Origin of the sequence: Paenibacillus medicaginis (genome assembly GCF_042138635.1) — a bacterium.
GTDB classification, from domain to species: Bacteria; Bacillota; Bacilli; order Paenibacillales; family Paenibacillaceae; genus Paenibacillus; species Paenibacillus medicaginis.
Genome location: NZ_JBHIRY010000015.1, coordinates 57672 through 114360, shown reverse-complemented (window position 1 = coordinate 114360; position 56689 = coordinate 57672). Strand labels below are relative to the sequence as shown.

The following is a 56689-nucleotide window of genomic DNA, read 5'->3' as shown; positions in this document are numbered from 1 at the left end:
ACAGACAATCATCTGATTGGATATGGCTGCGCCACTTTCCAGCAACGCCCGAAGGCTGTGCAACTCGTCGTTGAAGAGTATCTTAAACCTATATTGATTGGCAGAGACGCGAACAACATCGAGGACTTATGGCATCTGATGATGGTCAACTCTTATTGGCGTAATGGTCCCATCCTGAATAATGCGGTTTCCGGGGTAGACATGGCTCTGTGGGATATCAAGGGGAAAATCGCCGGCATGCCTTTGTACCAGCTGTTTGGCGGTAAAGCGAGGGATGCCATACCCGCATATACGCATGCTGTTGCGGACAATATCGAAGATTTGTACCGGGAGATTGATGCCATTCTCGAACAGGGGTATAAGCATATCCGCTGCCAGCTTGGCTTTTATGGGGGGAATCCTTCAAGTCTGCACACCCCGGATAACAGCACCAAGGGGTCTTATTATGACCAGGATGAATATATGCAGACAACCATTGAGATGTTTGCCCAGCTAAGGTCTAAGTACCAGAACCGGTTTCATATTTTGCATGATGTGCATGAGCGGCTTTTCCCGAATCAGGCTGTACAGTTTGCCAAAGACCTGGAACGTTATAAGCCTTACTTTGTCGAGGACATTTTACCGCCGGATCAGAACGAGTGGTTAAGCCAGATTCGCTCCCAAACCTCAACGGCCATAGCCACCGGGGAGCTGTTCAACAATCCGCTGGAATGGAGAAGTCTGATTGCGCACAGGCAGATCGATTTTATCCGCTGCCATGTATCGCAAATCGGGGGGATTACGCCCGCACTTAAGCTGGGAGCTTTGTGCGAAGCATTTGGCGTCAGAATCGCCTGGCATACGCCGTCGGATATCACTCCAATTGGCATCGCTGTGAACACACATCTGAATATTCATTTGCACAGTGCCGCCATCCAGGAAAATATTCCGATCAAGGAGAATACGCGCAGTGTCTTCTCGCCGATCATCGATGCCAGAAACGGCTACATCTACCCGCTGGAAACACCGGGAATGGGGGTGGAGTTCAATGAGGAGCAGGCGAAGAAGTATCCGGTGGAATACAGGCCGCATGAATGGACACAGGCAAGGCTGCCGGACGGAACACTGATGACTCCTTAAACTATGAGTTTCTTCTTTTATGATGCTCGTTATTAAATGCGGTCAAATACGTGCATCTATAGTCAATGGCTACGATCTCACTGATCTCGAAGATCCTTCCATTGCTGAGCAGGCCGCGGCTTGCTATTTTCATGGCCGGGCTCTTTCGCTTTTGCTGCAGGAGCATGGCTTGCTCTTTGTTAAGCGCGATCGCCTCATAGGTATTGAGGTAATGAGAGATTGTATACTTATGCTTCTGCACATAGGATTGAATGGAGTTTTCGGCATCCTTGGGAGTGAAAATGGGAAACAAAGCAACAGGCAGCCGGGACAGCTCGATTTGCACCGTTTGATAGTTCACAATTCTTACACGCTGAAGCACCCACACCTCGTCGCTGCTTGTGATTCCGAAAATCTGCTGGTCTGCGGACGTGGCAGGCTGCTTTTGCAGCTCGATCACTTTGGATTGGATGTTGGAGTATGGATTTTCCGTCAAAGAGTTATAGATCAGCGGGCTCGTCTGGATGTTCTTGCCGATGAAAATGCCTGATCCCTGCACGACTTTAACGAGGCCCATGTATTTCAATTTTTTGATGGATTCCTGAATCGTGTATCTTGAAACATGATACAGCTCCGCAAGCTCTCGTTCCGTCGGCAGCTTCGAGTCGGGGTAGTGGTTTTGATAGATTTTGCTTAACAAGTCGTGGATGATAAATTCTGTTTTGTTCACATGCTTATCCCCCTGGTCGTTGGTTCATGATACTTATATTACTGTTATACAATCTATTTTCAAGTCATCGTAATCGTTATAGAAGTGGGAGGTTTCAATATGTTTGGGTTTGGACGTAAGAAAAAAAGTGAAGAAGTGCAGATTCTGGAAGTATCATCGCCAGTATCCGGCCAGTTTGTGCCGCTTGCGGAAGTGGAGGATGAGGCGTTTTCCTCCAAGGCCATGGGAGAAGGATTTGCCATCCTTCCTGACACAGGCCGGGTTGTCGCTCCGTTTGACGGCACGATCGCCCATATTATGGAGAAAAGCAAGCACGCCATTATCATTCAACATAAAACAACCGACACGCAATTATTGATCCATGTCGGCATGAATACAGTTTCTCTTAAAGGCGATGGCTTTCAGGCACATGTGGGAACCGGAGACAAGGTCAAAAAAGGACAGCTGCTCCTGGAATTCGATATGGACAAAATTCGTCAGGCTGGATTCTCTGTCGTGACACCTGTCATTGTTCCGGATGGCCAGGATCAAATAAGACTTGTTGAAGTGGATAGCTCCGTCCGGAAGCCTTCAGAGGATATGGTGCTGCGGGTTTATTTCTGAATATTTTATATCAAGATTGAGGTGGCCCTGCGCGATGCCTTGCACGATGATCCCTTTTGATCAGGGGGGAGCGGCGGGTCGCCAGGGTTACGTGTCTTGCTGTCCTTACGCAATGCCTTGTACGATTATCCCTTTCGTTCAGGGATGGTGGCTAAGGTCAGGGAATAGGATAAAGAATCCGAAATATGTTTTTTATCCTGGGTAATACCCCAGCTTCCAAGCAGCTTAATTGGATGAGCTGGTATACCAAGTCATTTGCAGCTCTTGAGCTTTTTGCGGATCGTCTATGAGTAGAGTCTTGTACTCAAGCATCTTGTTAAGGGTGTCCAGCATTTGGTCGTATTCTTCCTTCTTGCTTTCGATCTCCTTTTTCTTGCTGCGAATCCAATCTATAATCTGCAGAGTGGTGCTCATATTGGTGTCGCAATCCTGCAAAGCTACCTTCAGCTCGGCCAGCGAACAGCCGATGGACTGGAAATTCTTGATGAGCCTCAACCGCTCGACAGCCTCTTCCGAATAGTTGCGGTAGTCTAATTCTCTAAGTCGGCGTATTAGGAGACCTTTTCTTGGATTATTATCGTTCCATGATTTACAAACTATCCTCGAATCCCCCAGCGTAAGAAGTTTTCCGCACCGCTTTGATATCTTGCAGAGGAGGCAGACCAAAAAACCTCCGGTACTCCCGATTGAATTGCGACGGACTTTCATAGCCTACTTTCAAAGCCGCCGTCGTTGCCCCCACGGGACCGCTCAACATGAGGCGCCTTGCTTCAAGAAGGCGGAGCTGCTTCTGGTACTGCAAGGGCCCCATTGTCGTTACCGCTTTGAATTTATGATGCAGTCCGGAGGTACTCATGTTGCAGGATTTTGCGAGTTCCTGGGCGGTAAAAGAGCTTGCGTAATTTTCTTTGATCCAATGGATCGCCTTTCCGATTCCGTCTGTTATTTGATCATAGAACACCTTTTGGAAAAATAAGTGCCCATAATCTCCTGACAGTAAGTTGAAAATCATTTCCCGTTTGATCAGCTCGGACAGAAATCGAACTTCTTTAGGCTTATCGATTAACTTCAGTAACCGCAAAAATATGTCCAGCAGCTCGGCATCCGATTTTCCGATGAAGGCTCCGGCACGCAGATCTTTCCCTTTTGGTTCCGTGACGATTTCCGCCTCCATGACCACAGAAGCGATTTCTTGTGTCGTAAAATCGATACGCAAACTGATATAAGGCGATTGTTCCGTAGCGCCGATGACTTGGGAGGAAGCCGGCATATCGATCAGCGACGCCAAATAATCACCCGCTGAGTAATGCAAAATATCTTGACCAAGGTAGATCTTCTTAGTCCCTTGAAGGATCAGACAAAAAGAAGGCGTCAAAACACCTGGACTCCGCAGCGTCTCGCGACTGCTTCTAACAATGGAAAGAAACGGAACGATGGTTGGCGTCCGTCCATCCGCAAGGGTAATCCGATCCGTCATGGCAATGAGCTGATCCAACGCTTTCTTATGAATAGAAATGCTCTGTCCATGGATAGTTCGGCTATCCAGACCTTGTTCCCACATGTATTCCATCCCCCCATCCTTATCTAAAAAATTATACCGCCACTAAAAAAGATTGCAATGCAATTGAACTATGTAAAAAAAGAAACTTGCAGCTTTAGGCAATTTTTAAGCAGAAACGGTCTACCTCCTTCCGCTCATTCCATCCATACTATTCATCAGAACAGTATCTTCGTAAAAGGAAAGGAACATGTTTATGCAACAGTCAAAATGGATTATTTTAATAATTATCATCGCATGTCAACTTATCGTTGTGCTTGACTCCTCCATTATGGTAACGGCATTACCTCAAATCGGTCGGTCGCTGCATATGACGGCAACCAGCTTGACTTGGGTCCAAAATGCCTACATTTTGCCGTTCGGCGGTTTCTTGTTGCTCGGTGCCCGGGCAGGGGATCTTATGGGGCGCAGAAGAATGCTTAGTGTAGGCATTGGATTATTTTCGCTTGCTTCTATGCTGGCTGGATTGGCGCCGACAGCTGAATTTTTGCTTGTCTCCCGTGCATTCCAAGGCTTTGCGGCGGCTTTGGCAACACCTGCTGCACTAGCATTGCTGTCAGCGAGCTTTGTAGAGGCGAAGGAACGTGCTAAGGCGATTGCGATGTACAGCGCGGTTGCGGGCGGAGGTGGCAGTGTCGGTCTCCTTCTTGGCGGATTTTTCACTGATTTTATTTCCTGGCGTGTCGGGATGTTTATCAATGTACCCATTGGAATTGCATTGCTGTATTTGGTACAGAGGTTTATTCAGCAAACAGGTACGAGGACCGGACGTTTTGATCTTTGGGGTGCAATTGTTTCCGTAATCGGCATGACTGCGTTGGTATACGGTTTTGTTCAAGCTGCCGATCGCGGTTGGGGGGAACCCGAAACATGGATTTCACTTGCAGCGGGGATTGTTTTGTTAGTTGCGTTCGTTTTTATTGAATCTCGAGCGGCTGAGCCAATCGTCCCTCTCCGATTGTTTGCGAACCGCCAGCGGTCCGGGGCTTATCTTGGAAGGTTCCTATTAGTATGCGGGACTTTTTCACTCTTTTTCTTTATCCCTCAATATTTGCAAAACGTCCTCGCTTTCAGCTCGCTTGAAGCGGGTTTAGCCTTCCTGCCGTTTACAGTAGCCCAATTCGGGATGATGTATCTAATACCTGGGTTGGTGCAACGTTATGGAAATAGGAAAGTCCTGATAGCCGGTTTGCTGCTCTGCATCATGGGTACACTCTGGCTGAGCCGAATCGTCTCCGTGCAAGCTCAATTCTTTCCGCAAATGTTCATCCTCTTGGCCATCATCGGCATTGGCGCCGGAATGGCCATCCAACCGCTTACCGTTCTGGGTCTCTCAGATGTGGATCCTCAAGATAACGGTGCAGCTTCGGGTCTGATTAATGTCGCGCATCACAGCGGTTCCTCGTTAGGTTTGGCTGTACTCATAACCGTATTTGAAGCAGCTATCGGTTCGGATCAATCTTCAAAGATGCAATTCGCACATGCTGTATCGGACTCCGTATTGGGATCTGTCGTATTTGCTACATTAGCTCTTGTTGCGGCGTGGTTCTGCTTTGTTCCATCGCGCCAACCTGCTCGAAAACAAACATTAACAGATTCTTGATAAAGGGTCGTTGTAACACCCACACCCCAAAAACGTTATTCTTTTCTGGAACATAGGAAAGAATAGCGTTTTTCTTTTGTTAGATGGCAATTTCCAATATTTTTTTAAGTGTGAATTCGAAAAATAGTGGAACAATTTCACCGTTTTGCTCGTCTATTTTTTAAGTCACCGTTTTTAGTCTGTTTGTTTACCTGATGCCAAGAGAAAGGAATTTATCAACGTGTCGGTTCAGAAGAAGGAAATTGGCCAACTGGATATGGAATTTCACCAGCAGCTTTTAGAGGAGCATTTTCGGCTGGCCGAAGGAAGCGGCAGTGAGATGGACGAGAACCTGAAAGCCATCCTGTCTGATCGATACGGGGCGCTTAAGTCTCAGGTTCTGAATCGGAATAATCTGAATTTGCTGATCCGGTGCCAGGTCAACCGGAATAATCCCATATTGAAGGCTGAGCTGGTGGATGAGATCCTGTGGAGAATCCTGCAAAAGGTTAGCGGAACCTGGAGCTATACCGTCAGGCAAACGGCTCACAGCGTCCATTGCTATAGGCTGATTCTGGAGCAGAATGGTATTTTTATCGTAAAAAACGACGAGCACGTAGTGGAATTCAAACCACCGGCTTTCCTGTAATACAATTACATACTTTTTTTTGAAAAAGTGCATGATGCAAAAAAAAGCTTCATGCACTTTTGTACTTGTATTCCGTAATAAAACAGTCTTAAAATTATTCTAAAAATTATGGATACAGCTATTACATTAACAAATCTTGGGTTGTACAATGTTATTGAATCGTTTTTTTTGAAAGCGCTATCGGAGTGTGGGGCGAAGGAGAATGCTCCCGATTCTTCAGCGGCAATGCTTAGTCGTTTTACGAGTATGGAAAAGAGGCTTTAACCGGAAAGGAGAGACTTGATGGAGATGGAACAGATGCACCGATTGTGGTACGACCGGCCTGCGGCGGAATGGAACGAGACGCTGCCGGTGGGAAACGGGCGGCTGGGGGCGATGATTTTCGGCGGCACGGAGGCGGAAAAGCTCCAATTGAACGAAGATACCGTATGGTACGGAGGGCCGCGCGACCGCAACAACCGTGATGCGCTTCCCCATTTGCCGCAGCTGCGTGAGATGATCATGCAAGGACGGCTGCGGGAGGCGGAGGAGCTGGCTTCCCTGGCGCTCCCAGGGTTGCCGGAATGCCAGCGGCATTATTTGCCTTTGGGCGATCTGCTGCTGACCTTCAGGGAGCATGACCAGCCCTGCACCGGATACGTCCGTGAGCTTGATTTGCAGCAGGGACTGTGCCGAATCCATTATCGAATAGGTGAAATAACATACACGAGGGAGATTTTTGCGAGTTATCCTGATCAGGCCATCGTCATTCGTCTCACGGCGGACAAGAAGCGGGCAGTCTCATTGAAAGCCCGGTTTGATCGTGAGCAGTGGAGATACCTGGAGAAGACGGAGAAATGGGAACAGAGCGGCCTCGTGATGAAAGGAGAGGGCGGCGGACAGGGCGGGAGCGTATTTTGCGCTGTGCTGAAGGCGGTCTGCGAAGGTGGAAGCTCCCGGACCATCGGTGAGCATTTGCTGGTGGAAGGAGCCGATTCGGTCACCCTGCTGCTTGCTGCAGGAACCACGTTCCGTTATGAGGATCCGGAGCAGCACTGCAAGCAACAGTTGAGCGGATTAACCGGTCTGCCTTATCCCGAGCTGCTGGAGCGGCATGTCTCCGATTACCGCAGCCTGTACGGACGGGTCAATCTGACGCTGCCGGCGAACCCGGATAAGAGCCACCTTCCTACAGACGCACGGCTGGAGCTTGTCCGCCAGGGGGATGAGGATCACGGGCTGGTGGCTCTCTATTTCCATTACGGCAGATATCTGCTGCTTTCGTGCAGCCGTCCGGGATCACTGCCAGCCAATCTGCAGGGAATATGGAATGACAGCTTCCTTCCTCCGTGGGACAGCAAATTCACAATCAATATTAACACCCAGATGAACTACTGGCCTGCCGAGCTCTGCAATCTGGCCGAATGCCATGAGCCTTTGTTTGAGTTGATCGAACGGATGAGAGAGCCGGGAAGGATTACGGCCAGGGTTATGTACGACTGCCGAGGGTTTACTGCCCACCATAACACGGATATATGGGCAGATACGGCGCCCCAGGACACCTATCTGCCAGCATCCTTCTGGCCCATGGGAGCGGCCTGGCTGTGCCTGCATCTGTGGGAGCATTACCGCTTCGGTCAGGACAAGCGTTTCCTGGAGCAGGCTTACGATACGATAAAGGAGGCTGCGGTGTTCCTGCTGGATTACCTGATTGCGGATCAGGAAGGCCGGCTGATCACCTGTCCGTCCGTCTCACCCGAGAACCGCTATATTCTGCCTGGTGGGGAGACGGGGGTTCTCTGTGCCGGGGCCTCCATGGATTTTCAGATTATTGATGCCTTGTTCACGGCCTGTATCCAAAGTGCGGAAATTTTGGGGAGAGATCAGGAATTCAGTGCAGAGCTGTCCGCAGCTCTGGAGCGTCTGCCCAAGCCGCAAATCGGCAAGCACGGCCAAATCCAGGAGTGGATGGAGGATTATGAGGAGGCTGAGCCAGGACATCGCCATATCTCGCATTTATTTGCCCTGTATCCCGGCGATGCTTTCACAACCAGGCCTTCCCCGGAGCTGACAGCCGCCGCCCGTGTGACGCTGGAACGGAGATTGGCCAGTGGCGGCGGGCATACCGGCTGGAGCCGGGCCTGGATTATTAATTTCTGGGCACGGCTGCAGGATGGGGAGAAGGCGTATGAAAATGTAATGGCTCTGCTCGATCATTCCACTCTGCCCAACCTGTTCGATAACCATCCGCCGTTCCAGATTGACGGCAATTTCGGAGGTGCTGCGGGCATTGCCGAGATGTTGCTGCAAAGCCACACCGGCGTGATCCGGCTGCTTCCCGCCCTGCCCCGGAAGTGGAGCGAAGGAGAAGTCAGAGGGCTTCGCGCCCGGGGAGGGTTCACAATCAGCTTCAAATGGTCGGGGGCTCTCGTTACGGAGATGGTCATTGAATGTGCGGCGGACGGACCCTGCTGCCGGATAGAGGCTCCGGGACTTGCTCCCATTGATATTATGGCGGAAGAGGGGAAAAGCTATTTCTTTTAAAATAAGGAGCCGGATCCATGAATCTCACATTTCGTATCTTTAATAAGAGCGTGTAGAAGATATTTTCGATCAAAAAAGAAATGGCGGGGGTGTGTCGAATCTCTCTACAAAGAATTAACGTACGGAGGTCTTCCACGCAATCACCTATATGGATCGAAGCTGTCCACCCGTAGGGATACTTGAATCTGATCAACCTAATGATGAAGGACATACGGATTCCCTAGACGATGGATGCGAAAGTCCTTACGATACCCAATGCAAGGTGAGTTCAGGTGAAGTTGTCCAAATGATCGTGACGGACATGCTGACCGGACACTCGTGCAAATGGTGGATTGGGCGGAACAATAGGATATGGATTTGCTCTGTTCTAGCGTGTGCGCTTCGTTGCTTGCTCAATCCGCCTGCAAAAATCGAAAGGGAAAAAAATTAAAGTTCACCTCAGCAGGGGGCGAAATGTAACGTCAGGATGGAGCGCCATATGATTCGAAACCGAGGGTGGTTGTCATGGATTTGGCACAGGCATATCACACCTGGATTAGCGAATGTTTTCCAGAGGCGATCCGTATTGCTGACCGGTCTCACGTTCACGGCTACGTCATTGAAAGTGTTCAGGCGGTTCGAAAGTCCGTGCAGTCTACGCTTGCATCGCAGGCTAAGGCGCTTTTAAAAATCTATCATCGACTATTGAACCCGCCCATCGATACTCTGACGGAAAAGAGCAAAGTCCAGTTAAACCAACTCCTTGAATTCTCGCCATTGCTACGCAAGGCCTGGGAATAGAAAGAAGCCTTCTCCCACTGATATGACCATTCGCCAGATGTACATGTGGCCTGTCTTGGTTTTGCCCGTTGGTGTCGGCAGGGAGAAGACATCGATCATGAAGTGGTTCGAAGCGCCTTGAGAACCATGAAGAATTGGGAAACAGAGATCGTAACTACCACCGCTGCAGCTGGACCAATGCCACCGTAGAAGGACGGCATAATCGAATCAAAGCGTACCAGCGTCGACACTATTTCACACGTAATCGTAAGTGTTACAAAGCGGGTATTTTAATCGAATGTAATCGGCATCGTTTGTTGGGTTAAAAAATCAACCGCTAATTTCTAAATTGAGCCGTTAAAAGAAGATGTAAATTCGTCGCACCCAATTTTGTATATTTATATATATTTCCACAATCTAATTACTAACCCATATGAAAAAATGAGCATGAGTACACAAGCAGACATTAAAAACATGTAGTTTGCTCCGATCCAACTTCCCAAAATCCCTGATACAAGATAAGCTACAGGAAGCGCCAATTTCGTAACCATTGAAGAGGCCCCTGCAACTCTACCAAGAAGGTGATTTGGAGTAAGCTCCTGTCGTAAAGTGAAATAGTGAATGTTGGTGAATCCCGCCGAAAAGCCCATAAAGAACATACCCCAAGCTAGCATCACCCATGTTGTGGATAAGAACATGGTTATCTGACCAACGACGGCGATAAGAACTGAAAAGAGCATCAATGTTCCCCTGCCAGATAAACGTCGGCTAGGTTTCGCAATAAGACCGGACAACATCGTGCCAAACGCTATGGAAGCATAAATTACTCCAACGCCTAACGCAGAGGCGTGTAAATCGTTGCGTGCATAGAAGAGCATGATTCCACCGGCAATGGCTGAACCAATGTTTACAAATAGAATCATTGTAGTCATGATTCGAAGAGATGGTGTTGAGATTAGTTGAGCCCATCCTTCAACAAACTCAGCCAGAAACCCAGTCTTTTGAGTTTTTGGTGCACTGGTCTGCGGAATATCCGTGAAACTGACCATAATATAAAGCAGAGTCAGACCACATATGCTACCAATAATTCCTGTTGAATAACTAACCAGTGAAAGAATGAAACCCGCAATGGCTGGACCAGCAACATTGATAGTCGATTCAATAGATATTAACGAGGCGTTAGCAGAGGTTAATTGTTCTCTTGAGACGACGAGTGGCAGTGTGCTATGGTATGCATTCCAAAACGCATATTCGGCGGCACCTACTAGAAATGCGACCACGTAGACCACCCAAAGTTGGTCTATATGTAATAAAATTATACATAAGAGGACCAGTAGTGCGGAAATTTGAACGCCTATGGACCATCGCATGATATGTTTTCTATAATACCGGTCAACTAGAACTCCAATTGCAGCCGCAAGTAGTACGTTTGGTATAACCTCAACCGAACGCATGATGCTCATTGCAAGTGCTGATTTAGTATGGTCAAAAATAATTAGCGGCAGTGCAATTAGATAAAATTGAAATGTCAATCCAGATATAGAAGTTCCCATCCAAATGAGTACAAAATCTCGATTTTTCCAAAGTGGTTTCATTGTTTTAGACATTAATTCAGTATTACGAAGTAAAGGTGCTCGCAACTTCTTCCCCCCTAGCTTAAGGTGATTTTTTCCTAGCTGGTGAAATTGTAAATGTCATTAAACCTAGATTGCTAAGTTAATTTTATTTAGAATATAATGTTTTTTTGAGATTTAAAGAAGAATAGCGACTTTTATTTAGGGAATTTATCTAAAATACTTTGTGCAACCGTATGCAGATCATCAAGATCTTCTTCGTAAAAAAACATAGTACGTGTCGTAGTATAGAAACCCGAAGGTGTACAAATTAGCTCGGTAGTGTCCCCAACCGGGATTACATAGGTATTTGTATCAGCTAATTTTATCTCTTTGAATTCGTTTATCCACCATTTTTTACTAGGGAAATATCCGGTGTCACTAGACAATCTTCTAAGCGGGAAAAGTAGCACTTGAATGCCCAATTCTAATCCCTCCAATATATGTCTACGTTCAAGTCTTTCTTGCAACCGTTCTTTGTCAGCATCCGCATTCTCACAGGTGATGATGTGCACGATGTCTAGCCATTGTTTTTTCTTATTAATCATGTCTATTGCGTAATTTATGTCGTTATTTGTGCGGGCGAAATCAAACTCCATTTCATATTGGACAAATATATCCTCATCATCAAATGGAATAATTGGGAAATTTTCTTCGCAAATAACCATTTCACAAGGTATTTGAAGATCACTGTAGCTTTTTAACAAAGAAAGAATTCTTATGATTCCTCGGTGTAATGAATTTTTATCGGCTTGGCTGGCTATATAATCCCAGTCAAATTCATCATTATGTACTAGCAGAAGATTGTAGACATCAGAAGCATCCTTGACTGTGAAATGCCCCTCTTGATATCCATGTGCTACCAAGAAGAGAAAAGCATCCTCAGGTGTCGGATAAAAAAGCAAATGCCCATCTAAATCCGTACTCATCTTCCGTTGCCACAACTGAGTTGTCAACATTTGTCCCTGACCAAACGTCATTGAATGAGTATGAATATCAATTTCGATTTCGCCTTTGACAGTAAAATGAGCTCCCCAATATGGCTGAGGACCTTTGAACAGCTTAATCCACGCGTTTTCCTCAAGTGATTCAACATAACCCTTGCCAAATAATTCTCTAAGTAATAACCATAGTGAGTTTAAGTCCTGTACAACAATATCAATATCAGCTTGATCTCGTACCTTATAGTTAGGTAACAAAAAAGGAATGCTGCTTCCTTTTACGACAAGAGCTGCTACAGCTGCTTGCTCGGTAGCCTCCAGTACCTCAATTAGTGCACGTTCTAAAGTTTGATTTTTTTTCTTTCTTTCGATTCTCCCAAAACCGAGGGAGGTCAGTTTATTAAGACATTGATCTATTTTTGATGATTTTTGATAACTGTCATTATACACACGAATATGAGATAAAAACTCATAGAACTGAGAGCAAATCTTTGATTTTTGGACGGCATGAATGAGATCGTCTATATCGATTTGTTCAATAAGCCCAATTAAATTGTGATAATCCAGATTACTTGTCTGATATGTTATGGCAGACATAAAGATTTTTTCTAAATTATTCATATGCCACCTCGTAGTCTAAGAGTTTAGTATATCTAACTTCGCAGAGCAATTTCTCGAACGATATCTATGTATCTCTATGATAAAAGTACTCTTGTAACAGATTCAGCAATTACAAATCAATTTCTTGCTAACTCAATTAAAAGATGTCCCTCAATGCTGAGGGACACCTCACGGAGACTAGTCGATTCATGTTTCAACTGCTTCTGGGTGGTTATTTACCTTTTTTTCTGGTTTTTACTGGAAAAGGCACAGAGGACATGCTTTCCACCTCCTTCCATCTACGCATTCATAATATATACTTAACATAGGACAAGTCAAGAGGAATGTTTCCATAAATGTTTCCAAAACTGCGGGTATAAATTAAGTAATATTCATTTTCACCATACCTCATTTGAGAGAGTATTTTCACGATTTTAAGTTTTTTACAAGATGAGCTCCACCAAACTACTTAAAATTTGCATTCTGTAATCTGGATATGTCACTACAGGAATAAGCAGAAATTTCTAATCTTTGCTTATGGTATCCTAAGGTGCATCTCAAGGAAATGATTGACATAAGTAGATAAGAAGGATAGTATTTGAAGTGGACTTAATTGCATTAACATACATATTAGCTCATATATGCTCGAAAATAAGGTTTGAGTGTTTCTACCCATTACCGTAAATAATGGACTATGAGTGAATCCTAGCGTATTTAAAGAAACTGTCGCACAGTTTCTTTGTCGTATACCAAAGAGGTTTCACTATTGTGAAACCTCTTTGTGTTTATAAATTTCATATAAGGAGAGAACTCTATGTCAGTACTTCCAAGATATGAAAAGCACTTCGAGGAATTGAATCCTATCGATAGGTATAAAGTTTTGCAGGATCCGAACTTGCGTGTTGATCTGGAATCTACTATGGGAGATAGTGGCGAGGTTATTCTGTTGGGGCTTTATGCGATTGATCAGGTGTTGAAAGAAAGGGGCGAATTTACATATCATTTTTACATTATGGATGACGCATCCGTATACTATCTTTTAAAAAAATCGTTAAACTGTACTTTCGAATGTGATCAATTAAGAAGGGCTTTGATTCTTATTGATGAAGCGAAACTGATTTACCGATTTACCGCTGCAAAAAAGTTTAAAATTGAGGACGACAGAATTCAACAGCTTCGTTTAAATAGTTGGGGAAGAGAGTATATTAAAACATTTGATTTGACCAATACCTACAAGAATAGCTACTTGAGCATGTACTCTTACTTTTTGAGTTATTTTGAAGAACATCGGCAAACCTATACGGATTCTATGAAGTGTTTGCTGAGCGAAATAACTGAGCATACCGCTATGCAGATTCAAACGTTAAATCGATTGATCGAAATTAAATTATTATCTTAGGGTGGGACTCATGGATTGGACAAATATTGAAGAACGAATAGTTGAGTTGGACAACATTCAAGACGCTTCACTTCAAGTCTATGGTCGCTACGACTTGGATAAATCGATTATTTGGATGGTGGAGGAGCTTGGAGAAGTGGTTGCTGCAATCCGAAAAGGTAAAACTAAAGAAGAGATTTCAGGAGAACTTGGTGATTTAATGGCGTGGATTTTTTGCTTGGGCAATATAATGAATATTAAAATATCCGATGCTTTACGAGAAACGTTTTTCAAAGAATTTGACCGCCAAATAAAGGTCTATGGAAAGCTGAAATATGCGAGTACGGAGATCTTTGTGCAGACGGAGGAGGAACATGTATAGTAGATTAGTCGAAATGCCATTTGGGAAACTTTGTATTACTTCCACCAGTCCGGATTATCTAGGATCTTCCGTGCTAGGACACGCTTCATACAATCGGAAGTTTTCCGACAGTCTGTTCACATTGAAGATAAATACAGGGGATGGAGATGGGGATGGGGTGGCTTCCTATCGTCAAGAGATGCTCCGGCGCGGTATCTATCTAGGCCATCATCACGGAATGTCGGTTAAGATGAAGTCCGAAAAAGATACGCTTAGCATTTCATTGCATTATGAATCACCGGATGGTTACAACAAAATTATTTGGACATATGCAATGAAGTATGTCTTTACAATAATGGCACTGCGTTATGATGCACTCCATTTAAAAGCTACCACGCTCATTAAAGAGGGTCGTGCCATTTTACTGCTTGGTCGGGGCAAAAGTGGTAAAACAACGTTAGCTTCTTATTTAGCCCAAGTGGGATTTAATCATGTGGGTAACACTCACGCGATGATCAAAGATGAACAGGTATGGGCAATTAACAGTTGGAAAAGGATCAGAAGGTCGGATGGCAATGAAACGTATGAACTGTGCGATAACGTCGGAATTGCAAACGGAAAGCTTGTGAATATCTATGTTGTTGATTTCAACCGCGAAGGAAACTTTCACTGCTCGGAGCTTGATTTTGATATGGCGTTTTCGTTCTTGTTATATTTCGGTGGAGCAACGGGGAATTACGATTTGAAAGAAGATTTGTTCGATTACAATATGACTGAAAGTTTTAGTAAAAGGATGAGTTTTCTAGTAAAAGAAATATCTTTAATCCGACAGTTACTGAGGAATAACAAAATTTATTATTTAAGCGCGGATATTCAAAACCCTGACTGCGCCAATGTTGTAGGTCAATACTTTCAATCGAGGATATATTCATGAGAATTGCCATAATTCCTTCTTCTGATCTTTCCTACAATTCGGGAAGTGTAATATACGCAAAAAACTTGTTCACCTTTTTACATGCTCAAGGTCATAAAGCATATCTTCTCGGTAGCAAAATGCCACTTGATCTGGATTCGGATCTTTTACCGTACGTCAAGATCAACGCCGGCTTACTGGAACATCCCGTAATAGATGACAGAACTGTCAGTTCCGTCGATTACGGAAAATCATTGTCGGGAATCATAAATTATCTATTAGAATTGCATGAAGAAGTAGGCCTGGATATTATCCATGCACATTATGGTTCTTTTAATAGCTTCGGTGCTTACGTAGTTTCTGGGCTAACTAAAATTCCCTATGTTGTATCCAGCTTTGGTAGGGATATTAATTTAGGTTATGAGCATGACCACAGAATTAAATGGCTAATTGATCAAAGTTTTTTGGACGCAAGCCGAATTTTGGTTACCGATCAGCAAATCAAAGCCCGAATCAGTCTTATGTTTCCCAATGCTTCCATTATAGATAAAATTAATGAAATTCCTATGCCTTTGGATAGCCGAATATTCGAGGAGGGAACAGTTGCATTCAAGGAAGATCTGCCTATATTGGCAACAATAAACTCTTGCTTCAGTCCTGAAAAAGGAATTTCGACCATTTTGGATGCCTTTTCTATTCTTATTAAGAAAATTCCTTGTCGACTGCTGATTGCTGGTCAAGATGATCATCCGCAGCAAGTACATAGGCAATCCCTTGAGAATAAAGTGAAGCGATTAGGCATTCAAGATGCGGTAACGTTTCTCGGATATTTAGATCGAAATAATGTGGGTTACTTGTTGAAAAAGTCCACTTTGTTGATAGACGCTAGATTAAAAGGTAATTTTAGTTCAGTTCTTTTGGAAGCAATGTTTATGAACACACCGGTTATTACTACGAGAAATGAGGGTTCCATAAAAATCATTGAACATGGATACAACGGTTTGCTGTTTGAACCCAACGATGCCTCTGAACTTGAGGCTAACTTGATGAAGTGTTTGCAATCTTCTAACACTATCATTGAGTTCAAGAACAATATGAATAGCTGGGTACAACGTAACGGTTCTTTATACAGGGAAGAAAATGGTCTTATGAAGGTATTGGAAGCTTTTCAAGAAGTTCTGCGGGAGGAAATTTAATCTTGATAAAAATTGGTCTTCCTAAGGGTGTCGTTAAGCATAAGTCGATTTCTGTAATTGAAACCTTTTTAAATTATGATATAAACAAGGAAAAATTACACTTTTTCGATAATAGTAGAGTTCATTTTTATTTGCTTAAGCACCGTGATATCCCAAAGTTAATTTCATCTGGAAATTTGGATTTTGGAATTACTTCTACTGAATGGATTTATGAGAGCGACATTGAACTTCATGTTCATAAAGAGTTGGATTGGTGCGATACGCGTATTAGTTTAATAAGCGGGAAGGGCGAGCCGGTACTAGGTCAAAAGCTTCCGATCCGATGTGTAACCGAATTTCCCCGAATTGCAAATGATTTCTTTAAAAAAATCAATCAAACAGATGTGGTTATTGATAGCATATCTGGTTCCAGCGAGGCACTGATACCAAGCTTGTATAATTGCTGCGTGGATTGTGTCGAAACGGGTTATACCCTCGCTTTACACAATTTAGCGGAGGAGAAAGTTATCTATGAATCAAAAGTTGTACTTGTGAGCAAAAATGAAATTAGCGATAAAGTCAAAAAATTAGTAGATGAAGTACTGGAGGTGGAGGCAAGTGACAAAATCTGTTTTACTAACAGGATGTAGCAAGGGAATTGGTCATTCGATTCTGAGGGAATTGTTAGAAGCGAACAACTACAACATTTATGCGATAACTCAGAACGCCAACGATATCTCAGAAGAACAGGCTAAATCCATCTCTTTATACTCTTGTGATTTGACGGATATCTCTCGTGCTGATCAAATAGTCAAGCAGGTGTTGCAAAAGTCGCAGGGTATTGATGTGCTGATTAACAATGCAGGATGTGGAAAATTTGCTTTAGTGGAACAATTAGAGTTGAATGATTGGGACAGGCTTCTTAAATTAAATTTAACGATTCCATTTTTGTTGACAAAGCGTCTGCTTCCAAATATGAAACGGCAAAATTTCGGAAGAATCATCAATATTACTTCCGACGCGGATCATATTGGTTTTGCAGAAGGGAGTCTGTATTGTGCCTCGAAGTTCGGGCTTCGAGGGTTTTCAGATTCTGTGAGACAAGAACTGAGAGGAACAAACATTACGATAACAACCATTGGGCCAGGGCGCGTTGATACTTACTTTAACGATAAAAAACCTGGTGATCGTCCCATTTCGTTAAACCCAGACGACGTAGCAAACCAAGTGATGCATGTGCTGAATCAAAGTGAAAGATGCGAAATTGAACAGATTTATTTAAAATCAACTTTGGAGTAACCAAGGAGGCTGTAACCGTGTCAAATGAACTGTCTTATGAAAAATCTGGCGTTAACATCGATATCGCGGATGCTGCTAAAAAAGAAATGGCTGAGAGCATGATTACATCTGATTCGCGGGTAATAAACCGTCCCGGAGCGTTTGCTTCATTATTTGAAGCTCGATTTGAAGGTGTCGAAAATCCAGTATTAGTTCTCAAAGCAGAAGAGCCGGGATCCAAGCAATTGCTCGCTTTTCAAGAAGACAAGGTTGAAAGTATTTGTTACGATCTGATTAACCATTTGATCAATGACATCATTGTCATGGGAGCTAAACCGGAGGTTGTGCTGGATATTATTTTGTGTGGGAAAATGGAAAAAAATGTTGTTGTTCGTATTGTTCGTGGAATTTCTGATGCTTGTAAGGAACAAGATTGCCTCTTAATAGGCGGAGAGACTTCTGAACAGCCTCGTGTATTACCGGAAGGAGAATACATGCTTAATGCAAGTGTTCTCGGGGTTGTAGACAAGAGTAGAATTATTGATGGTTCACAAATCAAGATAGGGGATGTTGTGCTGGCCTTAGCTTCCAACGGACTTCATACGAACGGTTATTCTTTGGTAAGGAAGCTTTTGGAGACTCGCCCGGAAATTATGGATGAGAAAATCGAAGGAGAGTCCTTTATGGAGACCATTCTTAGACCGCATAAATGTTATTATCAAGAGCTAAAAAACCTTTTCCCTCAGTCTGTTATCAAGGGGATGGCTCATATCACTGGTGGTGGCATCGCAGGAAATCTGAACAGGATATTGCCACCCGGCACCTCTGCACGGATCGAGCTTGACCGGATGGAAATAATGAAAATATTTGAAATAATTAAAAATTATGGTCAAGTAAGCGATCAGGATATGCTAAAGACGTTCAATATGGGGGTCGGAATTACGCTGGTGGCGGATAAAAATGACGTACAAATGATTCGCCAGCATCTTCAAACAAAAGGCTGTGAAAGCTATATTATTGGCGAAATCATTGAAGGAGACCAACAGGTAACCTACACGGGCGAACTTAATTGGCAGTAATGATTTCGAGATGGTATACAGCAATGCTTCGTTCACGGAGCGTCTCACGTTGGCCTAAAGATCAATTGATCTTTAGGCTCCTTTAAAAAAATACTGGACTGATCATTTCGGAAAATGTATACTGTTATTAGCGAAGAGAAGGAAGGGATGATCATGGGACGCACCAAAGAATTTGACTATGAACAGGTGCTGCATAAAGCGATGCTCGTTTTCTGGGAAAAGGGCTATGAAGCAACGAGCATACCCGATTTGGTCAAAGCGATGGGCATCAGCCGATCGAGCATGTATGAAACGTTTGTGGACAAAGAAACGCTGTATGTGCAGGCCTTTAAGCATTATAAGAAGGTTTGGGAGAGGAAGCGGACCCTTCTGCGGCAAGCCACATCTGTAAAAGAGGGAGTCCGCCAGTATTTTGACCTGCATATTGCAGGCGCATATGACGAAGCCTATCCTAAAGGCTGTCTCGTGACAAACACGATCGTCTCGGCCGATTCTCCTCACCAGGAGTTTCACCAATTGACCCGGGAAAGCCTGAATGAGCTTGAGCGGTTATTTTATGAGCTTCTTAAAAAAGGTCAACAGAGCGGAGAAATCAGCCCAGACAAAGACATCAAAGTCCTTACATCCCTATTGCTTCACTTGAACCATGGCATAAACGTTGTGGCCAGATCCACAAGTGACAGGCGAGCGGCTGAAGACATGATAGCTGCGGTCATTGAAATGCTGTAGCTATATTTTTTTTGAATTTTCCGGAACATTCATTCCTGTAAAATGAAATCAAAATGTAAAGGAGCCCTTCTTATGAGTTCAATGGGAAATCAAGCGGTTATAAAATCTGTTCCGACGTGGCTTACGCTTTTTCTGGCCATCTCGTGTGGCATCATTGTGGCTAATTTATATTATGCCCAGCCTTTGGTGGGGGAAATCAGCTCGTCCATCGGGCTATCCTCGGGAGCGGCGGGCCTGATTGTTACTCTGACGCAGATTGGCTACGGCATCGGCCTGCTGTTTGTCGTCCCTTTGGGGGATGTGCTTGAAAATAGGAAGCTGGTGGTAGGGGCACTGTTCCTTACTATACTGTCTTTGCTTACCCTGGCGGCGGCTCCAAGCGCCGCGCTGTTCCTTCTTGCGTCCGCAATGATCGGGATCGGCTCGGTGGCGGCTCAGATTCTGGTGCCGTATGCGGCGCATCTTGCGCCTGACGAATCCCGCGGCAGGGTAGTGGGCAATGTCATGAGCGGTTTGCTGCTGGGCATTATGCTTGCACGCCCGCTGTCCAGCATGGTGGCTGATCTGCTGGGCTGGCGTTCCGTATTCGTTTTATCCTCTGTATTGATTTTTGTCCTGGCTCTCGTTCTGGCCAAGGCGCTTCCTGCCAGAAAGCCGGTGACAAACGAACCTTACTCCAGGCTCATCGGCTCGATGTGGCATCTGCTGAAAACTACGCCAATCCTGCGGCGCCGGGCCATTTATCATGCTGCTGTATTTGGGACCTTCAGCTTGTTCTGGACGACGGTTTCGCTGTTACTGACAGGGCCTGCATTTCATTTTTCACAAATGGAAGTGGCATTGTTTGCCTTAGCGGGAGTATCCGGCGCGATTGCGGCCCCCATCGCAGGCCGTCTGGCAGATCGGGGCTGGATTCGGACGGCGACAGGGCTCGCTTTGGCCGCAGTTATCATTGCACTGGCTCTGCCTTTCATGGTTCATACCCGTTCGGTGTTTACCGTATCCATATTAGTCTTTTCTGCGATTCTTTTGGACATGGGCGTGTCGGCTAATCTGGTTCTCAGCCAGCGTGCGATTTTTGCCCTTGGAGCCGAGGTGCGCAGCCGGTTGAACGGTTTGTTTATGGCTATCTTTTTTGCAGGTGGAGCCCTGGGTTCTGCGGCTGGAGGATGGGCTTATGACCTGGGGGGCTGGAAGGCTGCGTCCGTCATAGGCATTGCACTGCCAGCCATGGCACTGATCTATTATTTTACGGAGAGAAAACAGGTTCAAGAGGCTACAGCATCAAAATAACGTATACCCCCGCCAACACAAGATACAAAATGGAGTAGCGGCGGTCGGTTTTCCAATCCCGGACAGCCATGGCTATAAACAGGACGAACAAGGCATAAGGGGTTATGTTATATTCCACAAAAAATAATGAGCAGATCAGTGCGATCAGTACAGTTCCTACAATTACGTTATACCAAAGAGGATACCTTTTCATTTCACCATCTCCCATTGCTTGTTAAATCTATATTAACATAAGATTAACTCGCCTCCGCAAGAAGTTCCGACTCCGATAATATGGAAGCATCCAACCGGTCAAAGGTACTGCCCCGACCGGTTTTTTTACACGCCATCTTAACCGGGGTTTTCCTCCAATCTGCGTGTAATATGTTTCTCGATACAGCTAACTATGCATTGCGTGTTTACATTTTTGTTTCTTTTATGTTACTTTTATGAACTGCAATTTTTTGTTGGTATATAGCCGCTGCCACCTTCTATCAAAAGGGTTTTTCTTCCATTGACAAAGAGAGGTTGGGTATATTACCCTGATTAAGGTTACAAAATTTTAATATTTGCCGAATTTCATTGTGTTTGAAAACGGGGGAACCATTCCGGGTGAATTATTCTTGTACATAAAAGAGTAAAGGGAACCTTCTACCTAACCCTCAGCTAACTCCGTAGGCGTTGAAGGGAGAACATTTTTTTGAAAAAAGCGATATTGTCGATTTTTGGAGCCGCCGTACTGTTTACATCCGGGGCTGCCACTACACATGCCAGCGAAGCACAAATCAACAGCTATGTTAGTCAGGTTGCAGGTACTCCATACAAATATGGGGGCACCACAACTGCAGGATTCGATTGTTCCGGTTTTATTCTGTACATATTCAACAAGTTTAGTTTGGACTTGCCCCGCACTTCCCAACAGCAGGCTAACGAAGGTGTAGCAGTCGCCAAAGAAGATCTCCGGGCGGGAGACCTGGTGTTTTTTAACACAAGCGGACGCGGCATTTCCCATGCCGGCATCTATGTGGGGAACAATCAGTTTGCCCATTCCTCAAGCAGCCAGGGTGTTACTGTCAGCAGCCTGTCAGAGTCTTATTATCAAAACAGATATGTAACGGCCCGCCGCGTCATCAGCCAGACAAGCTATGCCCAAATGGTGAGCGAAGCGCGTTGAATGGAAAAGGACAAGCCTGAAATTATTTTCAGGCTTGTCCTTTTTTTACTGTCAGGTCATCTGCCTTGCATAGAATGGGAATACTGCATTGACAATCTTCTCCTTCACTACATATAATAAGTTCAAAACACATGAACAATTATTCATATATAGTTATTTGGCTGCCAGGAAGGGGAGAAGCCTAATGGGTACAGCGGTTGAAAAGGTGAAACGGGAGCTTATACTGGAAGGCCTGGACTGTGCGAATTGCGCCATGAAGATTGAGAACGGTGTGAAGAAGCTGGACGGGGTTATGGACTGTTCTGTTAACTTTGTAAGCAAGACACTTACGATGGAAGTGGACAAAACGCATGATCAGGATGTCGTCACAGCAGCCAAGAAAAAAGTGAATCAGTTGGAGCCTCATATTCAGGTCGTGGAGAAGGGGAACGGAGCTGCTGCGAAAGCGGCCATAAGCCATGCGGCTGCACAGCATGGTCATAACCACGATCATGGTCATACTCATGACCACGATCATGCTCACGACCACAGTCACGGGCACAGCCATGATCATGGGGCAGGCAATACGAAACGCATGATCATTCACTTGATTGCAGGTGCCCTTCTAACAGGAGTCGGGCTATTGTCACCTGTTACGGGAGTAGCGGAGTTTGTGCTGTTTACCATCGCTTATCTTATTGTTGGCGGTGACATTGTCCTCAGAGCTGTCAAAAATATCCTCAGAGGCCAGGTGTTTGACGAGCATTTTCTGATGTCTCTCGCCACCATCGGCGCCTTTGCCATTCAGCAGTATCCCGAGGGCGTGGCCGTCATGCTGTTCTATCAGGTAGGTGAGCTGTTCCAGAGCATAGCTGTGAACCGGTCGCGCAAATCCATCAGCAGCCTGATGGATATCCGGCCTGATTATGCCAATCTGCAGATGGGGAATGAGACGAAGCGGGTAGCCCCGGAAGAGGTTCGTGTCGGTGATCTCATCATAGTGAAGCCTGGCGAACGGGTGCCGCTTGACGGCAAAGTGCTGGAGGGCAGAACCGCCATGGACACCTCGGCTTTAACAGGCGAATCCGTGCCGCGCGAGGTCGAGCCCGGGGATGAGGTATTAAGCGGCTTTGTTAACAAAAACGGAGTATTGACCGTTGAGGTTACTAAAAGCTACGGTGAATCCACCGTTTCCAAAATTTTGGAGCTGGTACAAAATGCAAGCAGCAAGAAGGCGCCAACGGAACAGTTTATTACAAAATTCGCACGTTATTATACGCCGGTCGTCGTCATTGTCGCCACCCTGCTGGCTATCGTGCCGCCATTGCTGATCAGTGGTGCCACGTTTTCCGAATGGGTCTACCGTGCTTTGGTATTTCTGGTCATTTCCTGCCCGTGCGCGTTGGTGGTGTCCATTCCGCTCGGATTTTTCGGCGGGATCGGGGCGGCTTCCAGGCAGGGTGTGCTCGTGAAGGGCAGCAACTATCTTGAAGCCCTGAATGATGTAAAATATGTCGTATTCGATAAAACAGGCACCCTTACGAAAGGGGCCTTTACCGTGACCGGGATTTATCCGGCTAACGGGGCAACCCGGGAGGAGCTGCTCCGCAGCGCTGCTTATGCCGAGCTCCATTCCAATCACCCGATTGCCGAATCCATTCGCGCAGCTTATGGGCAAGAGCTGCAGGCGGCGGATGTTCAGGAATATAACGAAATCGCGGGCCACGGCATTCAGGTGCAGTTTGAAGGCAAACAGATTCTGGCCGGCAATGCCAAGCTCATGAACCGGGAGCAGATTCCTTTCAAGACACCTGAAGAACCGGGAACAGTCGTGCACGTAGCTATCGATGGGAGCTATGCGGGGTATATCGTCATTGCGGACGAGATTAAAGAGGATGCGGAACAGACCATCCGCTCCTTGAAAGAGCTGGGCATGAAGAAGACGATCATGCTTACCGGTGATGCGAAAGCTGTTGGTGAGGCCGTAGGCCGGAAGCTTGGTCTGGACGAAGTGCACGCCGAGCTCCTGCCGCAGCATAAGGTAGAGGAGATTGAGAGGCTGGACCGGCAAAAAGCACGCAGGGACAAAATTGCTTTTATCGGTGACGGCATGAATGATACTCCCGTACTGGCGCGGGCCGATGTCGGGATTGCCATGGGCGGATTGGGCTCGGATGCGGCGATTGAGGCTGCGGATATCGTCATTATGACCGACGAGCCTTCCAAGCTGTCATCCGCGATCCATATCGCCAGACGCACACGCCGCATTGTATGGCAGAACATTTTGTTTGCCCTGGGGGTCAAGGCCGTATTTCTCCTGCTGGGAGCCTTCGGCATTGCTTCGATGTGGGAGGCGGTGTTCTCCGATGTCGGGGTTACACTGCTGGCCGTGCTGAATGCCATGAGGGTGCTGCGTACGAAGGAATTAGCGTAAAATTCGCCAGAAAAAACGAAACACAGCATCAATCCGGAGCCAATATGCACCGGTTGATGCTGTGTTTTTTGAAATCGCAAGAAAAACTGCTGCTCAACGCGGTCTGTTTTCTGTGAATGTGCGTCGACATGCGTTTTTCTTACTGGTGGGTAATATGCTGATGGGTTTGCAGGAAAATTTGCTCCACATGAGTATCATCAAGCGAGTAGAATACCGTTTTCCCAACTTTCCGGCGTTTGACGATGCGTAAATTGCGCAAATAGCGAAGCTGGTGCGAGACGGCGGACTGCCCCATATCCAGCAGCACACACAGATCATGCACACACAGCTCCCGCTCAATCAGGGCGTAGATCAGCCTGATCCGGGTCGGATCGCCCAGCGCTTTGAAGATTTCGGCCATTTCAGCAGCCGTTTGTAAATCAACCAGTTTATTTTTTATGCCATCAAGAACTTCCCTGGGTTGATGGCAGTCGTTATTCCAATCTTCCTCGTTTCTCAGTACGGGTTCCACAATCAATCACCTTCCTCAAGTTCAGCCGCTATTATTCATTATACCGAAAAGGCGTAGGATTTACGAATAATTAAGAAACTGAACAGGAAGAAGGCTGGTCGGATTTTTTATGGTTATAGAATTTTAAGATTTCAGCGGAGCTGAACAATTCTATCATCGCAAGAAAAACTATCTCCCAGGTTTTTGTGCGAAAAAACGTACAAACGAGAGTCCGAGCGAGCCCAGTCGCGGGTTTTTGTGCGAAAAAACGTACAAACGAGAGTCCGAGCGAGCCCAGTCGCGGGTTTTTGTGTGAAAAAACGTACAAACGAGAGCCCGAGCGAGCCCAGTCGCGGGTTTTTGTATGAAAAAACGTACAAACGAGATCCCAAGCGAACCCAGTCTAAACGCGGCCTGTCTTCTGTAAATTACGACGATAGACGTTTTTCTTATTTATGTTTTTTTGCCCATACCGAGAAAGCAATGCGGGCCCCTACAATAACCAGAATCAGGATAATGCCAATAATCAGGCCAGTGTAAGTGCGTTCAGGCTCATGATATACATAGTCCGTTGTCTGCTCCGTTGTGGTGCCGGACTCGGTTGTCCCCGTTTCCTGTTGTGCTGCTGTAAGAATGACAGGCGTTTCTTCATTAACGTACTTCATGGAACTCTCCTTTCTGTGCGTTTGAGCAGTTCTTATTCAGATCCTGCCGGATACTTCCCATTGTAATTGAACTTCGGGCGCCAGGACAGCTTGCTGCAAGAGGTTTCATAAATCGTTCAGGATTGTCCCTTTTTTTGTGAAAATACGGCTTGACCCAGAGTGGAATCTGACCAGTAATGCTTTGGATGTGCAAGAGGGAAAAACAAACCGTACCTAGAATATTTAGAAAGATAAGGAGAGTGATGATGTGAGCAAAAAATCATTGCAAGTGGCAGCCTTGCCGGGATATGAGCCTGAAATCGGGCGTTGGCTATGGTGCTTGGAGGATGTCCGCAGAACCATCTTGGAAAAGCTGAACGGCCTGGCCCCTGACTTGCTGGATCGGCAATTGGAGGGGCGGCACAGCATCGGCTCGCTGCTGTATCATATTGCACTTATTGAGGCGGATTGGCTATATGTCGAGGTGCTTGAAGCCACCGAATATGAACCGGAAATTCGTTCTCTATTTCTGCAGGAGGACAGGTCGGAGGACGGCTCCCTGGTTCATGTGGAAGGCCAAACCCTGGAGCAGCATCTCCATCGTCTGCAAGCGGTCCGCGACAGGCTGCTCTTTCATTTTAAAGGCATGGACATTACGGACTGGAGAACCCCAAGGCAGCTTGAATCCTATGATGTGGCTCCTGAATGGGTGATTTATCATTTGGTGGAGCATGAAGCCCATCATAGAGGGCAAATCTTCGAGCTTTTGCGGAATTTGCAGCCGGATCGGGTAAATGGTTAATAACATAAGGAGAGAAGGGGTGTTATGCTGAAACTGGTTGAAGCGGTGATTGAGGATATGGACAAGCAACTTGAGCGGATCGTGAAAAGCATGGAACCGCTGGATGATTCACAGATATGGAGCAAGGCCAGGGATACAATGAACAGCATTGGAAATCTATGTCTCCATCTGGCAGGCAATGAGCGCATGAATTTGATCAGCGCCATTGGTGGTGGGCCGTTTACCCGGGAAAGATCGAAGGAGTTCACTACAGAAGGCGGCATATCCAAGGAGGAACTGATCCGCCATCTGACGGATACAAGAGCGGAAGCGAAGGAAATACTGTCCCGGCTTACCGAAGCGGACCTGGACAGAGAGGTGGCTATCCATTACGGGCTGGAGGATTGGAACCGGATGCTGCGAGTGCAGGCCGAGGAGGACGAAACCCACGAGATCAAGGTGATTGGCAAGCTGCTCGTTGCCGTCGCTGCACACTATGGGTATCATGCGGGGCAAATCGTGCTGCTTTCCAAGCTGCTGAAGGATACGGGAGAGCATATAACAGGACAGTATCATTGAAAATGCAAAACCGCCTGCAGTGGGCGGTTTTCACATTTTTTTGTATATGTTCAATGCCTCGGAGAGGAACTTTGTGTCATAACCCGTTTTCTGGTGAATTCTAGTACACCATTGTTCTATAGATTCTGCTTCAGGCTCGTTGAATAATCCTTCGGTTGTGCTCAGAAAGCTTTCCCAGTCATAAAACTCCCAATGGGCGGTTTCATTTTTATAGGGAACCCTGCATTCCAACAAAGGCTGCTTCTGAATCGTATTTTGCGAGATTTCGGCTTCTTGCCAAAACTCATGGATCGGGATGGGGGCAAGATGAAAGCTTTGCTCGCTGCTCTTTCCGTTTGGCCTATGGTATAGAACGGTGAACAAATCACCAGCCGATTGCACTTGTATCTCTGCCGCAGGAAAGTGGCCCTTTAATCTCTCTTCAGTATAATCTTCACTATCGGCATCTAATAGCACCGGATTGAGCCACTGATCTCCCAAATCGCAATAATAGCGGTGTCCGTCCTCATTTTTCGCAATAACGGCCACATTCGCATCCTCTGTTCCCATATCATGGCCGACCGGATAGGCTTCAATTCCCTCTTTTTCAAACTCATGCAGCAGCCACAATGCGAGGTCAAAGCAATTGCCCGTAATGCCATACTGCTCGCGATGCTCCTTCATTAGAGCTACTTCCCTTTGTTTAGCCCCGGCGGTCTGTTGAAAATACCATGCTTTGGTTAAGGTTTCCATCGGGAAATGATCGAATTTTCTCCATACGCTTAAAATATCCTTGGTAGCAAAAATACGCCATTCTCCTCTCACAGGGGCCCGTATTCAAAGGGACTGCTTCTCCCAACGGGAAAGAAACAGTCCTTGTTTAAATACCATTATACAACTTCCCCGGTAGGGACGTCTTTGTCTTTTCTGGCGAGCAGCAGACTCCAGCCTGTCAAAATTACAGCTCCGACCACCATTAGACCGCCGATCCATGAGGTGTGAATAAGTCCTGGGCCGTCCACAATCAGGCCGCCTAAGTAAGCGCCAAGGGCGATCCCGCCGTTAAAGGCTGCGATATTGATTGCGGAAGCGACATCCACAGCTTGTGGCACAAAACGCTGGGCAAGGTTCACGACGTACACCTGAAGACCAGGCACATTCATGAAGGCAAACAGGCCCATCAGAATAATCGTAGCCAGGCCGGCCACTTTAAATGGGGCTGTGAAGAACAGAATAAACAGGACCACCGCCTGAATAATAAACATATACAGCAGCGCCGAAAGCGGCTTGCGGTTGGCGGCCTTGCCGCCGATGATGTTGCCGATGGCAATCGCAAGGCCATATAGAAGCAGAATGAAAGCTACGGTTGTCTCTCCAAAGCCGGTAATATCATGCAGCAGGGGAGACAGATAGGTAAAGACGACAAAGGTGCCTCCGTATCCGAGAGCCGTAATCAGAAAAGCAAGCAGCAGCCGTCCGTTGGTAATTAGCTTGATCTGATCCCGTACCGGAGTTTTGCCTCCCTTCCGCAGATTGCTTGGAACGAGAATCAAGTTGGCGATCAGGGCCATAATACCGATCACTGCTATGGTTATAAAGGCTGCACGCCAGCCCAGTTGCTGTCCGAGAAACGTGCCAAAGGGCACACCGGTAATCGTGGCCACGGTCAAGCCGGAGAACATGATGGATATGGCACTTGCCCGCCGATTTTCCGGCACAAGGTCAGCCGCAATGGTTGAACCGATGGACATAAATACGCCGTGCGAGAAAGCGGAAATGACCCGTGCCGCAAGCAGTATGCCGATTCCACTAGAGAAGGCTGCAAGTGAATTGCCGGCAATGAACACGATCATAATCCAGATCAGTAGCGTTTTTCTTGGTATTCCTGAAGTTAGAGAGGTTAATACCGGAGCGCCGAAAGTAACGCCTAATGCATATAAGGTGACCGTTAATCCGGTCATGGTTACAGATATATTCAAGTCTTCAGCGATAAGGGGAAGCAATCCCACGCTGATGAACTCCGTTGTCCCGATCGCAAAGGCACTGATGGCCAAAGCCAGCAGCGACAGAGTACTGCGTTTATTGTCCGACGACATGTTCAGTTCCACTCCTATTTTTATATTTTAGCCGGCCGGCAAATGCTATTATGGATGCTTCGCGTGAAAAAGAATAGTACGTACTTTGAAGTACTATAGGTACTTCCAGGTACCTATAGGAAGGGAGCGGGAGGAAAGAAGACGCAGATCACGGAAAAAGCCGGAGTCCTGAGTTACAGGAATCCGGCTCTTCCGTGTGCAGATGATTTAAGTGCATGTTCCGAAGCAGCGGCATTAAACCTCGACTGCTTGACTGTCTTGTTCAATATGCTTTTCGCCCCATGCGCACATGGCATCCAGGACAGGCTTCAGGGACCAGCCGTAATCGGTCAGGGAATACACCACCTTGGGCGGAACCTGCTCGAAGATTTGCCTTTTCACAAGTCCATCCTCTTCCAGCTCCCGCAGCTGCTGTGTGAGCATCTTCTGCGTAATACTAGGCATCAGCCTTTTCAGCTCGCTGGTCCGTTTGTCGCCTTTATCCAGATGACACAAAATGACTGCCTTCCATTTGCCGCCCATCACCTCAAGCGTTGCTTCGACTGGGATATTGTAAGCCATATGTTTACCTCCTGAAAAATGAATGATAAGTGGGATACTTTGGTTTTTATAGAATCTGAACGTGTATAGGTTCTTTCAGAAATGTACATATCCATTAAGGAACTACAATCTATGATAACACTACAATAGAAAAAGTAAACAAGAGTGATGAATAGCGTTTTTTGCGGTAAGATGTCGAAAAAACAGAAAAAATATATTATATTATTTTAAGTGGAGGATCCACCATTTATGTCAAGGGCAAACTTGCCGAAAGGCAAGGACGCAAAGCTGCAGGCCTAAGGATGCAATTAGGGATCTATGGCGGCTGAGCTACCTTAAATTCGGAGGGAGAAATAACAGGGTGAGCAGTATTTATCAATCGGATGTGGAATTTGTATACAAAAGTAGAGAAATCAAGCTTGAGGAGTGCCGAATTACTTGCGAAACGGGGACAAGGCCTACGATTGGCGATTTTGCTGATAAGTTCAAAGAATACGGCGTGGAGACGAGACTGTATGATTTATACAGCATGACATTTAAACCCGTTGACCCGTTGAATACAGATATCATATCGATCCGGGTGCTCCGGACATTCCAAATACGTTAATGCTTAAAGCACTGGAGGGATTTCTTCCGGTGCTTTTTCATTTGCCAGCGGTCTTCAAAAGATCTTCACAAGTTTAGGTTAAACAGGAATGGTGAAAGTAATAAGCAAGGGGATTCTTACATATTCGGAGTGGTATAATTCCGGTATAACTTGGGCGACGGAGGGACATGCCTTGAAAACCGTTCTGGTGGTAGATGATGAACAGAAAATTCGCGAGGTCATCGCTTCTTATTTGCAGAAGGAGCATTATCACGTACTGGAATGTGCAAGCGGTGAGGAAGCGTTGGCTGTACTGCGCAGCCAGCGGGTTGATCTGCTCATCTTGGATCTGATGCTGCCCGGCATGGAAGGGGAGACCGTCTGCCGGGAGGTGCGCAAATTCAGCTCCATACCGATTCTCATGCTGACCGCAAAAGTAGCCCAGGTGGATCGCATCAGCGGATTGTCCATCGGAGCAGATGACTACATGATCAAGCCCTTCGATCCGAATGAGGTGGTTGCCAGGGTAAAAGCAATTCTGCGCAGGACAGATGACTCGCAGCTTTTGGTGGATGTTATTTCATTTAATGGAGGGCACCTCCGCATTGATTCGCTGAAAAATCAGGTATACCACTACTCGGAGCCGATCAGCCTTACACCAAGTGAGTATAAGCTGTTGCTTCTGCTCGCCAAATATCCGCAGCGCCGCTTTCCGCGCGAGGAACTGGTCGACAGGGTGATGGGTCTCGGGTTTGATGGGGATATCCGCATTATCGATCAGCATGTCAAAAATGTACGGCAAAAGATCGAGCAGGATCCCCGCAATCCGCGCTACATTCTTACGGTGTACGGCTTTGGCTACCGGTTTGGCGGTGAGGACTGATGTTCAACCGGCTGTATATCCGGCTGGCCGTCACTATCGTCGGCATGGCTGCAGGCATTCTTGTCATGTTTGCTCTGGTTATTATGGCTGCCGCTCATTATCACATTTCCATGTATATGGAGCAGATGTCACTGGCAAGTAAAAGACTGTCTTCACTGATGGATCATCTGGAGAGCGCCCTCATTCAGTCGATTTGGCTGACAGGTTTGTTTTCGCTGCTGCTGGCGCTTATTATCGGGGTTTATTTTGCGAAACGCATCTCCCGCCCGCTGGTCCATATGAAACAGGCCGCCGAACGGATCAGCAGGGGCAGCCTGGACGTTCGTGTCAGCACGCAAGGCAGGGATGAAATTGCGGAGCTGGGGGCCTCCCTGAATCGGCTGTCCGAGCAGCTACAGAAACAGCAGTCGCTGCGCATATCCATGTCCCAGGACATCGCTCATGAGCTGCGCACGCCGCTGACGACGCTGAAGAGCCACATGAGGGCTTTGGAAGACAGGGTCTGGGAGCCAACACCTGCGCGGATTCACTCCTGTCTGGAGGAAGTGGAGCGTCTGATCCAACTCGTCAGCGAGCTGGAGGAACTGAATGTAATGGATTCGCCAGAATTCCAGCTTGCACGGAAAGAAGAGAGTCTGCGAATCGTTGTCGGAAAGGCTGCTGCACTGATGGAAGCCGCTTTTCTTGAGAAAGGGGTGCAGCTCTGGTACGAGGACATTTCAGATATCAGGCTGCTTATAGATGCGGACCGGATGAAGCAAATTCTTGTGAATCTGCTGACCAACGCCCTTCACCATACGCCTGCCGGGGGGACTGTCAGTGTCCGGGAACGTAGGGAAAAAGGGGCGGTGTGCCTCGTCATTAGCGATACGGGATCAGGGATTTCGACGGAGGATCTGCCGTATATTTTTGAAAGGTTTTACCGGGGGGACAAGTCGAGGAATCGGCAGACAGGCGGAAGCGGGATGGGACTGGCGATTGTGAAAAAGCTGGTGGAGGCCCATGGCGGTGAGGTGTGGGCGCAGAGTGATAACAGCGGGGCCCGCTTTTATATTCGGTTGCCCATGTGATATTTTCATAAAGTCTTCAGAGGTGATTCAAAAAGTCCATGTTTTGTTGCTTCATCGCAACGGAACATGGACTTTTCTGCTAAAGCGGGAAATCAATCGGGCACAACCCATGTCTCGTTTATTACTCCTTCGAGCCCGTGTTGGCAATGCCCTGCACATAATAGCGCTGCAGCGGAAGCAGCAGCACGACGGGGATCAGAATGGACAAGATGACGGCGGCGAACATTTCGTTCCAGTAGGTCGCGTATTCGGTGACGAAGTCGCTCAGCGCGACCTGAATCACTTTATACTCCTTGGAGCGTGTCACGATGAGCGGCCACAGGAACGATTCCCACTGCTGAATGAAAATAAGCAGGCTGGCGCTGACGGTGACAGGCTTGCACAAGGGCATGACGATATTTGCATACACCCGCAGCCAGGAGGCCCCGTCCATACGGGCCGATTCCACCAGGGACGTCGGCAGCTCCAGAAAAAACTGGCGGAACAGAAAGATGACGAGTCCGTTGGCGATGCCGGGAATGATGATGCCTGCGTAGGTGTCCACCCAGCCCAGACTGTTGACCAGGCTGTACAGCGGGATGGAAATGACCTCAAACGGAATCATGAAGGTGATCAGCACCAGCAGAAACAGCAGCGTTTTTCCGCGAAATTCGAAATACACGAAAGCAAACGCCGCCATGGAGCCAAGCAAAAGCCCGCCAAGAACGTTGACCGCCCCGACAAAAAAGGTGTTCAGAAAAATTCGTCCGAACCCTCGCTCCGCAAACAGCATTTGATAAGCGTCCAATGTAAAATTGGACGGCCAAAACGTTTTCCACGTAATCGGCGACATATATTTATAAATGTCCTCCAGCGGACGGAACGACGAAACAAAAGCAAACGCCAGCGGCAGCAGCACCAGCAGCGCCACAGCGATGTGTACAGCATACAGCAGCAGATGAGAACGGGTAAATCGGTTCACGTCGAAATCCTTTCTAGTGGGAGGTCCGCAGCCATTTAAACTGCAGGGCGACAACGGTCAGCGTAATCAGCAGCAAAATAACCATCATCGCGGACGATCTGCCCATATCGGAATATAGAAAAGCGTTGTTAAAGCTTTCAAGCATCAGCACGTTCGTACTGTTTTCGGGCCCGCCTTTGGTCAAAATGTACATCGGTGAAAACAGCAGGAAATTCGCCGTCGTCACGGCCACGACAATAAAGGTCAGCGGGCGTTTCATGAGCGGAACCACTACATGGACAAATTGCTTCCAACGGCTTGCTCCGTCCAGGGACGAAGCCTCCAGCAGCGAAGCGGGAATCTCCTGCAGACCGGCCAGCAGGAACAGCGCCCAGTAGCCGACGCCCTTCCAAGACGCAATCGCGATAATGGAGCCAAGCGCCTGCGAGCTGCTGCCCAGAAACGGCTGCGGGTCCAATCCCAGCGCGACCAGGATCGAATTCACGACACCCTGCTCGGGACTGAGCATAATGTTCCAGAGGACGCAGGCGGTCGGGACGGATACGGCGACAGGCACGAAGTGAATGCCGCGAAAGAAAGCAATGCGCTTGATTTTCGTATTTAACAGCATCGCCAGCCCGAAGGCCAGCACAATTTGCAGCGGGTTAATGATCAGATTGAACACTAGCGTCACCTTTAGCGAATTCCAGAAGACGGGATCAGCGAACAGGGACTGGTAGTTTTGCAAGCCGACGAAGCTTTTTTCACCAGTAATAAACTGTGTTGTGTATACGCTCTGTACGACAGCACTGAAAATGGGATACAGCTTGAACAGCAGCAGCCCGGCAAGGGTAGGCAGCAGAAAGAGCAGGATGGGGCCAATATTATTTTTCAGTTTCATATGTTCACCTTTTGCAGCAATCCGGATTCAGGTTCAGGAGGGACCGCGGCATCCTCTTGAAGGAAAAAAAGGGGGAACAGGGCTCAGCCTTCGTCCCCCCCGGATGCGGTCAATTTGCTGCTGCATCCTTATATTTTTTCAATTGGTTATCTATGACGTCGACGGCAGCATCCAGCGCTTTTTGCGGATCGGTGCCATTTTTCATATCTTCAAACGCCTTGTTCATATTCGTTTCCCATTCCAGGTAACCTGGCGTTTTCGGGCGGGGCACGGCTGTTTCACGCGATTCCTTGGCAGCGATGCGGATGACGTTGTCAGGGAACTGCTCATATTTCGGATCGGTGTCGATGGAATTGAGCAGATCGATCTGCGGCGGCAGCGTGCCGCCTTCTTCAAACAGGATTTTGGAGCCTTCGCCCAGTGTCAGAAACTCAATGAACTTGGCGGATGCTTCTTTCTTCTCGGAGTATTTGGAGATGCCCACGTTCCATGCCCCGGTCGGTGTGGCTACCTTCTGCCCGGCAAAATACGGATGTAGCGTGACGCCAAAGTTCAGGCCGGAATCCCGGATTTTCGGCATGTTCTGGTTGGTGGATACGAACATCGCGACTTTACCGGATGTAAAATAGTCGATGGATTCCTCTTTCTTGATTTTCGGGCTGACTTTATCCTTGTTGAACAGGTTTGCGTAAAATTGGAATGCCTTCACGGCCTCCGGCGAATTTGAATACCCGCTGGACACCAGTCCGTCGTCGCTGAGCATTTTGGCCCCCAGGCTGTCCGCCAGAGCCAGAAGCTGGTACGCTTTGCCCACCTGCTCGAAGGAAAATCCGTACACGTCGTCCGAAGTCAGCTTTTTCGCCAAATCCCGCACTTCCTCCCACGTCATGCGCTTGTCTGCGTCCGGGAACGGAATGCCTTTCTTTTCAAAAATATCTTTGTTGTAATAAAGCACCTGGCTGGAGCTGTTCATCGGTGCGGCCATGAGCTCGCCTTTGTACGATACCGTCTCTACCGCAGATTTCGTCCATTTGACCTTGGCGTCGGCCGGGAGCAGCGAGTCCAGCGGCTCCAGGTAGCCTTTCACGGAATAGTTCATGACCAGCGGCGTATCGGCAAACAGCACGTCCAAATCCTTGGCTTTGGAGCTGAGCTTGATTTCAATCGTTTCCGTCAATTGGTCGATTGGAACGAGATTCATTTTGACCTTGATGTCCGGATTTTGCTGCTCGAAAGCTTCGACTACCTTCGTGAGAGGTTTCTCGTAATTGGAATAGGCCTCAAACGATATTTCTGTTGTTGCCGAAGGAGTGGAGCTTTGCCCGTTCGAGCTTGTTGAATCGGTAGGTGTGCCGCTCCCTTGGGAACAGCCTGTAAACAGGACGGCTGCCGCCAGCAGGGGTGTACACCAGGCGGCAAAGCGTTTTGCCGGTTGTTTGGAAATCATGTACGTTCCACCTCGATAGATTTATGATGTAAAGAGTATGCTTTTTTAAAGCAGGGGCGTATCTCGTGAAAATAATCTCTGGTTCAGCAGTTCAAAAAAACGCGCGGTATCCATCTCAAGCGCTGTTTCCACATTCCCGTCTGAATTTGCTTCTGCAATCGTTTGCCCGGAGAAATCTCCGCGTTCGTACAGAACCCGGATGTTCATCCGTTTGGTGCGGATTAATGTAGGGTCGAGCAGCACAGCGATGGCGAGCGGGTCACACATATACGAAAAATCCCGCTCCATATAGTCCATAAAGTCATGCATCATGCGCACAAGGGTTCCCGTAAGCGGAGTTCCGCTTGTCCCCATGCGGTCCGCTTCTGCCCTCGTAAATACTGCTTGCCGGGTCACGTCCAGGCCGAGCATCAGGATGGGCGCACCGCTTGAAAAAACCACCCCAGCCGCTTCCGGGTCGCACTGGATATTATGCTCGACAGGGGACAAATCGCTGCCGTTAGGAGCAAGACGGGTAACACCGCCCATCATGACAATCTGCTTTACGCGTTCGGCAATGCGGGGCTCGCGGATCATGGCCGTCGCGACATTTGTGTGCGGGCCGATCATGACAAGCGTAATTTCTCCGGGATGCTCCATCACCGTCTGTACGATAAAATCGACCGCATGCCGGTCAAGCTTGCTGCCGCTATCCTGCAGTTGCATGCCTTTTCCCTCGATTCCCGCTCTAAGCAGGGGACGATTGCGCAGGAGGGGCAGCTCGATACCGGGGTATACCGGGATATGCCCGGCTCCGCACAGGTTCAGCACTTTTTGCGCAATTAACGCGCGGGTCCGCACCTTTCCGTAGACGGTGGTGATGCCTTCAATACGGATCTCCGGTGAGTGAAGAGCCAGGGCGAGCGCCACCGCGTCGTCCGCGTTGGTTCCGATATCCGTATCCAAAATAATTCTCAACAATGGATTCCACTACTTTCTCTGTCTGATGCTTGTAAAAAGGTTCAATTCATGCCGCCGGAGCCAAATACCGCTTGTACATTGTGGAGCACGATATGTTTCCGGTCATAACTGATGATGCCTTGGGCTTTCCATTTGCTCAGCAATTCCGAAACGGTCTGCCGGCTGCAGCCGATCATGTTGGATATCTCTTCATGGTTCAGTACCAGGTCGATTCTGGAATCGCCAGCGCGGGCAGGTGTGCCCAATTGCTGGAGCAGCCAGGCGAGCCGCCACGGTACGGGCTTGGAAATCAGCAATTCAACCGTGCTTTGATGGTGAATGAGCCTGTCGGTCATCGTATACAGGATGTCACTCATGACCTCATGGTCGGAATGGATTTTTTCCTGAAGGATGGCCGCGTCAAGCACCCAAATTTGGCTGTCGTGCAAACACTGGGCGTAACAGGGATGATTCTGCCCCAGGATAATTTCCGCTAACCCGAAAGCGTCCCCGGTTTTTCGGATGAAAAAGGTCACATCCCGTCCTTCCTCGGTAAATTGGCATACCTTGAGCAGTCCGTTTTCGATGAAATAGGAGCCGACAGGAACGCTTCCTTTGGTAAAGACAAAAGAGCCTTTGGTGAATTTTCGTAGCGTTCCATATTTGCGATGCAGGGCATACACCGAATCGCCGGAGAGCCGTGGCGCTTTTGGCCCGGAAGAGACAGCTTGTATCGCTAACTCAAGCATTGCGGCATCCGCCCCCACTTCTGTCCACCAAGCCTTGCCTGGCTGCTTTCATCGACGAACCCAAGCCCAGTATAGGAGAAAAAACAATATGATTCTGTCGGGTACCCGACAGTAATAGGTGAAGCTGCAGCATGTTTTGTATGCCTCCCGCTCTTTTGAATTGGCACCCCTAAGTATGCGGGAAGACATTGAGGAACATGTTATGGGAACGTTAAGGTTTGTAAAGCCCAGATTTTGGAGGGGCGTTTGTAGACAGCCTGCCTTGTCCTCATATCTGGAACAAGAGCGGCGCTGCCATTATAATGAAGCGACAGGAATTGTGAAGGGCGGGAGCAGTGTTGGATATTCGCAGTATTGATAAAGAAAGCGCATGGCGTATCAGGCATGAGGTGATGTGGCCTGACAGGGAGCTTGCATATGTTCAACTGAAGGATGACGATATGGGGCGTCATTACGGGCTTTTTGTCGGGGAACGGCTGGTGTCGGTCGTAACTTTGTTTATTGACCAGGAGGAAGCTCAATTCCGCAAGTTTGCCACGCTGGAGACGGAGCAGGGCAAGGGATACGGCAGCAGGTTGCTGCGGCATGTGATGGAAGAGGCGAAGCAGGCGGGGGGAAAACGAATCTGGTGTAACGCCCGCAGAGAGAAGGCGGCATTTTACCGCAGGTTTGGATTGCAGGAAACAGGGAGGATGTTTGTAAAAGGCGGCAAGGAGTATGTCATTATGGAATATCCGATCATATTCCTCTACGGAACTTCTTGATTCTTGTTCTTTGATTTCGGATAGCCGAAATCACGGGCAGTAATTTGGTTCTAAATTGCTACCGCTCTTTTTTATTTTTATGGTATATTTATGTAACATGGTCGAAATCGGCTAATGGACGGTTGGCAATCATCTCCGAAAGGAGGTGGTGCTAGTGGTCGAAGTAAAAGATGTATTCCTAATCCTATTCGCGTTTGGGAGTTTCATTCTAGCGCTTCTGACCTACTTAAAGAAAAAGTAGACCGTCCTTGCACAGGGATAGCGGTCTACTTTTTCTGATCGTCACCTTGTCACAAGCCAACCGTCTTTTACGCGGTCAGATCATGTGTGGAGTCGAAGTGTACCAGCACTTCGGCTCTTTGTTTATACATTACCACAATAAGGGCAAAATATTCAAGGATGTGAATGATTGGGGGCTTAGTGCTCAAGACAAACAGATCGCCCATATATACTTTAAAGGGATTTTGTTTTTTTTAAAATCTATTATCTTGTTTCTTTAGTGGATCAATAAAAGCCTATGTTGGGGTAATACCAGCGTAGTTGTCACCAAGAGCAAATTAAATGATATAGATATAAAACTTATTAATTACATCCAGTTTGTTTTCGGATGTACGCCAAAGCATTATATGAATTAAGCCACTTATAAAACATTGTTTTTTGTAGGGTAGAGTATGGTGTATTTACTGCATCAGGAGGACTGAAATCTGAGTGAAATGTTGAACATATTTAAGGATTGGGCTATAGAAAATGATTGAGCTAACGGAGTAGTACGACAAGTTCTGCTATAAGGGGAGAAAGGGCTTTTTGTGTACTGATTGATTTGGAAAATTGATGTTTTGTGAAAAAATATATGTACTTTATTCGTCATCATAGTACTTATTAACCAAGTCTTCGTCATACAAGTCTGCTATCATAGTAACAATTTCACTGTTAGATTCTAAATCTTCCGGAAACAGGTAATCGAATTCAAAATGTTTCTTATACCAAGTCCACTTTTCTTTTAATGCATCTAGTATTATAAATCGTTCATTTAATTGAATAGCCATTTGAATAATTCTTTCAACTATAGCTTTTCCAATACCTTTTCCTTGATGCTCAGACTTAACCGCGAGACGAGCAATATCCAGTACTTGTTGATCCTCACTGGGGTCGAGTGCAGGCAATAAGTTTGAAAGCTTTATGTGTCTAAGAGTATAATAGCCAATTAATTCGTTGTTGTCGTATACTAAAGTAGTACTCGATTCTCTTTCAATATGGGAGGGGTAAGCCTCAGTTTCAAGAAAAAGATCCATAGAACCATTACCACAACGAAATTTTTTGAAATGTGGCAGATCTTCTATGGATATAATTTTGTGAATTAAATTGTGATCACTCTTTAGACAATCGTTCATAATACTCCTTAACTTTTTTTGTAGCATATTTTTTCATGAATTCTTCATTCTTCTTTTTTTTGGCTAAAAAGCGTTCTGCGTCTTTTCCTTGTAGAGTTGGTCTTTCACGTAAACTTACAACCATACGTTTGCCTCCTTTACTGTTCTTGTCCAAGCAAATCACCTCCACACATATATGGTAAAATTATATGTAACGGAGGTGACTTCAATACTTTAATATTACTTGTTAATGGCTATTATATAATCATCTGATACTTTTTAAGTTCAATATAAGTGTACCATGCTGTTAGGTGTCATGACTAGCCATCGCTAACAATTAAGTGCTATAAGGAGCCGAAAACGACAACAAATTTTAGGTTACTGAAAAGTGGTATGAATTTACATTTTTAAGTATGTGTATTTTGTAGTTCGCTAAAGAGCTGTAAAGCGTCTTTGAAACCTTGTATGTAGATACTGCTTTCTATGATGGATTGAAGAGAAATTTGAGCGTCTTCGTACAGAAATATCGTATGTTGAAGTTGATCGGGTAGAGCTTCGCGAAGCGATTTGAAATGCTCGTTTGTTTCAAAAGATAGTTGCTTATAATCTGTGTGATTTTTCAGAAGATCGCTATACAGTAATTCTAAACGTATTCGTATAAGTGGTTCTGCTAATGATTCCAATGTATTGACCATGGCTTTTTCCTCCTTCATAATAACTATATACAATTTAGGGTTATTATATAATCCTATGTAGTTATTATATAACTCCACGAAGTTAAAAGTAAAGTTATTTTTTTATTTTGTGGAGTTAATTATTTTCTTTCCGAAGACAAATACTAATCTTTGGAAGATGATATACAATTATGGAGGGGAAATAATGCCAGTAATTAAAAGTAATCTAAGACTACTCATGGCGGAACACCGAATAGATGATATCACAGAGTTGATGATGAAATCGGGCCTGAGTCGGAATTCAATCAATAAGCTGTACAGGGAAACGAACATCGAAACGGTAAAGCTGGAAACCCTGTTTAAGCTATGTGATACCTTTAATTGTGAATTATCTGATTTAATTGAATATATACCTGAACAAGTTGGAAAGGAAAACATATGACCAAAAAGCTGTATTACGAATCCGCATACATAACGGAATGGGAGAGCAGGATTACGCAGAAGCTTGAACGAGACGGGCGGAAGCTGGTTGTGCTGGAGGAAACGGCGTTTTATCCCGCTGGAGGTGGGCAGCCTTGCGACACAGGAGTCCTGAACGGTATTCCTGTGCTGGACGTGTTCAGCGAGGGAGACACGGTATTCCATGAAGTAGAGCGAATGCCAGAAGGGACGGACGCCGTGTGCAAGCTGGACTGGAGCCGCAGATGGGACCATATGCAGCACCACAGCGGCCAGCATTTGCTGTCGGCGGTCATTCTCAGGCTCCTTGGCGCACAGACGGCCAGCTTTCATCTCGGCCAGGAGGACTGTATGATCGATGTCGAACTGCCGGAGCTGAATCGGGCACAAATGGATGCGGTGGAGCAGGAAGTCAATGCGGAAATTTACCGCAACCGTGTCATCAGCAGCTACTTTGTGACAGAAGAGCAATTGCGGAACATCACACTGGTGAAACAGCCAAAGGTAACGGAAAATATCCGCATCGTCGAAATCGAAGGCATCGAATATAATGCCTGTGGTGGCACACATGTTAGCCGGACCGGTGAGCTGGGACTCATCAAGCTGCTGAAGACGGACAAGCAGAAGGGAAATACCCGAATCTATTTCAAATGCGGGGTTCGCGCGCTTCAGGACTACACTGAAAGTCTGCGTATCCTTGAAGTTGTAGCAGGTAAATTTAACACAGGCAGACACGATATTGCCGACAGATTTGAAAAATGGGAGCAGGAGCAGGCCAGGCTGCGAACCCGTGTGGATGAGCTGCAGCAGCGGCTCGATGAGTATGAAATGAAAGAACTGCTTGCAGTGGCAGAAGGACCTGTCTTGGTGCATATATTTGTGGACAAGCCCGCCAAGGAGCTGCAGCCTTTTGCCGCCAAGCTGACCAGCGGCCGGGATATCCTCGTTCTGCTGGCAACAGAAGCGGACAACAAGCTTATGCTGGCCCATAACGGCACGCTGGAAGTGGCCTGCGCCGCCTTTTTCAAGCAGCATTTGGGCAGCTTCGGCGGCAAAGGCGGAGGCAATAACCAATCGGCGCAGGCCGGGTTTGCGTCTGCGGAGGATATGCTGCGTTTTATCGATTTTGCACGCAAGGAGCTTAATCACGCTGCTGCTCCGGATGCTCCACATACATTCTGAACAATTGAATATATAATGTGGCACTGATGAGTGCAAACAACAATATGAGGCTGAGTACGCCCATTGGCGGCACCCAGGTGGACAGGAACACGGTGACCGGCGCCAAAAACCTCCCGATGGTGGCCTGCAGGCTGTCGGCTGCCATATACTGACCTCTTGCGTGCTCCGGGGCATAACGGCTGATAAAGCTTTGTGTCACCGGAGAGCGCACCATTTCCCCGAAAGTAAAGATCACCGTAACGAAAAATAGGTACCATATATTGCTGCCCAAACCGAGAGCAAAGGTGCCCACCCCCGACAGCAGTGAAGACAGAATAAATACGTTTCGCTCCTTCCAGCTGCCGAGCCACTTGGTAACCGGAAGGATAAAGAGAACAAATAGCAGGCCGTTGAAGCCGAGCACCCAGCCAAAGATATCCTTGCCTGTCAATACAGGCGAACCTGCAATCCACGGGAAAAAGGGCTGAGCGGGAACCTCATTGATAATATAAATCGGCAAATAGAGATCCAACTGCAGGATCGACACCATTGCACAGATGCCTGCCAGCGTATACACCAGGAACACCTTATCCCGAAAAATAATGCCATAGCTCTGCCACTGCTTTTTGAACACACTGGAGATTGAAGCTTCCGCTTTATTCCCGGATGGCGGCGATGTTTCATGAACCATGAAATAAATGCCGATCAAATACAACAGAAGGACGAACGCGCATGTCCACAGCAGCTCCTGCCGGTAATGGAAGAAGAAAACGGCTCCCAATGCGGGACCGAGCACGGCGCCAAGGTTATTGGCGGTCGTAAACGTGGCGAATACCTCACGGCGGTGCTCTGCCGGAACGAGGTCGGCCACCATGGCGGCGCTTGCAGGCCTGTAGATGGCGACTCCCAGCCCAATGCCAATAAAGGCGACATAATCGATCCAATGGGATGGCGACATGGCAAAGCATGCGAACATCACCATCTGGAGCGATGCGCCAAGAAGCATGATTGGACGCCGTCCTGCCCGGTCCGCCAGGGCTCCCCCGAGCAGCGCGCCGATGATGCTGAAGATTGGAGGGATGGTCATTAGAATGGCGGCGATATCATTGCCTAAAGCCTGACCAAAATAGACGGTTATAAACGGAAAGTACATCCAAAACAGCATGTTGAACAAGGCTTCCCCGATTAACCGGACTTTTAAGTTGTTATTCCATACACGAATCTGCACAATATCCTCCTCAATCCTGCCTGCTACGTAAAGTATCCAAGCCAAGTAAATCAAACTATAGAACATTTCCCGGGAAAAATATAGACTATAGATATACCTGAAAGCGAATACAGGAAGGAGCAAATTCTTATGATCACGGAAAAAATAAAGCTGAGCGAAGAAAATGAAGGCGTTTACCTGCAAACTTATCTCCTGCATAACTCCGGGCAGTTCGGTACAGACCGGCGGCGCCCTGCAGTTATTGTCTGCCCTGGCGGCGGGTACAACCATACCTCCGACCGGGAGGCCGAGCCTGTTGCTCTGCGTTTTCTCGCCCAGGGCTTTCATACCTTTGTGCTGAGATATTCGGTCAGGGAGTCCGCGCGGTTTCCACAGCCGTTTTTGGACGTGGCGCGGGCAATTTCGCTCGTGAGGGACAGAGCGGAGGAATGGCTGGTGAATGCGGATCGGGTCGCGGTATGCGGATTTTCGGCTGGCGGCCATGTGGCAGCGGCTTCTGGTGTTTTCTGGAACAAGCCCTTTATCTACGAGACGCTGCAGGAAGAGCCGATGAAGCTCAAGCCGAATGCGCTGGTCCTTGCGTATCCGGTCATTCATTTTAACGATTGGCCACGAAGTACCGCTTCGACGGTAGAGGAGGGACCGACTGAAGCAGAGCGGACCTTTGCGCTTACTTTCGGCACGCCGCATCCCGGACAGGGGCTAAAAGACCAGTACGGGCTCCATCTGCATGTAGATGCGTCGGTGCCCCCGTCCTTCCTGTGGCATACGGCGGACGATCCGGTCGTAAGCGTACGGAATTCACTGGATTTCGCCTCGGCGCTGACAGAGCATCAGGTTCCTTATGAGCTGCATGTTTTTCCGCAGGGAGTGCACGGCTTGTCACTGGCCGATGAGACGACTGCCACAGGACCCCAACATGTGAATGAACGCTGTCAGATATGGATCGATCTTGCAACCACCTGGCTTAAGGACTTGAACAGCCAGAAAAACTAAGGAGAACTCAAAATGGAAAATCTATTATTAATGTCTCACTGTGTCTTTCCTACACCTGATATAATAAGAACTTCAAACTTTTACGAACAAAAAATGGGATTTAAAGCAGAACGGTATTTGGGTTCTGATGAACCTCACATTTGCTTGTATCGTGATACAACAGAAATCATTTTAACAAAGACAAACGGTCAAAAAGTAATACCCAATAGAGATTTATATGGGTACGGGTATGATGCTTACTTTATAACAAAAAATCATGAGAAACTTCAGGAGGAGTTTATGGGTTCGAAAGTAAAAATAGTCAGACCTTTAGAAAATACTGATTATAATAATAAAGAGTTCGTAATTGAAGATATTGACGGAAGATGGATCGGATTCGGGATAAAAATAGGTTAAACATGTTGTACTGTTCTTTATCAAAAAACAAGCTATATTTCTTTATGATTAAACTAACACTTGTACCCTGGTGCATGTTTTCGTCCCCGAACCGCATACAGTAGTAGTAAAACTACACCGCACATACGGCTGAGGGAGGGAGTCATGAAGGTCCTTATTCTTGTAAGGGAAGAACGGGAAGCTGGAGGCAGCGGAGTGTCCGAAGCGGAACGGTGTCTCTCCTATGCTGAAGCACAGCAATGGGTTCAAGCGGGCGTGCATGAGCTGGACCGGCAGGAGGGCGGGATGTGGGAGCCGCTGGGCAGACAGCTTGCGGAAACGGGAGCTGCTGCCCTGCTAACGGCTGACCTTTCGCGGGTGACGGATAATATGCACGAGTTCATACGTTTTCTGAAAATGCTGCAGCAGCATCACGCCAAGCTGTATACGGTCAAGGATGGAGAGGTGGTCGATTTTTCGGCCGTTTAACATGTTTCCGTGGGAAGTCCCCTTCCTCTGAGCCTATACTTCCGAAGCGAGTTTTGTTCGAAGCTTATTCAGGAAGTAGCGCTCACAAAACTTTGAGTAGGGGATGAATCTCGGTTAGGCGAAGCCTAAATGCACTTGTCTATTGTATAAGGCTCGTGCTTTCTAGTCGAGTATTTGTGTGGTATGATGGGAATATACGTTCTCGTCAAGGCGGTAACCCTCCGCCCCGATGTAAAAAAAGAAACTGTGGAAAGAACATTTCTGGTTGTAAAGTTACTGTCTGATTACCGTGGGCGGCGCCCCTCAGGAAGTATGGAAAACCTATATTGAGCATCCAGGGAAGGAGGTGAAAACGGAGTGATTCGCTGTGTCAAAACCGCATTCCGAACTTCCAAATCCGATCTGGACCGACTTTTCGCGTGCAACAGGGTTTCAGCCGAAATCTGGAATGAGTGTCTGTCCATCGCCAAGCACTATTCTCTACAACACGATGGAAAATGGATTGGACAAACCAAACTTCAAGCCGCTATAAAAAATCAGTTCCCCCTGCATTCACAATCTGTACAGGCTGTTTGTCATAAATATTTGTTTGCCCGAGAGAGCACAAGGCAAGCGAAAAGGCAAGGACTAAAGACCAAATACCCCTACAAAAAGAAGAAGGTTTTCAACACGAAATGGGTAGACCAATCGTTCAAAATCGAGGGCAACAGCATCCAATTAAGCTTAGGCATTCAGAACGGCAAGCGCCAGCAACCGATTCAGATCGTCGTGGCTGACTTGCCTGATGCCGAGATCAAAGAAATCGAACTGGTGTACGATCGAAAACTGATGGTTTCTCTTTGCTATGAGGATGGGGAAGTGGCCAAAGTCAACGAGGGCAGCGAAATTGTAGGTGTGGATTTGGGAGAAATCCACTCGATTGCGGCGACAACTACCGCAAATCAGTCGATTATCATCACGGGAAGAAAAGCCAGAAGCATTCATCGGCTTCGCAACAAGAAACTTGCCGAAATCCAGAAGCGGATGAGCAAATGCCAGAAAGGCAGCCGGCAATGGAAAAAGTACAAGAAAGCCAAAATGTACATCCTTGGCAAAAGCGAACGCCAGCTCCAGGATGTCATTCATAAAACAACCCGGCAATTTGTGCAGTGGTGTACGGAAAATGACGTCAAGGAAGTCGTTATAGGCCAAGTGGAGGGCGTGCAGCGTCATACGAAAAAGAAGAGAAGCAAGACCGTCACGCAAAAGTTATCCAATTGGAGCTTCGGCAAGATCCGGAAACAACTCGAATACAAGTTAGAAGCCCATGGAACAAGCGTGAAACAGGTGGATGAAAGCTACACAAGTCAACAATGTCCTTGTTGCGGTAGAAGAAAAAAGACTTCTACAAGAAACTATACCTGTTCCTGCGGCTATGAAGAACATCGGGACGTTCATGGAAGCAAAGGAATATTATCCAAATATCTGCATGGAGAAATCCGATATTTGGGTGAAACGAAATCGATCAAGTATCTACGGATCGCTTAGATGAGCGAGAAGTAGTAGACGGTGAGTTCCCACCCACTTGCAAAAGTGTTGCTTACTGAACCACCCCGTTAGATTTCCGCTGCCGGCAGCGAAAGCAAATGGCCAACCTATTTGTTTGCAGAAAGTAACGGTGTGGCTGGTAAGAAGCCCCTACTTCTAAGTGAAGCGTAAGCAGGGGAGGTTCATTCTTCATTGAGCGCCCAGCCGCCGTTGCGGAAAATCGGCTCTATCCGTCCATCCTGTGTCTCTCCGTCGATGTCCATGGACGCGGACCCGATCATGAAATCGACATGGATGAGGCTTTGGTTGATTCCCGCCGCCGCCAGCTGTTCGTTGGAAAGCAGTCGTCCGTACTCCAGGGAGGAAGTAAAACCGCGGCCAAGCGCCAGATGGCAGGACGCATTTTCATCGAACAAGGTATTATAAAAGATCAGATCTTCGCTGGAAATGGGCGAGCTATGCGGAACAAGCGCAATTTCTCCCAGATAACGCGCTCCTTCATCCATGTCAAGCATGTTTTTCAATGCTTCATAACCTTCCTCTGCCTCAAAATCCACTACCCTGCCTTGCTCGAAGCGGAGTGTAAAGTTATTGATCAGGCTGCCGCGGTAGCTCAATGGCTTGGTGCTGCGAACGACACCGTTCGTCCCTGCTTGATGCGGCGTAACAAAGACCTCCTCGGTTGGCACATTGGGATTGAAAGCATGCCCTTGCTCGTTATCCGCCGCTCCGCCACGCCAGATGTGGGAGCCCGGCAGCTCAACCGTCAGTTCGGTGCCGGGAGCACGGTAATGCAGCCTGCTGTACTGCTTGGCGGTTAGCTGTTCTCTCTGCTTGCGCAGGGATTCATTATGATGGTGCCAAGCCTGTACCGGATCCGGGCGGTCAATCCGTACGGCGCGGAATATCGCCTGCCAAAGGGAGTTCACGGCGTCTTCCGGTTCCAGTTCCGGATAAACCTTGCGTGCCCATGCGAGTGAAGGGACGGCAATAATGGACCAGGTCATTTTGTAGGAGACCTCATAATCCTCCCACTTCTTCAAGGCTTCACCCGCAGCCTTTGAACGAAGGGCGATGCGCCGTGGATCAACGGAACACAGCAGCTCCGGATCGCTGGATTGGATGAACAGAAAGGCCCCGTTTTTCTCCGCAATCTCTTCATAAGCCTGTGCCTTCCAGCGCGGGAATTTCCCCAGTCCCTCTTCAGGGGCCAGCTCGTACATCAGCTTGGTGCTCGTCTCGTCAACCCACTCGATATGCACCTGGGAAGCCCCCTTCCCGTAAGCCTTGCGGCTAATGAGCCGGACGAGCTCCGGCGAATGGATGGGCGCCTGAATCCACAGCTCCTGCCCAGGCTGCAGGTTTACCGCAACTTGCACGGTCAATTCCGCGTATTTCTCCAGACTGTGATCAAAATCCATATCCATCATCTCCTTGTAGCCGGTCGAACCGGTTAGTTTGAAGTCCTAGCTGTAAGCGTTTAAAATTATTGTATAATCTATACATTATCATAGTGGAACGGAAAAATAGAATTAGCAATTAGAGATTGGCAGAATTAAACCCGTTAGGAGTGATGAGTTAGTGTATGAGCAGGGGCGGGAGCCTTTTCTGAGAAAAATCGGGCTGGATAGAAGCCGTGTTCCGTCTTTTGCAGAGTATCCGTTTCATCTTGGGCCGATTCGGAATCTGAAAGAGCTGCCATTTGACCCCGGTGTCACTTATATCGTAGGCGAGAACGGAATGGGGAAATCCACCCTGCTGGAAGCCATTGCTGTTGCGTGGGGGTTCAATGCGGAGGGAGGAACGAAAAACTTTTCGTTCTCAACTCAGGCCACACATTCAGAGCTGCATGAGTATATACGGCTGGTACGCGGGACGCGCAGAGTGCGCGACGGCTTCTTTTTCCGGGCGGAGAGTTATTATAATGTGGCGACGAACATTGACGAGATGGACAGAGAACTGGGCTTCGGACCGCCTATTAAAGCCTCGTACGGAGGGAAATCGCTGCATGAACAGTCACATGGGGAGTCTTTTTTCGCGGCCTTCATGAATCGCTTCGGCGGTAACGGCCTATACATCCTGGATGAGCCGGAGGCCGCGTTATCCCCGCTAAGGCAGATGGCCATGCTGGCACGCATTCATGAGCTGGTCAGGCAGAATTCCCAGTTTATCATTTCCACACATTCGCCGATTCTGATGGCCTACCCGGGGGCCTGTATTTATAATTTGCATCCGGACGGCATCGAAATCAAGGCGCTGGAGGAAACGGATCACTATATCATTATGAAAGAGTTTCTGAACAATAAGGAGAAAATGATTAGAGAGCTGTTTGGAGAAGATGAGTGAGTCGCAGCCTTTGCTTTAAATTACAGCAGCAGAATTTCTGTTTGGGTAACAACCTGACGTCCCGGAATTAGTACGACATCCAAAAATTGATGCATATGATGTACACCAGCAAATTCAGGCATTATGATTGGACAAAATCCTGGAGAAGGAGCGAAAGGATGAAGGGTCCAATGAAAGATCAATGGAATGCCGTCGTCAGTCCCGTGATAGTAGAGCCTGCAGGACAGGGAACGCTCAGCGGAAGCAGCTTTATGGTCAAGGACGTGTTTGCAGTACGCGGCTGCACGAACGGTGCGGGCAATCCGCGCTGGCTGGAGACGCACGGTCCGGCTGAGACGCACGCGGAAGCGGTGAGCCTGCTGCTGCAGGCGGGGGCACGGCTGACAGGCACGACGCATACGGATGAGCTGATGTTCAGCCTGAACGGGGAGAATGTCCACTACGGGACTCCAGTGAACCCCAAGGCTCCCGGCTGCATCCCCGGCGGGTCCTCTAGCGGTTCGGCGGTCGCCGTTGCCGCCGGGCTTGCCGACTTTACGCTGGGGACGGATACCGGGGGATCGGTGCGTGTCCCGGCTTCCTACTGCGGCGTATATGGAATGCGCCCGACGCACGGGAGCGTGACCGTGGCGGGGGTGGTCCCGCTTGCCGTCAGCTTTGATACCGTTGGCTGGATGACGCGTAATCCCGAGATGTTGCGGAGCGTGGGAGATGTGCTGCTGCCGTCGTCCACACCAGGGGCTTCCGGCTTTCGCAGGGTCATGACTGCCGAAGACGCCTGGGAACTGTCGGACCGGGAAAGCGCAGAGGCGCTTGCTCCGTATCTGAACTTGCTGCTTGGCTCAGGCGGAAATCATGAGTCTGTGCAGCTGGCGCCGGAGGGGCTGTCTGAATGGATGACCCTGTTCAGAACGATTCAGGGTTATGAGATTTGGCAGGAGCATGGTGCCTGGATTGAGCGTGAGCAGCCTGTATTCGGGCCGGATATCGCCCAGCGCTTCTCATGGGCCGGTACGATTGAGCGGGCGGACTTTGAGAAGGCAGAAGGACGTCGCCAGCAGGTGCGGCAAGCGCTGGTTGACCTGCTGCGGGAGGATGGTGTGCTGGTCATTCCGACCACCACCGGAGCGGCGCCGGCGCTTGGACAGCAGGGGCCGCAGCTGGAGGAGCGCAGATCCAGAACGATGCAGCTGACCTCTATTGCCGGTCTGGCGGGGCTGCCGCAGATCACGATTCCCGCCGCCGAGGCGGAGGGCTGTCCTGTCGGTATCTCCGTCATCGCGGGCCCGGGACAGGACCGCCGCCTGCTGGATTGGGTCGCCGCGCTGGTTCCGGAGGTAAGGGGGAACCTATGAGCATGACACCGGTCACAGGCACACAGACGATGGTCGTCAGTCCTCATTATCTGGCAAGCGCGGCCGGATCGCGCATTCTGCAGCAGGGCGGCAATGCTTTTGACGCGGCGGTGGCGGTGAGCGCCTGTCTTGCCGTTGTCTATCCCCATATGACAGGATTGGGCGGTGATGCCTTCTGGCTGACTTACAGCAGTCGGGAGGGAAAGGTCAGGGCCTATAACGCAAGCGGCCGTTCGGGTGGCCGGGTCACCGCTACGTGTTTTACAGGCGAAGCCGCCATCCCGCAGCGGGGTCCCCGCAGCGTCATCACTGTGCCGGGCATGGTGGACGGCTGGGATGCTGTCCTGCGGGCATACGGTTCAATGACGCTGGCGGGGGTGCTTGAGCCGGCAATCCGCTATGCGCTGGAGGGCTTCCCGCTGTCGCCGGACCAGCATGTGACTACCGCCGAGCGGTTTGATGTCCTGGCGGCTTATTCACAGACGGCCGCCATTTACCTGCCCGGAGGCAAGGTCCCGCAGCAGGGAAGCCGCTTTATCCAATCCGCGTTGGGAAGAAGCCTGCAGCAGGTCGCAGGTGAGGGCCGGGACGCATTTTATACAGGCGGTATTGGCCAGGAGATTGTGCGTTCACTGGCGGAACAGGGTGGTCTGCTGAGACTGGAGGATTTTGCGCGGCATACGGGGGAATGGGTGGAGCCGCTTAAAGGCAGTTACCGTGGCCTCGACCTGTACCAGGTGCCGCCCAATTCGCAGGGCTTTGCCGGTATTATGGCGCTTCATATTCTCGAACAGTTTGATTTGCGCAGCATCGAGCATGGCTCGTATGAATACTATCATCTGCTTGTGGAGGCGCTGAAGCTGAGCTTCCGTGACCGCAACCATTATTTGACAGACCCGTGCTTTTCCTCCATCCCGCTGGAGCATCTGTTGTCCAAGTCGTACGCCACGCAACTGGCGGCTTGTATCGATATGGAACGGTCGCTGCCGATGGATACGGAGCCGGTAGGCAATGATACGGCATACGCGGCGGTGGTGGACGCAGAGGGCAATGCCGTCTCTTTTATCCAGAGCTTGTATTTTGAATTCGGCTCGGCCGTGATTGGGGGAGATACCGGCATTCTGCTGCAGAACCGGGGCTCATTCTTTTCCCTTGATCCGTCGCATGTGAACAGGCTGGAGCCTGACAAGCGGACGTTTCATACGCTGATGCCGGCCATGGCCTGCCGGAACGGGAAGCCATATATTTTGTACGGCACCCAGGGAGGAGAGGGCCAGCCCCAGACGCAAACCGCATTGCTCACACGTATGGTCGATTACGGCATGGACCCGCAGACCGCCGTACATGCACCACGCTGGGTGTGGGGCAGAACGTGGGGGGATGACACGCAGGAGCTGCGACTGGAGGGGCGGATCGCCGAGGAAGTGCGGCGACGCTTGCAGCAGGCCGGGCATGTGGTGAACACCGTGCAGGATTTTGCCGGAGTCGTGGGACATGCACATGCGATTATGATCGACGACAACGGCTTCCGCATCGGCGGTACAGACCCCCGTTGTGATGGAGCGGCCATCGGCTGGTAATGGACAGGTACGGGGCATTGATTTGAAAAGCGCATATTTAGAAACGCCCTGATTGCTAAGGAAGCTGTTTTCTTTCCTGGATCAGGGCTTTTTTGCTTTATTACCAATTGACGAGTGTGACATTACCGCTTAATATTAAAAAATCAACGCCTGTATATGTTGTCGGCAGACCCGGCAGCATTTTTGCTTAAATTGTCGCTTTGTCTGATAAAAGCAACGATGCGTAGAAGCGTCGAATCAATCATGCTTAATAATGCAGCAAGATGAACATTTTCTTATAACTATTGGTTAATTAAAGAGAGGGGTTTGGTAATATGAAAAAGGTATGGATGTCCCTGACGCTGGCAGGCCTTCTGCTGACTGCAGCAGGCTGTGGCGGCAACGGCAGCGGCGGAGAACAGGCTGGGGGAACGGAGCAAAGCGGCGGCAGCGCAGCAGGAAAAGCATATACGGTTGCTATTTCGCAAATTGTAGAGCACCCGTCTCTGGACGAAACCCGCAGAGGCTTCCTGGCCGGCCTTAAGGACGCCGGTATTGAAGAAGGTAAGAACCTGACAGTGGATTATAACAATGCGCAAGGGGATGCTACGACGAACCTGTCAATCGCGCAGAAGATCGCGGATAGCGACAGCGATCTCGCGCTCGCCATTGCAACACCGCCTGCACAGGCGCTCGTACAGCAGGTTCAGGACAAGCCGGTGTTGTTCGCGGCCGTTACCGATCCGCTTGGCGCCAAAATCGTAGGTGACCTGGAGAAGCCGGGCGCTAACGTTACAGGAGCTTCGGATACGAATCCGGAGGCGGTTGTGCAACTGATGGATTTCGTCGCTTCGGAGCTGCCTGACGTCAAAACTGTCGGCCTCATCCTTAACGAAGGGGAGCCGAACGCGGTTGTGATGGCGGAAAATGCGGAGAAGGCTTTGGCGTCTCATGGCATCAAGCTGGTCAAAGCGTCTGTGACCAATACCTCCGAGGTGAAGCAGGCTGCGGATTCGCTCGTCGGCAAGGCTGATGCGTTCTTCATCACGCTGGACAACACGGTGGTCAGCGCCGTAGATACGATTATTCAGGTGGCCAATGACAACGACATTCCTTTCTTCTCCAGCGACCGTGATACGGTTGAGAAGGGGGCCATGGCAACCGTTGGCTTCAAATACTATGATCACGGGTATCAGGTAGGCCAAATGGCGGCCCAAATTTTGAAGGATGGGGCCAACCCTGGGGATATGCCTGTTTCCTTCCCTGATAAGCTCGACCTGATCCTGAACGTGAAAGCGGCGAAAGAGCAGGGGGTTGAAGTGACGGATTCTATGAAGTCCAAGGTGCAGGACCCGGACAACAATATTATTGAATAATTAAAAATAGCAGGTCACGGCCTTTCATGCGGGCCATATAGAAAGTGAGTAACGAAATTGAGGGCGGCTCCTAGAGATCGCCCTATCTTTTTTTGTACAAGGAGGATTTCCATTGTGAGTGGTGTATTTGGGGCGATAGAGCTAGGGCTGCTGTACGCGCTGATGGCGCTCGGCGTTTATATTACGTTCCGCATTCTAGATTTTCCTGATTTGACGGTGGACGGGAGCTTTACTACCGGAGCCGCTATCGCAGCGGTCATGATATCAAACGGTTCCTCGCCATGGGTCGCTTGTCTGGCGGCGTTTGCGGGTGGTCTTGTGGCGGGGGCATGTACAGGACTATTACACACCAAAGGAAAAATTAACGGACTGCTTTCCGGGATTCTGATGATGATTGCACTCTATTCCATCAACCTGCGCATTCTCGGCGGCAAGCCGAATATTTCGCTGCTTGGCACGGATACAGTATTCTCCGGTCTGCCCAGAAAGGTATGGGAAATTTCGTCGATTACGTTTGTTATGCTGGTTATTGTGATTATTGTTAAGATATTGCTGGACTTGTTTATGAAAACAGACCTCGGTCTGGCGCTGCGCGCAACCGGCGATAACAAACGTATGATTCGCAGCTTTGGCGCAAACACGGATACGACCACGATTGTTGGTGTCAGCCTGTCCAACGGGCTGGTGGCGCTGTCGGGTGCGTTTATCGCCCAACAGGCGGGTTTTGCCGATATTACAATGGGCATCGGCATGATCGTGATTGGTCTGGCCTCAGTGATTATCGGGGAAGCCATCTTTGGCGCTCGTACGGTGTTCCGTGCAACGCTGGCAGTTATTCTCGGCTCGATCGTCTACCGGATCGTTGTAACCTTTGCCCTGCGCATCGACTGGTTCGAAACGTCCGACCTGAAGCTGATTACGGCCATTATCGTCATTATCGCGCTTGTTTTCCCGACGGTGCGGCGGGTGCTGAAGCAGAAAAGCATGGCGAAGAAGCGCTCGGCGGAGCTGCTGGGCGCGGCAAATCATAACACGGGAGGCGGACGCTGATGCTGGATATTATGAATGTGTCAAAGCTGTTCAATCCCGGAACAGTGGATGAGAAGATCGCCCTCATCGGTGCCAATCTGCAATTGAAACCCGGAGATTTCGTGACGGTCATCGGCAGCAACGGAGCTGGCAAGTCCACGCTGATGAACATTATTTCGGGTGTAATGAAGCCGGATACCGGCGAGGTCCGCATTGACGGTCAAAATATCAGCCAGCTGCCGGAATTCAAGCGCAGCCGCTGGATCGGACGGGTGTTCCAGGACCCGATGGCTGGCACCGCGCCGACGATGTCCATTCAAGAAAACCTGGCGATGGCTTATATGCGCGGCAAATCACGCGGCTTCGGTTTCGGCATTACCGCCCCTAAGCGCAAGCTGTTCAAGGAGCAGCTGCAGCGTCTTGGTATCGGTCTGGAGAATCGGCTCGGCGCCAAGGTAGGGCTGCTCTCGGGTGGCGAGCGACAGGCGCTTAGCTTGCTGATGGCCACGTTTACACGGCCGCAGATTTTGCTGCTGGACGAGCACACGGCTGCGCTGGATCCGGCCCGCGCGGAACTGATCACCACGCTGACGGAAAGTATTGTGCGCGAGATGGAACTGACAACCCTGATGGTCACACATAACATGGAGCAGGCTATTCGCCTCGGCAACCGGCTGATCATGATGGACAAGGGGCGCATTATCCTCGATGTGAACGAGCAGCAGAAAAAGGAGCTGACCGTGGAGCGGCTGCTCGGCGAGTTTGAGCGCATCAGCGGCGAGAAGCTGGCCGATGACCGGATCGTATTGGGATAAGGGAATGGAAAGTAAAAAAGAGGATGAACCATGGGGGGTTACCCTGCTGTTTCATCCTCTTTCTTTTAGAGGTAGTTCAAAAAGTCATCTTTTGATCACGAAGGAAGTCAGGAAGCGGACTCGACATCGAATCTTGAATTCAGCCGGGCCTTCCGGTGCTCACGTACCCCGAGTACGCTCCGCTCCTCAGTCCCTAGCTTCATCCAACCTTCTCGGTGCTGAAAACCTGACTTTTTGAACTCGCACTTTTACGATTTTTTGTCCGTGAACAGCTGATAAAAATGCACGTCATGCCATTCTCCGAATTTCAATCCAACCTCTTGAAAAGCTCCTATGTAAGCAAAGCCGAATTTCTCATGAAGCCTTCTGCTTGCCTCGTTGCCTCCGACCAGTCCGCTAATTACCGTATGATAACCAAGTGTGGCAGCGCGGTTCAGAATATCGGTCATCAGAGCACTACCGACTCCGCACCCGCGAAAGCCGGCGTCGATATAGATCGACAATTCCGTTGAGTAGGCGTATGCCGGTTTGGCCCGGAACGGACTCAGACAAGCGTAACCAGCAACCTTGCTGTCCAGTTCGGCCACGATCAGCGGATATTTGCCGCCATGGTTGTGGAACCATATGGCACGCTCCTCCAGTGTCTGTGCCTCCAGATCAAAGGTCGCTGTGGAATGCAAAACAGCTTCGTTGTAAATCGCGAGCATTTCAGGCAAGTCCTGCAATGTGGCCTCCCGAAGTGTAATCATAAAACTCCTCCAATACGAGATAAGGGCTGAAATCTAGGCTTCGGCTTTGGACAAGGCCAGCAGTGCATCGACATCCAGCAGCGGAATCATGCTCTCCCCAGATGCCGCAAGCGTCGGAAATACCATCGGGTCAAACTTCTGCGCCCCGTCATTTTCCTGGATATCTGCTTCTCCCACCATCAGGGTGTCAGCAAATTCCTCTGCGAGAATCGCCACCTTATGCCGGCTCAGCAGAATCATTTTGTCCTGCTCCGGCTGTTCAAGTGGCGACAGGTCAAGCATCCTGCGGACATTCAGCACGGTGTGCAGCGATCCTCTTACAGTAATCATACCTTCATGCCATGGCTGGGAAAAGGGCATGGGGGTCCCCTTTTTTGCATTCTGGATTTCTTCAACTTCCTGAAAGCTTATGGCGAACGGCTTGCCGGCCAGCTTGAACAGCAGATACGGCGTCATTTATAGCACACTCCTTTGAAAAATTGTAATATGAGGCCAAGTGGCTGCTTCCCGGACATCCTCCGGATGCACGAGATGCTCTTCTATGTATATCGGCACTTTAACGATTATGGTTTATCCGTGATGAATACTGCGATTCATTAGTTTATTGATCGTCGGCACTGCATCGATCAGCTTGCGTGTATAGGGATGGAGCTCGGAGGGAACGAGCCGGCGACTGTCGGCCACAACATCTACAATCCGTCCTTCCTGCATGACTGCAATCCGTTCACAGACCTGCTGCACAACCGCCAAATCATGCGAAATAAAGATTGCACTGACCCCGGTCTCCCGGCGCAGGGAGGACAGCAGCTCCAGAATCTTCTGTTGACTGGATACATCCAGGGCTGAGGTTGGTTCATCAAACACAATCACCTCCGGGTAAATGCTGATCGCACGGGCAATCATTACCCGCTGCAGTTGACCACCACTCAGCTCATGAGGGTATCTTGCAGCCATAGCAGGAGAGAGTCCCACACGCTCCAGCTGCCTGCCGATTTCTGCTGCCATCTGCCGCCTTGGCATAAGCTTGTAGTTGAGAAGCGGCTCGCACAGAAACTCGCCGATGCGCATGCGGGGATGGAACACGGAGCCCGGCTCCTGAAACACAAGCTGAATTTGCCTGTAATGCTGCCTCAGCGCTTCGCCCAGCAGGCTTGTTACATCCTGCTGCCGATACAATATCCGGCCAGAGGTGACCGGCTCCAGGTGGGCGATGCAGCGTGCCAACGTACTCTTGCCACTTCCGCTTTCGCCGACAATCCCCAGCCATTCTCCCGGCTGCAGTATCAGATCGACCGCCTGCAATGCGGGGACATTTTTTCCGCCAGGCAAAAGATAAGTCTTGGTCAATTGCTGCAATTCAAGCAT

The 56689-nt window shown here is 48.4% G+C and carries 60 protein-coding genes, 1 pseudogene and 3 riboswitches (2 of these 64 only partly in view); of the genes and pseudogenes, 36 read left to right on the top strand and 25 right to left on the bottom strand.

All coding sequences use genetic code 11. The features are described 5' to 3' along the window. Positions 1-1119, top strand: the 3' portion of a protein-coding gene (locus tag ACE5LO_RS16065; RefSeq protein WP_375521025.1) for an enolase C-terminal domain-like protein. Its footprint begins 81 nt before the window's first position; only the last 1119 of its 1200 coding nucleotides appear in the window; the start codon falls outside the window, past its left edge; its stop codon occupies positions 1117-1119. Position 1120: 1 nt separating this feature from the next. Here the strand turns inward: ACE5LO_RS16065 and ACE5LO_RS16060 are convergent, their stop codons facing one another. Next, positions 1121-1828, bottom strand: coding sequence for a GntR family transcriptional regulator (locus ACE5LO_RS16060; RefSeq protein WP_375521024.1), 708 nt, complete (start codon positions 1826-1828; stop codon positions 1121-1123). Between the two features lie 99 nt (positions 1829-1927). On the opposite strand from ACE5LO_RS16060, the gene ACE5LO_RS16055 reads away from it, so the two are divergent. Then, complete coding sequence (locus ACE5LO_RS16055; protein ID WP_375521023.1) at positions 1928-2431, top strand: PTS sugar transporter subunit IIA; 504 nt, start codon at positions 1928-1930, stop codon at positions 2429-2431. A gap of 225 nt (positions 2432-2656) precedes the next feature. On the opposite strand, the gene ACE5LO_RS16050 is transcribed toward ACE5LO_RS16055, so the two are convergent. Then, the gene (locus tag ACE5LO_RS16050; RefSeq protein WP_375521022.1) at positions 2657-3139 is read right to left on the bottom strand and encodes a helix-turn-helix domain-containing protein; all 483 of its coding nucleotides are present in this window, start codon (positions 3137-3139) and stop codon (positions 2657-2659) included. Beyond that, a complete protein-coding gene (locus ACE5LO_RS16045; protein WP_375521021.1) occupies positions 3021-3992 on the bottom strand; it encodes an AraC family transcriptional regulator in 972 nt (323 codons plus the stop codon). The genes ACE5LO_RS16050 and ACE5LO_RS16045 overlap by 119 nt, the downstream gene beginning before the upstream one ends. 187 nt (positions 3993-4179) lie before the next feature. On the opposite strand from ACE5LO_RS16045, the gene ACE5LO_RS16040 reads away from it, so the two are divergent. The 4 genes and pseudogenes from ACE5LO_RS16040 to ACE5LO_RS27905 all read left to right on the top strand — a co-directional run. Then, a complete protein-coding gene (locus ACE5LO_RS16040) occupies positions 4180-5592 on the top strand; it encodes an MFS transporter (protein WP_375521020.1) in 1413 nt (470 codons plus the stop codon). 220 nt (positions 5593-5812) lie between these two features. Beyond that, positions 5813-6220, top strand: coding sequence for a hypothetical protein (locus ACE5LO_RS16035; protein WP_375521019.1), 408 nt, complete (start codon positions 5813-5815; stop codon positions 6218-6220). A 288-nt stretch (positions 6221-6508) separates the two neighbouring features. Next, entirely contained in the window at positions 6509-8743 is a 2235-nt protein-coding gene (locus tag ACE5LO_RS16030; protein ID WP_375521048.1) for a glycoside hydrolase family 95 protein, read from the top strand. 489 nt (positions 8744-9232) lie between these two features. Next, a pseudogene (locus tag ACE5LO_RS27905) lies at positions 9233-9828 on the top strand (ISL3 family transposase); the annotation flags it as partial. Between the two features lie 72 nt (positions 9829-9900). On the opposite strand, the gene ACE5LO_RS16020 reads toward ACE5LO_RS27905, so the two are convergent. Then, positions 9901-11142, bottom strand: a complete 1242-nt coding sequence (locus ACE5LO_RS16020; RefSeq protein WP_375521017.1) for an MFS transporter — start codon at positions 11140-11142, stop codon at positions 9901-9903. A gap of 131 nt (positions 11143-11273) precedes the next feature. Next, positions 11274-12677 (bottom strand): nucleotidyltransferase family protein, encoded by a 1404-nt coding sequence (locus ACE5LO_RS16015; RefSeq protein WP_375521016.1) that lies wholly within the window; start codon positions 12675-12677, stop codon positions 11274-11276. A 594-nt stretch (positions 12678-13271) separates the two neighbouring features. Further along, positions 13272-13371: riboswitch (purine riboswitch) on the top strand. Positions 13372-13470: 99 nt separating this feature from the next. On the opposite strand from ACE5LO_RS16015, the gene ACE5LO_RS16010 reads away from it, so the two are divergent. From ACE5LO_RS16010 to ACE5LO_RS15970, 9 genes are all read left to right on the top strand, one after another. Further along, positions 13471-14055 (top strand): hypothetical protein, encoded by a 585-nt coding sequence (locus tag ACE5LO_RS16010; RefSeq protein WP_375521015.1) that lies wholly within the window; start codon positions 13471-13473, stop codon positions 14053-14055. A 10-nt stretch (positions 14056-14065) separates the two neighbouring features. Then, positions 14066-14416 carry a MazG nucleotide pyrophosphohydrolase domain-containing protein gene (locus tag ACE5LO_RS16005; protein ID WP_375521014.1) on the top strand — a complete coding sequence of 117 codons (351 nt, stop codon included), beginning with the start codon at positions 14066-14068 and terminating at the stop codon, positions 14414-14416. Beyond that, a complete protein-coding gene (locus tag ACE5LO_RS16000; RefSeq protein WP_375521013.1) occupies positions 14409-15329 on the top strand; it encodes a hypothetical protein in 921 nt (306 codons plus the stop codon). Before ACE5LO_RS16005 ends, ACE5LO_RS16000 begins: the two co-directional genes overlap by 8 nt. Further along, the gene (locus tag ACE5LO_RS15995) at positions 15326-16504 is read left to right on the top strand and encodes a glycosyltransferase family 4 protein (RefSeq protein ID WP_375521012.1); all 1179 of its coding nucleotides are present in this window, start codon (positions 15326-15328) and stop codon (positions 16502-16504) included. Before ACE5LO_RS16000 ends, ACE5LO_RS15995 begins: the two co-directional genes overlap by 4 nt. A 2-nt stretch (positions 16505-16506) precedes the next feature. Beyond that, a complete protein-coding gene (gene hisG, locus ACE5LO_RS15990; protein ID WP_375521011.1) occupies positions 16507-17133 on the top strand; it encodes an ATP phosphoribosyltransferase in 627 nt (208 codons plus the stop codon). Beyond that, a complete protein-coding gene (locus ACE5LO_RS15985; RefSeq protein WP_375521010.1) occupies positions 17102-17782 on the top strand; it encodes an SDR family NAD(P)-dependent oxidoreductase in 681 nt (226 codons plus the stop codon). The genes hisG and ACE5LO_RS15985 overlap by 32 nt, the downstream gene beginning before the upstream one ends. 17 nt (positions 17783-17799) lie before the next feature. Beyond that, a complete protein-coding gene (gene purM, locus ACE5LO_RS15980; RefSeq protein ID WP_375521009.1) occupies positions 17800-18840 on the top strand; it encodes a phosphoribosylformylglycinamidine cyclo-ligase in 1041 nt (346 codons plus the stop codon). A 153-nt stretch (positions 18841-18993) separates the two neighbouring features. Continuing rightward, entirely contained in the window at positions 18994-19569 is a 576-nt protein-coding gene (locus ACE5LO_RS15975; RefSeq protein WP_375521008.1) for a TetR/AcrR family transcriptional regulator, read from the top strand. Between the two features lie 72 nt (positions 19570-19641). Next, positions 19642-20862, top strand: coding sequence for an MFS transporter (locus ACE5LO_RS15970; protein ID WP_375521007.1), 1221 nt, complete (start codon positions 19642-19644; stop codon positions 20860-20862). On the opposite strand, the gene ACE5LO_RS15965 is transcribed toward ACE5LO_RS15970, so the two are convergent. Beyond that, the gene (locus ACE5LO_RS15965) at positions 20846-21055 is read right to left on the bottom strand and encodes a hypothetical protein (RefSeq protein ID WP_375521006.1); all 210 of its coding nucleotides are present in this window, start codon (positions 21053-21055) and stop codon (positions 20846-20848) included. The two genes, ACE5LO_RS15970 and ACE5LO_RS15965, sit on opposite strands and share 17 nt — an antisense overlap. A 346-nt stretch (positions 21056-21401) precedes the next feature. Continuing rightward, a riboswitch (cyclic di-AMP (ydaO/yuaA leader) is annotated at positions 21402-21537 on the top strand. A 4-nt stretch (positions 21538-21541) separates the two neighbouring features. Here ACE5LO_RS15965 and ACE5LO_RS15960 point away from each other — a divergent pair. Then, positions 21542-22015 (top strand): C40 family peptidase, encoded by a 474-nt coding sequence (locus ACE5LO_RS15960; RefSeq protein ID WP_375521005.1) that lies wholly within the window; start codon positions 21542-21544, stop codon positions 22013-22015. Positions 22016-22199: 184 nt separating this feature from the next. After that, on the top strand, positions 22200-24428 hold the full coding sequence (locus ACE5LO_RS15955) for a heavy metal translocating P-type ATPase (RefSeq protein ID WP_375521004.1): 2229 nt from the start codon (positions 22200-22202) through the stop codon (positions 24426-24428). Between the two features lie 139 nt (positions 24429-24567). Here ACE5LO_RS15955 and ACE5LO_RS15950 read toward each other — a convergent pair whose 3' ends face one another. Both ACE5LO_RS15950 and ACE5LO_RS15945 read right to left on the bottom strand, forming a co-directional pair. Next, positions 24568-24939, bottom strand: coding sequence for an ArsR/SmtB family transcription factor (locus ACE5LO_RS15950; protein ID WP_375521003.1), 372 nt, complete (start codon positions 24937-24939; stop codon positions 24568-24570). 428 nt (positions 24940-25367) lie between these two features. Beyond that, positions 25368-25583: a hypothetical protein gene (locus ACE5LO_RS15945; RefSeq protein ID WP_375521002.1), complete on the bottom strand. Its 216-nt coding sequence runs from the start codon at positions 25581-25583 to the stop codon at positions 25368-25370. 247 nt (positions 25584-25830) lie between these two features. Here ACE5LO_RS15945 and ACE5LO_RS15940 point away from each other — a divergent pair, with 247 nt between their 5' ends. Together ACE5LO_RS15940 and ACE5LO_RS15935 are read left to right on the top strand one after the other, a co-directional pair. Next, positions 25831-26364 carry a DinB family protein gene (locus ACE5LO_RS15940; RefSeq protein WP_375521001.1) on the top strand — a complete coding sequence of 178 codons (534 nt, stop codon included), beginning with the start codon at positions 25831-25833 and terminating at the stop codon, positions 26362-26364. 24 nt (positions 26365-26388) lie between these two features. Continuing rightward, the gene (locus ACE5LO_RS15935) at positions 26389-26922 is read left to right on the top strand and encodes a DinB family protein (protein ID WP_375521000.1); all 534 of its coding nucleotides are present in this window, start codon (positions 26389-26391) and stop codon (positions 26920-26922) included. Positions 26923-26952: 30 nt separating this feature from the next. Here the strand turns inward: ACE5LO_RS15935 and ACE5LO_RS15930 are convergent, their stop codons facing one another. The 3 genes from ACE5LO_RS15930 to ACE5LO_RS15920 form a co-directional block, all read right to left on the bottom strand. Next, positions 26953-27585 carry a hypothetical protein gene (locus ACE5LO_RS15930; protein WP_375520999.1) on the bottom strand — a complete coding sequence of 211 codons (633 nt, stop codon included), beginning with the start codon at positions 27583-27585 and terminating at the stop codon, positions 26953-26955. Positions 27586-27791: 206 nt separating this feature from the next. Then, positions 27792-28997: an MFS transporter gene (locus ACE5LO_RS15925; protein WP_375520998.1), complete on the bottom strand. Its 1206-nt coding sequence runs from the start codon at positions 28995-28997 to the stop codon at positions 27792-27794. Between the two features lie 234 nt (positions 28998-29231). After that, positions 29232-29558 (bottom strand): winged helix-turn-helix transcriptional regulator, encoded by a 327-nt coding sequence (locus ACE5LO_RS15920; RefSeq protein ID WP_375520997.1) that lies wholly within the window; start codon positions 29556-29558, stop codon positions 29232-29234. A gap of 226 nt (positions 29559-29784) precedes the next feature. Continuing rightward, positions 29785-29875: riboswitch (cyclic di-GMP riboswitch) on the top strand. A 23-nt stretch (positions 29876-29898) separates the two neighbouring features. Here ACE5LO_RS15920 and ACE5LO_RS15915 point away from each other — a divergent pair. The 3 genes from ACE5LO_RS15915 (at position 29899) to ACE5LO_RS15905 (ending at position 32076) form a co-directional block, all read left to right on the top strand. Beyond that, positions 29899-30144, top strand: coding sequence for a hypothetical protein (locus ACE5LO_RS15915; RefSeq protein ID WP_375520996.1), 246 nt, complete (start codon positions 29899-29901; stop codon positions 30142-30144). A gap of 172 nt (positions 30145-30316) precedes the next feature. Continuing rightward, positions 30317-31006 (top strand): response regulator, encoded by a 690-nt coding sequence (locus tag ACE5LO_RS15910; RefSeq protein WP_375520995.1) that lies wholly within the window; start codon positions 30317-30319, stop codon positions 31004-31006. Beyond that, positions 31006-32076 carry a sensor histidine kinase gene (locus ACE5LO_RS15905; RefSeq protein ID WP_375520994.1) on the top strand — a complete coding sequence of 357 codons (1071 nt, stop codon included), beginning with the start codon at positions 31006-31008 and terminating at the stop codon, positions 32074-32076. The genes ACE5LO_RS15910 and ACE5LO_RS15905 overlap by 1 nt, the downstream gene beginning before the upstream one ends. Before the next feature lie 121 nt (positions 32077-32197). On the opposite strand, the gene ACE5LO_RS15900 is transcribed toward ACE5LO_RS15905, so the two are convergent. The 5 genes from ACE5LO_RS15900 to ACE5LO_RS15880 all read right to left on the bottom strand — a co-directional run bounded on the left by ACE5LO_RS15900 (position 32198) and on the right by ACE5LO_RS15880 (position 37052). Continuing rightward, positions 32198-33037 (bottom strand): carbohydrate ABC transporter permease, encoded by an 840-nt coding sequence (locus tag ACE5LO_RS15900; RefSeq protein WP_375520993.1) that lies wholly within the window; start codon positions 33035-33037, stop codon positions 32198-32200. 13 nt (positions 33038-33050) lie between these two features. Continuing rightward, the gene (locus ACE5LO_RS15895) at positions 33051-33917 is read right to left on the bottom strand and encodes a carbohydrate ABC transporter permease (RefSeq protein WP_375520992.1); all 867 of its coding nucleotides are present in this window, start codon (positions 33915-33917) and stop codon (positions 33051-33053) included. A 109-nt stretch (positions 33918-34026) separates the two neighbouring features. After that, entirely contained in the window at positions 34027-35364 is a 1338-nt protein-coding gene (locus ACE5LO_RS15890; protein WP_375520991.1) for a sugar ABC transporter substrate-binding protein, read from the bottom strand. Between the two features lie 45 nt (positions 35365-35409). Beyond that, entirely contained in the window at positions 35410-36321 is a 912-nt protein-coding gene (locus tag ACE5LO_RS15885) for a nucleoside hydrolase (RefSeq protein WP_375520990.1), read from the bottom strand. 44 nt (positions 36322-36365) lie between these two features. Next, positions 36366-37052 (bottom strand): Crp/Fnr family transcriptional regulator, encoded by a 687-nt coding sequence (locus ACE5LO_RS15880; RefSeq protein WP_375520989.1) that lies wholly within the window; start codon positions 37050-37052, stop codon positions 36366-36368. 338 nt (positions 37053-37390) lie between these two features. Between ACE5LO_RS15880 and ACE5LO_RS15875 the strand changes: the two genes are divergently transcribed. Next, positions 37391-37816 carry a GNAT family N-acetyltransferase gene (locus ACE5LO_RS15875; protein WP_375520988.1) on the top strand — a complete coding sequence of 142 codons (426 nt, stop codon included), beginning with the start codon at positions 37391-37393 and terminating at the stop codon, positions 37814-37816. A gap of 145 nt (positions 37817-37961) precedes the next feature. Beyond that, entirely contained in the window at positions 37962-38057 is a 96-nt protein-coding gene (locus tag ACE5LO_RS15870; protein WP_375357693.1) for a putative holin-like toxin, read from the top strand. A 616-nt stretch (positions 38058-38673) separates the two neighbouring features. On the opposite strand, the gene ACE5LO_RS15865 is transcribed toward ACE5LO_RS15870, so the two are convergent. From ACE5LO_RS15865 to ACE5LO_RS15855, 3 genes are all read right to left on the bottom strand, one after another. After that, positions 38674-39207: a GNAT family N-acetyltransferase gene (locus tag ACE5LO_RS15865; RefSeq protein WP_375520987.1), complete on the bottom strand. Its 534-nt coding sequence runs from the start codon at positions 39205-39207 to the stop codon at positions 38674-38676. Then, positions 39185-39361 (bottom strand): hypothetical protein, encoded by a 177-nt coding sequence (locus ACE5LO_RS15860; RefSeq protein WP_375520986.1) that lies wholly within the window; start codon positions 39359-39361, stop codon positions 39185-39187. The genes ACE5LO_RS15865 and ACE5LO_RS15860 overlap by 23 nt, the downstream gene beginning before the upstream one ends. A gap of 232 nt (positions 39362-39593) precedes the next feature. Continuing rightward, on the bottom strand, positions 39594-39881 hold the full coding sequence (locus ACE5LO_RS15855) for a DUF6809 family protein (protein WP_375520985.1): 288 nt from the start codon (positions 39879-39881) through the stop codon (positions 39594-39596). A gap of 184 nt (positions 39882-40065) precedes the next feature. Between ACE5LO_RS15855 and ACE5LO_RS15850 the strand changes: the two genes are divergently transcribed. After that, a complete protein-coding gene (locus ACE5LO_RS15850; RefSeq protein ID WP_375520984.1) occupies positions 40066-40302 on the top strand; it encodes a helix-turn-helix domain-containing protein in 237 nt (78 codons plus the stop codon). After that, on the top strand, positions 40299-41501 hold the full coding sequence (locus tag ACE5LO_RS15845; RefSeq protein ID WP_375520983.1) for an alanyl-tRNA editing protein: 1203 nt from the start codon (positions 40299-40301) through the stop codon (positions 41499-41501). Before ACE5LO_RS15850 ends, ACE5LO_RS15845 begins: the two co-directional genes overlap by 4 nt. On the opposite strand, the gene ACE5LO_RS15840 is transcribed toward ACE5LO_RS15845, so the two are convergent. Further along, positions 41461-42708, bottom strand: coding sequence for an MDR family MFS transporter (locus ACE5LO_RS15840; protein WP_375520982.1), 1248 nt, complete (start codon positions 42706-42708; stop codon positions 41461-41463). The genes ACE5LO_RS15845 and ACE5LO_RS15840 overlap by 41 nt on opposite strands. A 129-nt stretch (positions 42709-42837) precedes the next feature. Between ACE5LO_RS15840 and ACE5LO_RS15835 the strand changes: the two genes are divergently transcribed. From ACE5LO_RS15835 to ACE5LO_RS15820, 4 genes are all read left to right on the top strand, one after another. Next, positions 42838-43704 carry an alpha/beta hydrolase gene (locus tag ACE5LO_RS15835; RefSeq protein WP_375520981.1) on the top strand — a complete coding sequence of 289 codons (867 nt, stop codon included), beginning with the start codon at positions 42838-42840 and terminating at the stop codon, positions 43702-43704. Positions 43705-43716: 12 nt separating this feature from the next. Then, complete coding sequence (locus ACE5LO_RS15830) at positions 43717-44100, top strand: VOC family protein (RefSeq protein WP_375520980.1); 384 nt, start codon at positions 43717-43719, stop codon at positions 44098-44100. A 144-nt stretch (positions 44101-44244) separates the two neighbouring features. After that, positions 44245-44568, top strand: a complete 324-nt coding sequence (locus ACE5LO_RS15825; protein ID WP_375520979.1) for a hypothetical protein — start codon at positions 44245-44247, stop codon at positions 44566-44568. Between the two features lie 357 nt (positions 44569-44925). Next, a complete protein-coding gene (locus ACE5LO_RS15820) occupies positions 44926-46095 on the top strand; it encodes an RNA-guided endonuclease InsQ/TnpB family protein (protein WP_375520978.1) in 1170 nt (389 codons plus the stop codon). Between the two features lie 182 nt (positions 46096-46277). On the opposite strand, the gene ACE5LO_RS15815 is transcribed toward ACE5LO_RS15820, so the two are convergent. Further along, on the bottom strand, positions 46278-47516 hold the full coding sequence (locus ACE5LO_RS15815) for an aminopeptidase (RefSeq protein WP_375520977.1): 1239 nt from the start codon (positions 47514-47516) through the stop codon (positions 46278-46280). 160 nt (positions 47517-47676) lie between these two features. Between ACE5LO_RS15815 and ACE5LO_RS15810 the strand changes: the two genes are divergently transcribed. The 6 genes from ACE5LO_RS15810 to ACE5LO_RS15785 all read left to right on the top strand — a co-directional run bounded on the left by ACE5LO_RS15810 (position 47677) and on the right by ACE5LO_RS15785 (position 54575). After that, on the top strand, positions 47677-48441 hold the full coding sequence (locus ACE5LO_RS15810; protein ID WP_375520976.1) for an AAA family ATPase: 765 nt from the start codon (positions 47677-47679) through the stop codon (positions 48439-48441). 170 nt (positions 48442-48611) lie between these two features. Continuing rightward, a complete protein-coding gene (locus tag ACE5LO_RS15805) occupies positions 48612-49796 on the top strand; it encodes an amidase (protein ID WP_375520975.1) in 1185 nt (394 codons plus the stop codon). Then, positions 49793-51376 (top strand): gamma-glutamyltransferase, encoded by a 1584-nt coding sequence (gene ggt / locus ACE5LO_RS15800; protein WP_375520974.1) that lies wholly within the window; start codon positions 49793-49795, stop codon positions 51374-51376. Before ACE5LO_RS15805 ends, ggt begins: the two co-directional genes overlap by 4 nt. 314 nt (positions 51377-51690) lie before the next feature. Beyond that, positions 51691-52731 carry an ABC transporter substrate-binding protein gene (locus ACE5LO_RS15795; protein WP_375520973.1) on the top strand — a complete coding sequence of 347 codons (1041 nt, stop codon included), beginning with the start codon at positions 51691-51693 and terminating at the stop codon, positions 52729-52731. A gap of 162 nt (positions 52732-52893) precedes the next feature. Next, complete coding sequence (locus ACE5LO_RS15790) at positions 52894-53781, top strand: ABC transporter permease (protein WP_375521047.1); 888 nt, start codon at positions 52894-52896, stop codon at positions 53779-53781. Beyond that, on the top strand, positions 53781-54575 hold the full coding sequence (locus ACE5LO_RS15785) for an ABC transporter ATP-binding protein (protein WP_375520972.1): 795 nt from the start codon (positions 53781-53783) through the stop codon (positions 54573-54575). Before ACE5LO_RS15790 ends, ACE5LO_RS15785 begins: the two co-directional genes overlap by 1 nt. 248 nt (positions 54576-54823) lie before the next feature. Here ACE5LO_RS15785 and ACE5LO_RS15780 read toward each other — a convergent pair whose 3' ends face one another. After that, a complete protein-coding gene (locus ACE5LO_RS15780; protein WP_375520971.1) occupies positions 54824-55324 on the bottom strand; it encodes a GNAT family N-acetyltransferase in 501 nt (166 codons plus the stop codon). 33 nt (positions 55325-55357) lie between these two features. Beyond that, entirely contained in the window at positions 55358-55780 is a 423-nt protein-coding gene (locus ACE5LO_RS15775) for a chemotaxis protein CheW (RefSeq protein ID WP_375520970.1), read from the bottom strand. Between the two features lie 114 nt (positions 55781-55894). Further along, positions 55895-56689: an ABC transporter ATP-binding protein gene (locus ACE5LO_RS15770; RefSeq protein WP_375520969.1), complete on the bottom strand. Its 795-nt coding sequence runs from the start codon at positions 56687-56689 to the stop codon at positions 55895-55897. After that, positions 56682-56689 carry the final stretch of an ABC transporter ATP-binding protein gene (locus ACE5LO_RS15765; RefSeq protein ID WP_375520968.1) on the bottom strand. 904 nt of this gene lie beyond the right edge of the window, so the window shows 8 of its 912 coding nt (coding positions 905-912); its start codon lies off the right edge, out of view; its stop codon occupies positions 56682-56684. Before ACE5LO_RS15765 ends, ACE5LO_RS15770 begins: the two co-directional genes overlap by 8 nt.

What these genes read in the sequence shown, in the direction of transcription:
- ACE5LO_RS15825 (WP_375520979.1), top strand. Translation starts at nt 44,245, where the DNA reads ATGAAGGTCCTTATTCTTGTAAGGGAAGAACGGGAAGCTGGAGGCAGC.
- ACE5LO_RS15970 (WP_375521007.1), top strand. Translation starts at nt 19,642, where the DNA reads ATGAGTTCAATGGGAAATCAAGCGGTTATAAAATCTGTTCCGACGTGG.
- ACE5LO_RS15845 (WP_375520983.1), top strand. Translation starts at nt 40,299, where the DNA reads ATGACCAAAAAGCTGTATTACGAATCCGCATACATAACGGAATGGGAG.
- ACE5LO_RS15975 (WP_375521008.1), top strand. Translation starts at nt 18,994, where the DNA reads ATGGGACGCACCAAAGAATTTGACTATGAACAGGTGCTGCATAAAGCG.
- ACE5LO_RS15805 (WP_375520975.1), top strand. Translation starts at nt 48,612, where the DNA reads ATGAAAGATCAATGGAATGCCGTCGTCAGTCCCGTGATAGTAGAGCCT.
- ggt (WP_375520974.1), top strand. Translation starts at nt 49,793, where the DNA reads ATGAGCATGACACCGGTCACAGGCACACAGACGATGGTCGTCAGTCCT.
- ACE5LO_RS15855 (WP_375520985.1), bottom strand. Translation starts at nt 39,881, where the DNA reads ATGGTCAATACATTGGAATCATTAGCAGAACCACTTATACGAATACGT.
- ACE5LO_RS15780 (WP_375520971.1), bottom strand. Translation starts at nt 55,324, where the DNA reads ATGATTACACTTCGGGAGGCCACATTGCAGGACTTGCCTGAAATGCTC.
- ACE5LO_RS15770 (WP_375520969.1), bottom strand. Translation starts at nt 56,689, where the DNA reads ATGCTTGAATTGCAGCAATTGACCAAGACTTATCTTTTGCCTGGCGGA.
- ACE5LO_RS16045 (WP_375521021.1), bottom strand. Translation starts at nt 3,992, where the DNA reads ATGTGGGAACAAGGTCTGGATAGCCGAACTATCCATGGACAGAGCATT.
- ACE5LO_RS15830 (WP_375520980.1), top strand. Translation starts at nt 43,717, where the DNA reads ATGGAAAATCTATTATTAATGTCTCACTGTGTCTTTCCTACACCTGAT.
- ACE5LO_RS16030 (WP_375521048.1), top strand. Translation starts at nt 6,509, where the DNA reads ATGGAACAGATGCACCGATTGTGGTACGACCGGCCTGCGGCGGAATGG.
- ACE5LO_RS15890 (WP_375520991.1), bottom strand. Translation starts at nt 35,364, where the DNA reads ATGATTTCCAAACAACCGGCAAAACGCTTTGCCGCCTGGTGTACACCC.
- ACE5LO_RS15865 (WP_375520987.1), bottom strand. Translation starts at nt 39,207, where the DNA reads ATGAACGATTGTCTAAAGAGTGATCACAATTTAATTCACAAAATTATA.
- ACE5LO_RS15945 (WP_375521002.1), bottom strand. Translation starts at nt 25,583, where the DNA reads ATGAAGTACGTTAATGAAGAAACGCCTGTCATTCTTACAGCAGCACAA.
- ACE5LO_RS16050 (WP_375521022.1), bottom strand. Translation starts at nt 3,139, where the DNA reads ATGAAAGTCCGTCGCAATTCAATCGGGAGTACCGGAGGTTTTTTGGTC.
- ACE5LO_RS15795 (WP_375520973.1), top strand. Translation starts at nt 51,691, where the DNA reads ATGAAAAAGGTATGGATGTCCCTGACGCTGGCAGGCCTTCTGCTGACT.
- ACE5LO_RS15955 (WP_375521004.1), top strand. Translation starts at nt 22,200, where the DNA reads ATGGGTACAGCGGTTGAAAAGGTGAAACGGGAGCTTATACTGGAAGGC.
- ACE5LO_RS15935 (WP_375521000.1), top strand. Translation starts at nt 26,389, where the DNA reads ATGCTGAAACTGGTTGAAGCGGTGATTGAGGATATGGACAAGCAACTT.
- ACE5LO_RS16040 (WP_375521020.1), top strand. Translation starts at nt 4,180, where the DNA reads ATGTTTATGCAACAGTCAAAATGGATTATTTTAATAATTATCATCGCA.
- ACE5LO_RS16015 (WP_375521016.1), bottom strand. Translation starts at nt 12,677, where the DNA reads ATGAATAATTTAGAAAAAATCTTTATGTCTGCCATAACATATCAGACA.
- ACE5LO_RS15930 (WP_375520999.1), bottom strand. Translation starts at nt 27,585, where the DNA reads ATGAAGGAGCATCGCGAGCAGTATGGCATTACGGGCAATTGCTTTGAC.
- ACE5LO_RS16005 (WP_375521014.1), top strand. Translation starts at nt 14,066, where the DNA reads ATGGATTGGACAAATATTGAAGAACGAATAGTTGAGTTGGACAACATT.
- ACE5LO_RS15790 (WP_375521047.1), top strand. Translation starts at nt 52,894, where the DNA reads ATGGCGCTCGGCGTTTATATTACGTTCCGCATTCTAGATTTTCCTGAT.
- ACE5LO_RS15920 (WP_375520997.1), bottom strand. Translation starts at nt 29,558, where the DNA reads ATGGCTTACAATATCCCAGTCGAAGCAACGCTTGAGGTGATGGGCGGC.
- ACE5LO_RS16000 (WP_375521013.1), top strand. Translation starts at nt 14,409, where the DNA reads ATGTATAGTAGATTAGTCGAAATGCCATTTGGGAAACTTTGTATTACT.
- ACE5LO_RS15815 (WP_375520977.1), bottom strand. Translation starts at nt 47,516, where the DNA reads ATGGATTTTGATCACAGTCTGGAGAAATACGCGGAATTGACCGTGCAA.
- ACE5LO_RS15775 (WP_375520970.1), bottom strand. Translation starts at nt 55,780, where the DNA reads ATGACGCCGTATCTGCTGTTCAAGCTGGCCGGCAAGCCGTTCGCCATA.
- ACE5LO_RS15785 (WP_375520972.1), top strand. Translation starts at nt 53,781, where the DNA reads ATGCTGGATATTATGAATGTGTCAAAGCTGTTCAATCCCGGAACAGTG.
- ACE5LO_RS15995 (WP_375521012.1), top strand. Translation starts at nt 15,326, where the DNA reads ATGAGAATTGCCATAATTCCTTCTTCTGATCTTTCCTACAATTCGGGA.
- ACE5LO_RS16010 (WP_375521015.1), top strand. Translation starts at nt 13,471, where the DNA reads ATGTCAGTACTTCCAAGATATGAAAAGCACTTCGAGGAATTGAATCCT.
- ACE5LO_RS16055 (WP_375521023.1), top strand. Translation starts at nt 1,928, where the DNA reads ATGTTTGGGTTTGGACGTAAGAAAAAAAGTGAAGAAGTGCAGATTCTG.
- ACE5LO_RS15895 (WP_375520992.1), bottom strand. Translation starts at nt 33,917, where the DNA reads ATGAAACTGAAAAATAATATTGGCCCCATCCTGCTCTTTCTGCTGCCT.
- ACE5LO_RS15925 (WP_375520998.1), bottom strand. Translation starts at nt 28,997, where the DNA reads ATGTCGTCGGACAATAAACGCAGTACTCTGTCGCTGCTGGCTTTGGCC.
- ACE5LO_RS15880 (WP_375520989.1), bottom strand. Translation starts at nt 37,052, where the DNA reads ATGCTTGAGTTAGCGATACAAGCTGTCTCTTCCGGGCCAAAAGCGCCA.
- ACE5LO_RS15905 (WP_375520994.1), top strand. Translation starts at nt 31,006, where the DNA reads ATGTTCAACCGGCTGTATATCCGGCTGGCCGTCACTATCGTCGGCATG.
- ACE5LO_RS15850 (WP_375520984.1), top strand. Translation starts at nt 40,066, where the DNA reads ATGCCAGTAATTAAAAGTAATCTAAGACTACTCATGGCGGAACACCGA.
- ACE5LO_RS15965 (WP_375521006.1), bottom strand. Translation starts at nt 21,055, where the DNA reads ATGAAAAGGTATCCTCTTTGGTATAACGTAATTGTAGGAACTGTACTG.
- ACE5LO_RS15835 (WP_375520981.1), top strand. Translation starts at nt 42,838, where the DNA reads ATGATCACGGAAAAAATAAAGCTGAGCGAAGAAAATGAAGGCGTTTAC.